Here is a 57671-nt window from a genome sequence, read left to right as displayed (position 1 = left end):
TTCACCCTGGCCCGTGGTGCGAACCCCGGTGTCGACGTTCCGATCGGCGAGGACTGGGTCCAGGGCTCGCGGAACTTCGCCAACAAGATCTGGAACGCGACCCGCTTCGCGCTGATGAACGGCGCGACGGTCGAGGGACCGCTGCCGGACGCCTCCGCCATGTCGGCGACCGACCGCTGGATCCTCTCCCGGCTCAACTCGGTCGTCGCCGAAGTGGACGCGTTCTACGACGACTTCCAGTTCGCCAAGCTCTCCGACGCGCTGTTCCACTTCGCGTGGGACGAGGTTTTCGACTGGTACGTCGAGCTGTCCAAGACCGTGTTCCAGGCGGGCGGCGAGCCGGCGGAGATCAGCAAGCGCGTCCTCGGCGAGGTCCTGGACGTCACGCTTCGGCTGCTGCACCCCGTGGTCCCGTTCGTCACGGAGACCCTGTGGACCACCCTCACCGGCGGCGAGTCCGTCGTCGTCGCCGAGTGGCCGAAGGACAGTGGCTTCCGGGACGCGGCGGCCGAGCAGGAGATCTCCACGCTCCAGTCCGTCATCACCGAGGTCCGCCGGTTCCGCGCCGACCAGGGGCTGCAGCCGGGGCAGCGGGTGCCGGCCCGCCTGAAGCTGGACGGTACTGCGCTGTCGCCGCACGAGGCGGCCATCCGCCAGCTGCTGCGGCTCCAGCCGGAGGGTGACTCCTTCACGGCCACGGCGACCCTGCCGGTCTCCGGCGCCGAGGTCGCGCTGGACCTGTCCGGCACGATCGACGTGGCCGCCGAACGCAAGCGGCTCGCGAAGGACCTCGCCGCCGCCGAGAAGGAGAAGGCCCAGGCCACGGGCAAGCTCGGCAACGAGGCGTTCCTCGCGAAGGCCCCGGAGAACGTCGTGGACAAGATCCGCACGCGCCTGGCCAAGGCCGAGGAGGACATCGCCCGCATCACCGCCCAACTCGACAAGCTGCCGTCGGCGTAACGGCACGCCCCGCCGGCCCCCGGAGCCCTTAAGGCCCCGGGGGCCTGCGCGTACCCGGGTGCCGGACCAGGCGCCCCCCGCCGAAGAGTTGCCCCCGCGCCCACCCGTGCCGCCTTGGGGGTCCCCCCAGGCCCTTAAGGCACTGGGGGAGGCACGCATGCCCGCGGCTTGGAACGGACCGCGCCGACCCAGGGCGCCGTACGAGCCGATGGAATTGCACCCCCCAGGGGCGCGGGGCCGTGTCGATATGCGGCTCCGGCGCGCGGGCGCGACCAACGCAGGGTGCCGTGCCAGCCGACGGGACTGCACCCACTAAGGGGCGCGGGGAACTGCGCGACAAGCCACAACGCCCCCGCACTCACCCACCACCGAAGGCACCCCCCACCCAAGGCACCCCCACCCTTGTCACCGCACGCCCGTAGACTGGCCCCGTGAGTGACACCCCCGGTACCGACCAGCCCGGCCCCTTCGACGGCCCCGACGGAGGCGACCGCCCCGACGGAGTCGACCCTTTCGACGAGATCGTCGAGGCGGAGACCACCCGCGACCCCGACCTCGCCGTCATCGAGGCCGGCAGCCGCACCCTGCGTACCCAGGGCGGCGCGCCGCAGGCCGACGTGCCGGCCCGGCCCGAGGACCCCGAGGTCGACAGGGCGCTGCGCGAGGTCGAGGCGGAGCTGGCCGGCCGCTGGGGCGAGACCAAGCTGGAGCCTTCGGTCAGCCGCATCGCCGCGCTGATGGACGTGCTGGGCGAGCCGCAGCGGTCGTACCCCTCGATCCACATCACCGGGACGAACGGCAAGACCTCCACCGCCCGCATGATCGAGGCCCTGCTCGGCGCCTTCGAGCTGCGCACCGGCCGGTACACCAGCCCGCACGTGCAGTCGATCACCGAGCGGATCAGCCTGGACGGCGCGCCGGTCTCCGCCGAGCGGTTCGTCGAGACGTACCAGGACATCAGGCCGTACGTCGAGATGGTCGACGCCCAGCAGGAGTACCGGCTGTCGTTCTTCGAGGTGCTGACCGGCATGGCGTACGCCGCCTTCGCGGACGCGCCCGTCGACGTGGCCGTCGTCGAGGTCGGCATGGGCGGCTCCTGGGACGCGACGAACGTCATCGACGGCGACGTCGCCGTCATCACGCCCATCGGCCTGGACCACACCGACCGGCTCGGCGGGACCACCGGGGAGATCGCCGGCGAGAAGTCCGGCATCATCAAGCAGGACGCCACGGTGATCATGGCGCAGCAGCCCGTGGACGCGGCGCAGGTGCTGCTGAAGAAGGCCGTCGAGGTGGACGCCACGGTCGCCCGGGAGGGGCTGGAGTTCGGGGTGGTGGCCCGGCAGGTCGCGCTCGGCGGGCAGCTGCTCACCCTGCGCGGCCTGGGCGGCGAGTACCCCGAGGTGTACCTCCCGCTGCACGGCGCCCACCAGGCGCACAACGCGGCCGTCGCCCTCGCCGCCGTGGAGGCGTTCTTCGGGGTGGGCGCCCAGCGTGCCGAGCCGCTCGCCGTCGACACGGTCCGCAAGGCGTTCGCGGCCGTGTCCTCGCCGGGCCGCCTGGAGGTCGTACGGCGCTCCCCGACCGTCGTGCTGGACGCCGCGCACAACCCGGCCGGCGCCGAGGCGGCCGCCGAGGCCGTGCGGGAGGCGTTCGACTTCAGCCGGCTGATCGGGGTGGTCGGCGCGAGCGGCGACAAGAACGTGCGGGGGCTGCTGGAGGCCTTCGAACCGCTCTTCACCGAGGTCGTCGTCACCCAGAACTCCAGCCACCGCGCCATGGACGCGGACGAACTGGCCGCGATCGCCGTCGAGGTGTTCGGCGAGGAGCGGGTCCAGGTCGAGCCGCGGCTGCCCGACGCCCTGGAGGCCGCGATCACGCTGGCCGAGGAGGAGGGCGAGTTCACCGGTGGCGGCGTGCTGGTCACCGGCTCCGTCATCACGGTCGGCGAGGCCCGGCTGCTGCTCGGAAAGGGCTGAGAACGACATGCGTACGCTCTGCGCGTCGACCCTGATCGGCGAGTTCTTCATCATCGGGTTCGCCGGCCTCGTCGCCATGAAGGACCCCGACCTGTCCACGTCGACGGTGTGGCTGGTCAGTGGCATCGCGATGGTGCTGTGCGTGCTGCTGTGCGGCATGGTGACCCGGCCGGGCGGCGTCGCCCTCGGCTGGGCGCTGCAGCTCGCCCTGATCGCGTCCGGCGTCTTCGTCCCGACGATGTATTTCATGGGCGTGGTCTTCGCGGCGCTGTGGTGGGCATCGGTGCACTTCGGGAGGAAGGTGGACGAGGCGAAGGCGAGATTCGCGGCGGCCGCCGAATCCTCCTCAGCTTCCGCTGACGCTGCGTGACAACCGGGGCCCGTGACCTTGTAACCTCGTCCCACCGCACGTCAGTCGTAAGGAGTCACCCCGTGAGCCAGCGCACCCTCGTCCTCCTCAAGCCCGACGCCGTCCGTCGTGGCCTGACCGGCGAGATCATCAGCCGCATCGAGCGCAAGGCCGGCTGGCAGATCACCGCGCTGGAACTGCGCACCCTGGACCAGGACACGCTGGAGCAGCACTACGGCGAGCACAAGGGCAAGCCGTTCTACGAGCCGCTCGTGGAGTTCATGGCCTCCGGCCCGGTCGTGGCCATGATCGTCGAGGGTGAGCGGGTCGTCGAGGGGCTGCGCGCCCTGGCCGGCCCCACCGACCCGATCGCCGCAGCGCCCGGCTCCATCCGGGGCGACTACGGCGTCATCGTCCGCGAGAACCTGATCCACGCCTCCGACTCCGAGGAGTCCGCCGAGCGCGAGGTCAAGATCTTCTTCCCGGGCCGCGCGTAACAGCGACGATCGAGGGAACGAGCGCCCCCGAACGCCCGTCTCCACAAGCGCGGGGACACATCATCTGCTGACAATGGCGGAGACCCTCCCGCAGTGTTCGTGAAAGCGCGTCTACCATGGAAGCCTTCACGTCACAGCACCCACTTCGCCGTACCTGAAACGCCCTCAAAAGCTACCGGGGAAGGCCAGACGAATCCTGATGGGGAACTCAATGTCGTTCATCGGCCGTGACATGGCTGTCGACCTCGGGACCGCCAACACGCTGGTGTACGTCAGGGGTCGCGGGATCGTACTCAACGAACCGTCCGTCGTCGCGATCAACACCAACACCGGTGGCATCCTCGCGGTCGGTGCCGAAGCGAAGAAGATGATCGGCCGCACGCCGGGCAACATCGTCGCCGTGCGTCCGCTGAAGGACGGCGTGATCGCCGACTTCGAGATCACCGAGCGGATGCTCCGCTACTTCATCCTGAAGATCCACAAGCGGCGGTATCTCGCCCGGCCGCGGGTCGTCGTCTGCGTGCCCTCGGGCATCACGGGCGTCGAGCGCCGCGCCGTCATCGAGGCGTCCTCCCAGGCAGGCGCCCGCCAGGTGCACATCATCGAGGAGCCCATGGCCGCCGCCATCGGCTCCGGCCTGCCGGTCCACGAGGCCACGGGCAACATGGTGGTGGACATCGGCGGCGGCACCACGGAGGTCGCCGTCATCTCGCTCGGCGGCATCGTCACCGCCCAGTCCATCCGGGTGGCGGGCGACGAGCTGGACAACGCGATCATCCAGTACATCAAGAAGGAGTACAGCCTTCTGCTGGGTGAGCGCACGGCCGAACAGATCAAGATCACGATCGGTTCGGCGTACGACCTCGACGCCGACGAACACACCGAAGTCCGTGGCCGGGACCTGGTCTCCGGTCTGCCGAAGACCGTGGTCATCTCGGCCGCCGAGGTCCGCAAGGCGATCGAGGAGCCGGTCAATGCGATCGTCGACGCGGTCAAGACGACACTCGACAAGTGCCCGCCGGAGCTGTCCGGCGACATCATGGACCGGGGCATCGTGCTGACCGGCGGCGGCGCCCTGCTGCGCGGCCTCGACGAGCGGCTGCGCCGTGAGACCGGCATGCCGATCCACATCGCCGAGGACCCGCTGGACAGCGTGGCGCTCGGCTCCGGCAAATGCGTCGAGGAGTTCGAGGCGCTCCAGCAGGTCCTGGACGCCCAGCCGCGCAGATGACGTAACTCTTCGATTCCGCCGTACGAGATGATCTCCTCTCGTACGGCGGATCGTTGATATAGAGGCATAAGCTCCCACAAATGGGCCCCTTGGGTTTGCGTTTCTTCGTTCGCGCATCGCGAGGGGGTCCGAAGAATTCCTACTTGAGGAAGGGCACGGCCGCCGCACGTGAGGGACACGAAAGAGAGCCGGCTGCTCCTGGTCCTGCTGATCGCCATCGCGTTCGCACTGATCACGGTGGACATCAGAGGGGGCCGGAACTCCCCGGTCGACGGTGCCCGGCAGGCCGCGGCCGCCGTGTTCGGCCCCGTGGAGAACGGGATGTCCTCGGCGGTCGACCCCGTCGGCAACGCCGTCTCCGCCATCCGTGACTCGGGCAGCCGCCACGACCGGCTCGCCGCGCTGGAGAAGGAGAACGCGGCCCTCAAGGCCAAACTCGGCAGCGACGACCGCAACCGCAGCCGCCTGAAGCAGCTCGACACGATGCTGAAGATCGCCGGCGAGGGCCAGTACGGCATCAAGGGCGCCCAGGTCATCGCCATCGGCGCGGCCCAGGGCTTCTCCTGGACCATCACCATCGACGCCGGCGCCAAGGACGGCATCAAACGGGACATGACCGTGCTCAACGGCGACGGACTGGTCGGCCGCGTCACCACCGTCGGCCCGGACAGCGCGACCGTCCTGCTCGCCAACGACCCCGACTTCACCGTCGGCACCCGCATGGAGGGCAGCGACGAACTCGGCTTCGCCTCCGGCCAGGGCGACCGCCCGCTGCGCGTGGAACTGCTAAACGGCAAGGCCGAGGTGAAGAAGGGCGACCGGCTCGTCACCTTCGGCTCCGAGGCCGACCGGCCCTTCGTGCCCGGCGTCCCCGTCGGCGTCGTCTCCCGCGTCGACCCCTCCGGCGGCGGCCTGACCCGCACCGTCTACGTCACGCCGTACGTCGGCTTCACCAAGCTCGACATCGTCGGCGTCGTCGTCCAGGCACCGAAGAAGGACCCGCGGGACGAGGTCCTGCCGGCCAAACCGAAACCCACGCCCCGGCCGACGGTGACCGTCACGGTCACCCCTTCGGCGAACGCCTCCGACGGCCAGCAGCAAGAGCAGCAGTAGGAGCTGACTTCCCATGCGTGTCAACCGGATCCTGCTCTCCACCGCGCTCGTCGTCGTCGCGCTGGTGATCCAGGTGAGCGCCCTCGCCCGGCTCCACCTGCCGGGCGCCGTCCCCGACCTGCTGCTCCTCACCGTCCTCGGCCTGGCCATGGTGTACGGCCACGTCGGCGGCGCGCTCGTCGGCTTCGGCGCCGGACTCCTCGCCGACCTCGCCCCGCCCGCCGACCACGCGGCGGGCCGCTACGCGCTTGTGCTGTGCGTCATCGGCTACGCGGCCGGCCTGATCAGACCGGAGAACGGCCGCCTGAAGTCCGCGACCGGCCCCATGGCCGTCGTGGTCGCCGCCGCGGTCGGCTCCACCCTGCTGTACGCCGGTGTCGGCGCCCTCGTCGGCGACACCGCCGCCCGCCATGTCGGCCTGACCGGACTGCTGTTCTCCGCCGCCCTCTACGACCTGCTGCTCGCGCCCTTCGTGGTGCCGGGCGTCATGTGGCTGGCCCGGCGCTCCGACAACGACCCGCTCACCGAGACCGCGTCCACCGGCAAGTCCGGCGACATCTCCTCCGGCTGGCTCTCCTCCGGCACCGGCCTGCGCATCGGCAGCCAGCGCGGCGGCCTCGGCGCCCTCAAGGCCAAGGCCCGCACCCGCTCGGCGCGGGTGGGCCGCATCAAGGGGGTCAAGCGGCTGTGAGCACGGTCGAGTCCGACGCCGCGATCCCCGGATCGGCCACGCGGAGTTCACTCGAACGGGTAAGCCGGAGCGGAACGAGCGCTCACAGGCTGATCGTTCATCATGCGTACGCACATCCGTGCGCACATCAGTGGGCACATCCGCAGGCACACCAGCACCGCACGCACACACCCACACGCCCGCAGCCTGAGAGGGGGAGGCAGCCGCAGTGACGAACATTCCCGAGACCGGCCGGACCCCACGGGTCCAGACCCGGCTCGTCGTCATCCAGATCCTCGTCCTCTCCCTGCTCGGCACCCTCGGCGGCCGCCTGTGGTACCTGCAGATCCGGGAGGGCGCCCAGTACCAGAAGGAGGCCTCCGGCAACCACGTCCAGCAGGTCGTCCAGCCCGCGGTGCGCGGCTCCATCCTGGACGCCCGCGGCGTGCCCCTCGCCGACAACGAGACCAGACTGGTCGTCTCCGCCTCCCGCACCGACCTGCTCAAGCAGAAGGACGACGGCAAGGCCGTCCTGACCAAGCTGGCCGGCGTCCTCGGCATGGACCCGCAGGAGGTCATGCAGAAGGTCCGGCTGTGCGACGCCAAGACCCCCCAGCCCTGCTGGAACGGCTCGCCCTACCAGCCGATCCCGGTCACCGACGAGGCCAACCCCAAGCAGGCCCTGCAGATCCGCGAGCGCTCCGAGGACTTCCCCGGCATCACCGCCGAACCCGAGGCGGTGCGCCGCTACCCGGGCCCCGGCGAGTCCAACACCGCGCAGGTCCTCGGTTACGTCTCCCCGGTCACCGACGAGGAGCTGAAGAAGTCCGAGGACACCGACTCGCCGTACCTGCGCTCCGACATGGTCGGCCGCAACGGCCTGGAGCGGCAGTACGACAAGGCCCTGCGCGGCAAGGCCGGAGTCACCCGCTACGAGGTGGACAACCTCGGCCGGGTCATCGGCAAGGCCAAGTCGGACACCCCGGTCCCCGGTTCCAACCTGGTCACCAGCATCGACTCCCGAGTCCAGCGCGTCTCCGAGTACGAACTGGACAAGGCGATGAAGGCCGCCCGCACCCAGTACGACAGCATCACCGGCGAGAACTACAAGGCGGACTCAGGCGCCGTCGTGGTGATGGAGGCCAAGACCGGCCGGATCGTCGCCATGGCCTCCGCCCCCACCTACGACCCGAACGTGTGGGTGGGCGGCATCTCCGCCAAGGACTACAAGCAGCTCACCGGCAAGGACTCCGACTACCCGCTCCTCAACAGGGCCATACAGGGTCAGGCCGCACCCGGCTCCACCTTCAAGGTGGTGTCCACGGCCGCCGCCGTCCAGGCCGGCTACCCCTGGGACGGCGGATATCCGTGCACCAGCTCGTACTCGGTGGGCAGCCAGGTCTTCAAGAACTTCGAGGGTGAGAGCTTCGGCCCGATCTCCCTGGGCCGCGCCCTGGAGGTCTCCTGCGACACCGTCTTCTACGGCCTGGCCGACAAGGAGTGGAAGCGGGACGGCGGCATCAACCCCAAGAAGGGCGAGCCGAAGGACTGGTTCTTCAAGACCGCCCACGAGTTCGGCCTCGGCGCCAAGACCGGCGTCGACCTGCCCAACGAGGTCACCGGCCGCATCCCCGACCGCAAGTGGAAGCAGGCCTACTGGGAGGCCAACAAGGACGCCTGGTGCAAGTACGGCAAGAAGGACGGCACCTACGTCGAGAAGATCGCCTGGGAGAACTGCCGCGAAGGCAACAAGATGCGCGAGGGCGACGAGATCAACTACTCCATCGGCCAGGGCGACACCCTGCTCACGCCGATCCAGGAGGCCGTGATGTACGGCGCCGTCTCCAACGGCGGCACCATGTACCAGCCGACCATCGGCAAGGCGATCATCAGCCCCGACGGCAAGACCGTCACCCCGATCAAGCCCACGAAGAGCGGCAGGCTGCCCGTCAGCCAGGCCACCCTCAAGGGCATGAACGAGGCCTTCGCCGGCGTCATCACCCGCGGTACCGCCGCCTGGAAGTTCGGCGGCTGGCCCCAGGACAAGATCCCGCTGCACGCCAAGACCGGTACCGCCGAGGTCTACGGCAAGCAGACCACCTCCTGGCTCGCCACGTACTCCAAGGACTACACGGTGATCATGACGATCGCCCAGGCCGGTACGGGTTCCGGAGCCTCCGGTGAGGCCGTCCGCAACATCTACAGCGCGCTCTACGGCGTCCAGGCCGACGGCTCCATCGACAACAAGGCAGCCCTCCTGCCCCACCCGCAGCAGGGCCTGCCGAAGGTCCGCACCGACGGCACCATCGCCTCGCCCAAGGTCAAGGGCGACCCCGCGAAGGACGTCGAGAACGCCCAGAAGAACAACGCCAGCAACGGCCAGGACCAGCAGCCGGCCACCTCGCCCTCGCCCACCAGTACCAGCAACACCCGCAGGCGACCACGCAGAAGGCCGCGCCGGAGGGGAAGCCGGAGGACGCAGCCATGACCGGCACCAACAGCTTCTCCGTCTCCGGGTACGGCCCCGAGCGGGCCGGCTGGACCCGGGTCTTCGCCCGCGACTCGCTGACCCGCCGCCTCGACTGGCCCATGCTGCTCGCGGCACTGGCGCTGTCCCTGCTGGGCTCCCTCCTGGTCTACTCGGCGACCCGCAACCGCACCGAGATCAACCAGGGCGACCAGTACTACTTCCTGATCCGCCACCTGATGAACACCGGCATCGGCCTTGCCCTGATGCTCGGCACCGTGTGGATCGGCCACCGCGCCCTGCGCAACGCGGTGCCGATCCTCTACGGCCTGTCCGTCTTCGGCATCCTGCTGGTGCTCACCCCGCTCGGCTCCACCGTCAACGGCGCCCACTCCTGGATCGTTCTCGGCGGCGGATTCTCGCTCCAGCCCTCCGAGTTCGTGAAGATCACGATCATCCTGGGCATGGCGATGCTGCTCGCCACCCGCGTCGACGCCGGTGACAAGAAGCACCCCGACCACCGCACCGTGCTGCAGTCCCTCGGACTCGCCGCCGTACCGATCCTGATCGTGCTGCTCATGCCCGACCTCGGCTCGGTCATGGTCATGGTGATCATCATCCTCGGCGTGCTGCTCGCCTCCGGCGCCTCCAACCGCTGGGTCTTCGGCCTCATCGGCGCCGGAGCGCTCGGCGCCATCGCCGTCTGGCAGCTGCACATCCTCGACGAGTACCAGATCAACCGCTTCGCGGCCTTCGCCAACCCCGACCTCGACCCCGCCGGCGTCGGCTACAACACCAACCAGGCCCGCATCGCCATCGGCTCCGGCGGCCTCACCGGAGCCGGCCTCTTCCACGGCTCCCAGACCACCGGTCAGTTCGTCCCCGAACAGCAGACCGACTTCGTCTTCACGGTCGCGGGAGAGGAGCTCGGCTTCCTCGGTGCCGGCCTGATAATCCTCCTCCTCGGCATCGTCCTCTGGCGCGCCTGTCGCATCGCCCGCGACTCGACCGAGCTGTACGGCACGATCGTCTCCGCCGGCATCGTCGCCTGGTTCGCCTTCCAGGCCTTCGAGAACATCGGCATGACCCTCGGCATCATGCCGGTCACCGGCCTCCCCCTACCCTTCGTCTCCTACGGCGGCTCCTCGATGTTCGCGGTATGGGTAGCGGTCGGCCTACTCCAGTCGATCAAGGTCCAAAGACCCATGTCGGCGTAACCCGCGCCCCAAAGGGGCGCGGGGAACTGCGCGACCAGCCCCCACCGGCCCGCAGGCGATGGACGTGCCATAACGCGAACCTCACGCCGGCAGGCTGGATGCCAAGGACCAGGAGAACTATCGTCGGTTCATGGCGGACGCCCACCGCGAGGTAGAGCGCAAATACGAGTCCAGCGACAGTGGCCTCCCCGACCTGACCGGCACCGCCGGCATCGCGGCCGTTCTCGACAAGGGCCTGGTCGAGCTGGACGCCACCTACTACGACACCCGCGACCAGAGACTGACCGCCGCCTCCCTCACCCTGCGCCGCCGCACCGGAGGCGCGGACGCCGGCTGGCACCTGAAGTTCCCGGTCGCCCCAGGCGTCCGGGACGAGATCCAGGCGCCCCTCTCCGACACCGTCCCCGACGACATCGCCGCCCTCGTCCGCTCCCGGGTCCGGGGGGCCGAGCTGATCCCGGTCGTCCGGCTCCGCTCGGCCCGCGACGTGCGCCATCTCGTTGACGCCGACGGCACCCTCCTCGCGGAGGCCAGTGTCGACGCGGTGAGGGCGGACCGGCTCACCGGAGCGGGCGGCACGGCCCAGTGGACCGAGATCGAGGTCGAACTCGCCGACGGCGGTGACCCGGCCTTCCTCGACCAGCTGGAGAAGCGGCTGCGCAAGGCGGGCGTACGCCCCTCCGCCTCGGCGTCGAAGCTGGCCCGCGCCCTGGCCGAGACCAGCGAAGACCGCCGTACCACCGGCCGTCGCAAGGAACCGAAAGACAAGGCGTCCAAGCCACCCGCCACGGCGGGCGACCACGTCCTGCGCTACCTCCGCGCCCAGCGCGACGCACTCGTCGCGCTCGATCCCGCCGTCCGCCGGGACGTACCCGACTCCGTGCACCGGATGCGGGTCGCCACCCGCCGGGCACGCGGCACCCTGCGGACGTTCCGCGCGGTCCTCGACCGCACCGTCACCGATTCGGTCGCCGCCGAGCTGAAGTGGCTGGCCGGCGAGCTGGGCGTCGACCGGGACCAGGAAGTGCTGGCCGACCGCCTGACGTCCGCCCTCGACGCGCTGCCACCCCACCTGGTGCACGGCCCCGTCCACGACCGCCTCGCCGCCTGGGCCCGCGCCCGGCACCACAGCACCCACGGGCACGTCACCGCCGTACTCGACTCCCGCCGCTACCTGACCCTCCTCGACACCCTGGACGCCCTCCTCACCGACCCGCCCCTGCGCCGGGCCGCCGCGAGGAAACCGCAGAAGGTGCTGGACAAGGCCGTACGCGAGGACGTGGCGAGGCTCGCCGGACTGGTCGAACGGGCCATCGCCCGGCCGCCCGGCGAGGAACGCGACCTCGCCCTGCACGAGGCCCGCAAGAAGGCCAAGCGCACCCGGTACGCGGCCGAGGCGGCCACCCCCGCCCTCGGTGACCCGGCGGACGCCCTCGCCCGTGCCGCCAAGGCCCTGACCACCCTCCTCGGCGACCACCAGGACGGCGTCATGGCCCGCCGCACCCTGCGTGAGCTGGCCGCGGTGGCGCACGCGGCGGGGGAGAGCACGTTCACCTACGGGATGCTGTACGGCGGACAGGAGGCCCGGGCCGCGGCGGCCGAGGCGGATCTGCCCGCGGCCTGGGAAGGGATCCGCTCGGGGGCGTACGGCTGACGGCCGACCGTGCGAGGGAGGGCCGCCGTCCGGGTTACGCTAGATGGTCACCCCTGTCCGCTCACGAAGGTCCGCGAGATGCCTGCCGAAGCCGCCGAGGCTGTTGAGTCTGTGTTTCCGCAGCTTGAAGCGCTGCTCCCGCATGTGCAGAAGCCCATCCAGTACGTCGGCGGAGAACTGAACTCCACGGTCAAGGAGTGGGACTCCTGTGACGTGCGCTGGGCACTGATGTACCCGGACGCGTACGAGGTCGGCCTGCCCAACCAGGGCGTGCAGATCCTCTACGAGGTGCTCAACGAACAGGACGGCGTCCTCGCCGAGCGCACCTACAGCGTGTGGCCCGACCTGGAGGCGCTGATGCGGGAACACGGCGTCCCGCAGTTCACCGTCGACAGCCACCGCCGGGTGAAGGCCTTCGACGTGTTCGGCCTGTCCTTCTCCACCGAGCTGGGCTACACCAACATGCTCACCGCCCTGGACCTGGCCGGCATCCCGCTGGAGTCCAGGGACCGTACGCTGGACGACCCGATCGTCCTGGCCGGCGGCCACGCGGCCTTCAACCCCGAGCCGATCGCCGACTTCATCGACGCGGCGGTCATCGGCGACGGCGAGCAGGCCGTCCTCGACATGACCCGGATCATCCGCGAGTGGAAGGCCGAGGGGCGCCCGGGAGGCCGCGAGGAGGTCCTGTTCCGCCTCGCGAAGACCGGTGGCGTCTACATCCCCGCCTTCTACGACGTCGAGTACCTCCCCGACGGCCGCATCGGCCGCGTGGTCCCCAACAAGAGCGGCGTTCCCTGGCGGGTCTCCAAGCACACCGTCATGGACCTGGACGAGTGGCCGTACCCCAAGCAGCCGCTGGTCCCGCTCGCCGAGACGGTCCACGAGCGCATGTCGGTGGAGATCTTCCGCGGCTGCACGCGCGGCTGCCGCTTCTGCCAGGCCGGCATGATCACCCGTCCGGTGCGCGAGCGCTCCATCACGGGCATCGGCGAGATGGTCGACAAGGGCCTGAAGGCGACCGGCTTCGAGGAGGTCGGCCTCCTCTCCCTGTCCTCCGCCGACCACACCGAGATCGGCGACATCGCCAAGGGCCTGGCCGACCGCTACGAGGACGACAAGATCGGCCTCTCGCTGCCCTCCACCCGCGTCGACGCGTTCAACATCGACCTGGCCAACGAGCTGACCCGCAACGGTCGCCGCTCCGGCCTGACGTTCGCCCCCGAGGGCGGTTCCGAGCGCATCCGCAAGGTCATCAACAAGATGGTCTCGGAGGACGACCTCATCCGCACCGTCGCCACCGCCTACGGCAACGGCTGGCGCCAGGTGAAGCTGTACTTCATGTGCGGCCTGCCGACCGAGACCGACGACGACGTCCTGCAGATCGCCGACATGGCCACCCGCGTCATCGCCAAGGGCCGCGAGGTCTCCGGCTCCAACGACATCCGCTGCACGGTCTCCATCGGCGGCTTCGTGCCCAAGCCGCACACGCCCTTCCAGTGGGCGCCGCAGCTCTCCGCCACCGAGACCGACGAGCGCCTCGCCAAGCTCCGCGACAAGATCCGCGGCGACAAGAAGTACGGCCGCTCGATCGGCTTCCGCTACCACGACGGCAAGCCGGGCATCGTCGAGGGCCTCCTCTCCCGCGGCGACCGCCGTCTCGGCGCCGTCATCCGCGCCGTCTACGACGACGGCGGCCGCTTCGACGGCTGGCGCGAGCACTTCTCCTACGACCGCTGGATGGCCTGCGCCGACAAGGCCCTCGCCCCCTCCGGCGTCGACGTCGACTGGTACACCACCCGCGAGCGCACCTACGAGGAGGTCCTCCCCTGGGACCACCTCGACTCCGGCCTCGACAAGGACTGGCTCTGGGAGGACTGGCAGGACGCCCTCGACGAAACAGAGGTCGACGACTGCCGCTGGACCCCGTGCTTTGACTGCGGGGTGTGTCCTCAGATGGACACCACCATCCAGATCGGCCCCACGGGCAAGAAGCTGCTCCCGCTGACCGTCAAGAACGCCGGTCCGGCGCCGGCGGCGAGCGGACACGTGCACTGAGGTGAGTGAGGCGCTGGTCGGCCGGACGGTGTGACACACGTGCGCCTTCCTTCGGCCGCTCCTCACCCGCTTGGCGAAGCCCGGGTGCCGGGGTTCGGCGGTGTGGTGAGGATGGAGCGAAGGCCGGGCGTGGCCTGGTGGGCTCTTGAGCGCGAGGTGTCTGGTCATGGCGAATCTGAGTCGTGGAAGGACACCGCTCCGGGTGGGTGTCGCGGGCGCTTGCCTGGGGATGCTCGGGCTCGCGGCGGCGGGGTGCGCCGGGATGGATGCCGTCGCCGACAGTCCGTCGCCCACCGCCTCGCTCGCGGCCACGCCACCGAGACAGCCGCCGCCCCAGCTGACCGAGGCCCAGGTGAACACGGCTGTGGGCAAGCTCGACGGGCTGGTGGAGAACGCCATGCGGGACACCGGGGTGCCCGGCGTCGCCGTGGGCGTCGTGTACCGGGGCAAGGTCGTGTACCACAAGGGCTTCGGCGTCCGTGAGCTGGGCAAGAGTGCCAAGGTCGACTCGGGGACGGTGTTCCAGCTGGCGTCGTTGTCCAAGCCGCTGGCGTCGACCGTCGTGTCCGGGGCCGTGGGGCAGAAGGTCATCGGATGGGACGACCGGATCGCCTCGCACGATTCCGGGTTCGCGCTCAAGGACTCGTATGTGACCGGCAACGTGACGGTCGCCGACCTGTTCTCGCACCGCAGCGGACTGCCCGACCACGCCGGTGACCTGCTGCAGGACCTGGGGTACTCGCGCGACGACATCCTCCACCGGCTGCGGCTGGAACCGCTCACCCCGTTCCGGGCCAGTTACGCCTACACCAACTACGGCCTCACCGAGGCGGGGGAGACGGTGGCCGGCGCGGCGAAGACCAGCTGGCCGAAGCTGGCGGACAAGACGCTGTTCGAGCCGCTGGGCATGGACCGCTCCAGCTACGAGCGCGCCGACTACGACAAGGCCGGCGACAAGGCGTCCGCCCATGTGGAGGTCGACGGCCGCTGGAAGCGCTCCACCACGGAGAACGCCGACAGCCAGGCGCCCGCGGGCGGCGCCAGTTCGAGCATCGACGACCTCGACAAGTGGATGCGCCTCCAGCTGGACGACGGGAAGTTCGACGGGAAGCAGCTGATCGACGCGGCCGCCCTGAACGAGACCCGTGTCCCGCACTCGATCGCCTCCCCTCCGCTCGCGTCGGCCGGTGAGCCCGGCTTCTACGGGCTCGGCTGGAACGTCCGCTACGACGAACTGGGCCGGCTGCGGCTGAGCCATTCGGGCGCCTTCGAACTGGGCGCCGCGACCTCGGTGACGCTGCTGCCCGGCGAACGGCTCGGCATCGTCGTATTGACGAACGGACAGCCCATCGGCGTGCCCGAGGCGGTGTCCGCCGCATTCTTCGACATCGCCCAGAACGGCAGGCAGACCGTCGACTGGCTGCCCTTCTACCGGAAGGTGGTGCAGGCCGCCGCGTACACGGGCATCTCCCCGACGAACTACGCCAAGCCCCCCAAGAACGCCACCCCCGCCAAGGCCGACGACGTCTACACGGGCACCTACGCCAACGACTACTACGGCCCGCTCACCGTCACGAGCGACGACAAGGGCCACCTCAGCATGACGCTGGGCCCGGACAAGATGTCGTTCCCCCTGACGCACTACACGGGCGACACGTTCAGCTACCAGACCCAGGGCGAGAACGCCGTCGGCCTCTCCGGCGTCACCTTCCACACCCGCTCCGGCAAGGCCACGAGCGTCACCATCGAGCACCTCGACGCCAACAAACTGGGCACCTTCACCCGCTGAGGTCGCTGAGGCTCTCCGTGTGGGCCCCGCCGCCACCCGGACGGGTCGCCCGGAGTGCCGGCTACCCGGGGCGCCGTCAGGCTCGACCGTATGGCGATACCTAGAAGGGGCCGGGCGCGGCTCGTGTACGGAGTGGTGGGGCTGTGCATGGTCCTGCCGGCGGCGGCGACCAGCGGGTGCAGTGTGGGGGCCGCCGACGCGGCCGGGAATCCCGTCGATCCGCGGATCCAGAAGATCATGGACAAGCCGGTGTACCGGAACGGGCAGTTCGGGATCCTGGTGGTCGACCAGGACAGCGGGCGTACCGTCACCTCGCTGAACCCCGAGCGGCTGTTCACCCCCGGCTCGACGACCAAGCTGTTCACGGTGTCCACCGCCTGGGACACGTTCGGCAGCGACCACCGCACCACCACGCCGGTGTACGCGCAGGGGAAGGTCGACTCCGGGGCGCTCGACGGGAATCTGGTGCTGGTCGGCTCGGGCGACCTGACGATGGGCGGCCGGACCAAGCCCGACGGCACGCTCGACTACCGGCCCGTCGACCACACCTACGCCAACGCCGTGCCCGGCCATGCCACGCTGACCCCGGAGAACCCGCTGGCCGGCCTGGACAGCCTGGCCAAGCAGGTGCGGGACGCCGGGATCACCCACGTCAAGGGGGACGTCGTCGTCGACGACCGGCTGTTCGAGCCGGACCCAGAACTCACCACGGATCCGACGCCGGTCATCATCAACGACAACGTCATCGACATCCTCAGCACCCCGACCACGCCCGGCCAGAAGGCCAAGTTCACCTGGCGCCCGCAGACCGCGCGGAACTCGGTGTCGTACGACGTGAAGACCGTCGCCAAGGGCAAGCCCACCAACATCACCGCCACCATGGGGGACGACGGCGTCATCAAGGTGACCGGGACGCTCGCCGCCGACGCCGACCCGTGGCTGGCCATCGCTCAGGTCCCGGACCCGGCGGCGTTCGCCCGTACCGCCTTCATCGAGGCCCTGCACCGGGCGGGCGTCACGGTGGACGCCGACGCGACCGGCCCCGATCCGGCGCCCCCGGCCCGCAAACCGAGCGGTGACCCCGTGGCCAAGCTGGTCTCCGCGCCGTTCTCGCAGGAGGCCACGCTGATCCTGAAGGTCAGCCACAACCTGGGCGCCGACCTGATGGTGTGCATGCTCGCCGTCCAGCGGGGCAGCACGAACTGCGATGACGGCTTCGCCTCCATCCACGACTTCGACGACAAGGTCGGCGTCGACCCGGCCCAGGCGTCCCAAGGAGACGGGCAGGGCGGGGTCGACGCCGACCTGTTCACCCCGAGCGCCTTCATCCCGTTGCTGAAGTACTGGACGACCCGGCCGGAGGCCGCGGAGTTCCGGGAGGCTCTGCCCGTGCTGGGCAGCAGCGGCGACCTGGCGCTGTTCGGTACGGACAGCCCGTCCAAGGGGAAGGTGTTCGCGAAGACCGGTACCCGCGCGGCCGGCAACGGTCTCACCGGTCAGGCGGTGGTCAACGCCCGTGCGATGGCCGGGTACCTGGACGTCGGCGGCGGCCACTACCAGCTGTTCGCCGTGATGTTCAACGACGCCCTGGCGGACTCGGAGGACGCGGTGCTGTCCATCGCCGCCGACGTGGCCCAGATCTCCGCGCTGCTCCAGCAGGACGGAGCGAAGTCGGCGTCCAGCAGCCCCTGAGCGTTTCCGTGCCGTGGCCATATGGTGACCGGTCGCGGGATCCGGTCGTGCCGTCCGCCGCGTCTTCACCGGTATGGAACTCCAGAAGTCGCCGTCGCCGCAGCAGCCGCCGGAGGGGTGTCTCGTCGTCGCCCTGCGGATCCCGCTGCGCGTCCTGACGTTCCTGGTGGTCCTGCCGGTGCGGCTCGCGTGGGACGCGCTCGGGGTCGTACTGGAGTTCCTGTGGCGGTATCTGATCGCCCCCCTCGGACGGCTGGCCGGCTGGGTGCTGCACGGGCTGTACCGGTACCTGCTCGCCCCGCTGGGCCGCGCCCTCGTCCGGCTGTACGTCCACGTGCTCACTCCCGTGGGCCATGCCCTGAGGTGGCTGCTCGCACCGGTCGGGCGCGCCCTGGTGTGGCTCGGCGGCCTGCTCGCCTGCGGCCTCCGCGCGGTCCTGCGCGGCATCGGCACAGCCCTCTACTGGATCGGCCGCGTCCTGCTCGTGCTGCCCGCGCTCGCCCTGTGGCGATGGGTCCTGGAGCCCGTGTGGCGCGTGGTCGCCGTCGTCGCCCGCGAGATCGGCGCCGCGCTCGGGCACGCCTGGCGGGTCGCCGGCCGCGTCGCGCGGGCCGTCGGCCGGGTCGTCGGGACCCTCTTCCGGTGGATCTTCGTGGAGCCCGCACGCTGGGCGTACCGGACGGTCCTCACGCCTGTCGGCCATGTCGTACGGGACCTCGTGCTGCGCCCCGTCGCCGGTGCCGCGCGCGCGGCGGGGCGGGCCACCCGGCAGGTGTCGGCCGCGGTCCGCGAGAGCGCCCGGCAGGCCCGCGCCGACCTCGGCCGGACGCTGTTCGGCACCCCCCGGAAGCCGGAACCGGTCGGCCGGCGGGAACCCACAGGCCCGCAGGCACGTACTCTTGAGAGGAGTACGACCCCTCTCACGAAGGACTAGGACACTGGGCAAGCGACAGCCCGAAGGCCCGCCGCCCGCACCCGCGGTGCAGCGCATCCGACTGCGCTACACCAAGCGCGGCCGCCTGAGGTTCACCAGCCACCGAGACTTCCAGCGCGCCTTCGAGCGTGCGCTGCGCCGCGCCGAGGTGCCCATGGCCTACTCGGCGGGGTTCACCCCGCACCCGAAGGTGTCGTACGCCAATGCCGCACCCACCGGCACGGGCAGTGAGGCGGAGTTTCTGGAGATCGCGCTCACATCACCGCGCGACCCCGAGACCCTGCGCGCCCTCCTCGACGAGTCGCTGCCCCCCGGGCTCGACGTCGTCGACGCGGTCGAGGCCCGCACCTCGGGCCTCGCCGACCGGCTCACCGCCTCCGTCTGGGAGCTCCGCCTGGACGGCGTCGATCCCATCGACGCCGCACGCGCGGTCGAGGCCTTCACCAAGGCCGAGACCGTCGAGGTGCAGCGGATGACCAAGAACGGCGTCCGCACGTTCGACGCCCGCCACGCCGTGGTGGGCCTGGAGAGCCTGCCCGGTGCGGAAACGCACAGTTCGCGGGCTGATAGGCCGACGGACCAGCCCTGTGCGATACTGCGGCTGGTTGTTCGGCACGTGACGCCTGCCGTACGACCCGACGACGTCCTGTCCGGTCTCCGCGCCGTGGCCGACCTGGCGCCGCCGGTCCCCGCAGCGGTGACCAGGCTGGCGCAGGGGCTGCTCGATGAAGAGACCGGCACGGTGACCGACCCGCTCGCGCCCGACCGCGAGGCAGCCCCGGCCCCTATGGCCGCACCGGCTGCCGCCGCGACGGCGCCGACGCCGGAAGGTTCCGCGTAGGGACGGACGTCGTAGCGCAGCCCTCGTACTCGGGAGCCACCTGGGTCGGGCAGCGCACCGACCAGAAGACTTTCGCCAGGCCGTGCACAACAAGGCGTACGGAACCGGCGAGACAGGACACAGAGAGCTCCCGTGCGGCGCCCGCGCCCCGGACGGCGGCCATCGCGCATCGCGCGGGCCGCGGACGTCAACGGCGTTCGGTCCCTGCGACCGACGCCGGACCAGGCGCGGCGCCCGGGAGCCTGACGGGAGAAACGCCCGCATGCTCGAGCCGACCGAACCCGCAGAGGGTTCCGAACTCAACACCCCGAGCGACACCCTGCCGCCGCGCAGGCGTCGCCGTGCCGCCTCCCGGCCGGCGGGCCCGCCCGCCGGGGTGGAGGCCACGCCGGCCATACCGGCCGCCGAGGGCGACGACATCGCCGAGACCGCCGAGGAGGCGGAGGAGACCGCGGCCGCCGAGCCGACCGTCGCCCCGGCGGAGGAGCCGGCACCGGCCGGCCGTACCCGCCGCCGGGCCACGCGCCGTGCGTCCGCCCCCGTGGGAGCGCCCTCGGCCGACGCCGTCGAGGCCGCCGAGACGGTCGTACCGGCCACCGCCGCCGCCGAGGCCCAGCCCGAGGCAGTCGTGGAGGAGCCGGCGCCCGCCGCCCGTACCCGCCGCCGCGCCACCCGGCGCGCCGCCGCGCCCGCCGGGGCGCCGGAGACGGCCGAGACGGTGACCGCGGGTGCCGCTGACGACACCCAGACGGAGAAGGCCGCCCCGGCCGGAAGCGCCGAGAGCGCGACCGAGGCCGAACCCGCCGCGCGTCCGCGCCGCCGGGCCACGCGCCGCGCGTCCGCACCCGCCGGCGCACCGCAGACCACCGAGGCATCCGAGGCCGGGACCCAGGCCGAGGCCCCCGCCGTGGAGACCCCGGAGACCCCTGCCGTGGAGGCCGCGCCCGCCGTCGAGGCGGAGACCGCGCCTGCCGGTCGCACCCGTCGCCGGGCCACCCGCCGTGCGTCCGCGCCCGCCGGGACGCCCACGGCCACCGAGAACGCTGAGACGGTCGTACCGGCAGCCTCCGCGCAGACCTCGCAGACCGAGGAGGCCGGCGAGGCCGAGGCGGCGACCGCCGCGCCCACCGCTGCCGCCACCGACGAGGAGGCGCCGCGCCGTACGCGTCGTCGTGCCACGCGCCGGGTCTCCGCGCCCGCCGCCGATGTCGCCGAGCCGGCCGAGGATGCCGCCGGGACCGCCGAGGAGGCCGAGATCACCGAGCCCACCGAGCCCACCGAGCCCACGCGGGCCGCGCAGCGCGCCGGATCCGCCCCCGCCGAGCCTGCCGCCGCCGAGGCGGAGCAGGCCCCCGAGGAGGGTGCGGCCCCGCGCCGTCGGCGTCGCGCCGTGCGGCAGGCCGCCACCGGGTTCGCCGAGCCCGCGCAGACCTCTGCCGCCAAGCGCGGCGGGAGCGCCGAGACGGGCGAGGACGAGTCGTCGCGCCGGCCGGCCCGGCCCGCCGTGGCCGTGTTCCAGCCGCCGGTGTTCACCGAGCCCAGGTTCCAGACCCCGGAGCGGGCCGCCGCGGAGGCCGCCGCCGAGGCCGCCGACGTGGAGGAGCCCCGGGAGCAGGCGGAGCAGGCGGAGCAGGCGGAGCAGGCGGAGGAGCGGGCCGAGTCCGGTTCGCGCCGCCGCCGTCGCCGCAAGGGCGCCGACAGGGCCGAGGAGACCCGGGCCGCCGAGGCCGTCGCCGAGGAGGAGCCGCAGGACTCCGCCGGCGCGGAGGACGTCGAGGACGCCGAAGAGGCGCAGGACGGCGAGGACGGCGAAGGCGCCGAGGGCTACGAGGAGTCCGGTTCGCGCCGCCGTCGCCGCCGGGGCGGCCGTCGCCGGCGGCGCGGTGAGGCCGCCGACGACGAGGGCGTCGAGGGCGAGGACGCGGCCGCCGAGCAGGCCGCGCAGGACGTCGAGGACACCGCCGAGCAGGAGGAGGAGGACGCCGAGGACGCGCGCGGCGAGGAGTCCGGCGGGTCCAGCGCCGGCAGCCGTCGCCGCCGTCGCCGTCGCCGCCGTGCCGGGGACGGTACGAGTGAGGGCGAGGCGTCCGCCGACGACCCGGAGCGCACGGTCGTCAAGGTCCGCGAGCCCCGCAAGGCCACCGAGCCGTCCGACGAGGTGCAGTCCATCAAGGGCTCGACCCGTCTGGAGGCCAAGAAGCAGCGCCGCCGCGAGGGCCGCGAGCAGGGCCGCCGGCGCGTGCCGATCATCACCGAGGCCGAGTTCCTGGCCCGGCGCGAGGCCGTCGAGCGCGTCATGGTCGTCCGTCAGCACGGCGACCGCACGCAGATCGGCGTCCTGGAGGACGACGTCCTCGTCGAGCACTACGTCAACAAGGAGCAGTCGACGTCGTACGTCGGCAACGTCTACCTGGGCAAGGTGCAGAACGTCCTGCCGTCGATGGAGGCCGCCTTCATCGACATCGGCAAGGGCCGCAACGCCGTCCTCTACGCCGGTGAGGTCAACTTCGGGGCGCTCGGCATGGCCAACGGGCCGCGCCGCATCGAGTCCGCCCTGAAGTCCGGCCAGTCCGTGCTGGTGCAGGTCACCAAGGACCCGATCGGCCACAAGGGTGCCCGTCTGACCAGCCAGGTCTCGCTGCCGGGCCGTTACCTCGTGTACGTCCCCGAGGGCTCGATGACCGGCATCAGCCGCAAGCTGCCCGACACCGAGCGGGCCCGGCTGAAGACCATCCTCAAGAAGGTCGTCCCCGAGGACGCGGGCGTCATCGTGCGCACTGCCGCCGAGGGCGCGAGCGAGGAGGAGCTGCGCCGGGACGTCGAGCGGCTCCAGGCGCAGTGGGAGGACATCCAGAAGAAGGCCAAGAACGGCAACGCGCCGACGCTGCTGTACGGCGAGCCGGACATGACCGTCCGGGTCGTGCGGGACATCTTCAACGAGGACTTCTCCAAGGTCGTCGTCAGCGGTGACGAGGCCTGGGAGACGATCCACGGCTACGTCGCGCACGTCGCGCCCGACCTGGCCGACCGGTTGTCGAAGTGGACCTCCGAGGTCGACGTCTTCGCCACGTACCGGATCGACGAGCAGCTCGCCAAGGCCCTGGACCGCAAGGTCTGGCTGCCCAGCGGCGGCTCGCTGGTGATCGACCGGACCGAGGCGATGGTCGTCGTCGACGTCAACACCGGCAAGTTCACCGGTCAGGGCGGCAACCTGGAGGAGACGGTCACCAGGAACAACCTGGAGGCGGCCGAGGAGATCGTGCGTCAGCTGCGGCTGCGCGACCTCGGCGGCATCATCGTGATCGACTTCATCGACATGGTCCTGGAGTCCAACCGCGACCTGGTGCTGCGCCGCCTGCTGGAGTGCCTGGGCCGCGACCGTACGAAGCACCAGGTGGCCGAGGTGACCTCGCTGGGCCTGGTGCAGATGACCCGCAAGCGGGTCGGCCAGGGCCTGCTGGAGTCCTTCTCCGAGACCTGCGTCCACTGCAACGGCCGCGGTGTCATCGTGCACATGGAGCAGCCGACCGCCGGTGGCGGTGGTGGCGGCAAGCGCAAGAAGCGCGGCGGCCGGGGCGGCGACGGGCAGGACCAGCACGAGCACGTGCACGAGACCGCTGCCGTGGCCGTGGAGACCGGTGAGGCCGTGGAGCCGGCGACCGAGACCGCGGTCGAGGTCGCGGCCGAGCTGGCCGAGCCCGTCGCGCTGCCCGCGCCCGAGTTCGAGCCGGACGAGGAGCTGTACAGCAGCGTCGCCGAGGCGGAGGCGGCGGCCACCCGTGGCCGTGGCAGGCGCCGGGCGAGCCGTCGTGCGTCGGCCCCTGCGGGCGCGCCGAAGACGGAGGCGGTGAAGGGTGATTCGGTGAAGGCCGAGGCCCCGAAGGCGGCGAGGGGCCGCAAGCGCGCCGCCGAGGCCGAGGCCCCGAAGACGGAGTCCGCCCTGGCCGCCGCCGCTCCGACCGCCCAGGACGTCACCGCCGAGGAGGCGGCGGCGGGCCCGGTGCGACCGGAGCCGGCCGCCGAGGCGCTGGCCGGGCCCGTGGCCGCCGAGGACCAGGTGGTTCCGGAGGCGCAGGCCGCCGACGAGGCCGCCGCGGAGGCCGCCCCCAAGGGCCGTACGCGACGTCGTGCGACCCGGAAGGTGTCGGCGCCCGCCGGTTCCCCCGCCGGGGCCGAGGCGGCCGTGGTGACGGTCGCCGAGACCGCTCCCGCGGCCGAGGCGCCGGTGGAGCAGCCGGAGGCCCCCGCGGCACCTGCCGCCGCCGAGGAGGCGCCCGCCGAGAGCGCCGCCCCGGCCCGCCCGCGCCGCCGCGCGGTCCGCAAGGCCACCGCGCCTACCGCGTCCGAGGAGACGGCCGTCGTGGTCGTCCCGTCGGCCGCGCCGGAGCAGGACGGCCAGGCCGACGAGGCCGGCCAGGCGGAGCAGGAGGCCGCGCCGGCCAAGAAGACCGCCCGCAAGGCGGCCAAGAAGGCCACGGCGAAGAAGGCGGCCACCAAGAAGACCGCGGCCAAGAAGACGGCCGCCAAGAAGACGACGGCCAAGAAGGCGGCCAAGACCGCCAAGACGGCCGCCGCGAAGTCGGCGGCGAAGAAGACCACCACGGTCTCCGCGCCCGCCGACGAGGCCTGAGACGCGGGGCGTGCGGCCGGTCCGGCGTGACCGGCCGCACGCCCGGTTCTCACCCGTGAGGCCGTGTCCCGGGTGACCGGGCGCACAGCCGCGGGGCCCGGTTTGACCCCCTCGGCCGTGCCCCGTAACCTTGACCGTCGGCGTGTCGAGTGGCACGCCACATCCCCGTAAACCTCCTTCCTTCCGGGCGCTGCGCCTTTGCGGCGGTGCGGGCCGGAAGAGGTCGTCCATGTCGTTTCTGGGCGGCTGGCCTGCGGGGGTGCCGTTTCTTCGAGCGAAAGAGAGATCCGCGTGTACGCCATCGTGCGCAGCGGTGGTCGCCAGCACAAGGTTGCTGTCGGCGACATCGTTGAGGTTGACAAGATTTCCACCGCCAAGGTGGGCGACACGGTCGAGCTCTCGACCCTGCTCGTCGTCGACGGCGACTCCGTGACCAGCGACCCGTGGGTGCTGGCCGGCATCAAGGTCCAGGCCGAGGTCGTGGACCACCACAAGGGCCAGAAGATCGACATTCTGCGCTACAAGAACAAGACCGGCTACCGCCGTCGTCAGGGCCACCGCCAGCAGTACACGGCGATCAAGGTCACTGAGATCCCCGCGGCTGCGAAGTAAGGGACTGAGGAGACATGGCACACAAGAAGGGCGCATCGTCCACCCGGAACGGTCGCGACTCCAATGCCCAGCGGCTCGGCGTGAAGCGCTTCGGCGGTCAGGTCGTCAACGCGGGTGAGATCCTGGTCCGCCAGCGCGGCACCCACTTCCACCCCGGTGCGGGCGTCGGCCGTGGCGGCGACGACACGCTGTTCGCCCTGCAGGCCGGTGCGGTGGAGTTCGGTACCCACCGTGGCCGCAAGGTCGTGAACATCGTTCCGGTCGCCTGAAACAGGGCGTAGACCGAGCGTTTCGTTTCGCGAGGCGGACCTCACTTCCCGGTCGGGAAGCGGGTCCGCCTTTCGCGTGTTGATACAGGCAAGACCCTTATCTCTCTGGAGGCACCCCACCATGACCACCTTCGTGGACCGCGTCGAGCTGCATGTCGCCGCGGGTAACGGAGGCCACGGCTGTGCCTCCGTACACCGGGAGAAGTTCAAGCCGCTCGGCGGCCCGGACGGCGGCAACGGCGGCCGTGGCGGCGATGTGATCCTGACCGTCGACCAGTCGGTCACCACGCTCCTGGACTACCACCACTCCCCGCACCGCAAGGCCACCAACGGCAAGCCCGGCGAGGGCGGCAACCGTTCCGGCAAGGACGGCCAGGACCTGGTCCTGGCGGTGCCGGACGGCACGGTCGTGCTGGACAAGGCGGGCAACGTGCTCGCCGACCTGGTCGGGCACGGCACGTCGTACGTCGCCGCGCAGGGCGGCCGGGGCGGCCTCGGCAACGCGGCGCTCGCGAGCGCCCGCCGCAAGGCGCCCGGGTTCGCGCTGCTCGGCGTGCCGGGGGACCTGCACGACATCGTGCTGGAGCTGAAGACCGTCGCCGACGTGGCCCTGGTGGGCTACCCGAGCGCGGGCAAGTCCTCGCTGATCTCCGTCCTCAGCGCGGCCAAGCCGAAGATCGCCGACTACCCGTTCACCACCCTGGTGCCCAACCTCGGTGTGGTGACGGCCGGTTCGACCGTCTACACCATCGCCGACGTGCCCGGTCTGATCCCGGGCGCCAGCCAGGGCAAGGGGCTGGGCCTGGAGTTCCTGCGGCACGTCGAGCGGTGCAGCGTGCTCGTGCACGTGCTGGACACGGCGACCCTGGAGTCCGACCGCGACCCGGTCTCCGACCTCGACATCATCGAGGAGGAGCTGCGTCAGTACGGCGGCCTGGACAACCGGCCCCGGATCGTCGTCCTGAACAAGGTCGACGTGCCCGACGGCAAGGACCTCGCCGAGATGGTGCGGCCCGACCTGGAGGCGCGCGGCTACCGCGTGTTCGAGGTGTCGGCGGTCGCGCACATCGGGCTGAAGGAGCTGTCGTACGGGCTCGGTGAGCTGGTCGCGAAGGCGCGCGCCGCGAAGCCGAAGGAGGAGGCGACCCGCATCGTCATCCGGCCGAAGGCCGTGGACGACAGCGGCTTCACCGTGCGGCGCGAGGAGGTCGCCGGCGAGCCGCTGTTCCGGGTGCGCGGCGAGAAGCCGGAACGCTGGGTGCGGCAGACCGACTTCAACAACGACGAGGCCGTCGGCTACCTCGCCGACCGCCTGAACCGCCTCGGTGTGGAGGAGCAGTTGATGAAGGCGGGCGCCCGCGCGGGCGACGGCGTCGCCATCGGCCCCGAGGAGAACGCGGTCGTCTTCGACTGGGAGCCGACCGTCATGGCCGGCGCCGAGATGCTCGGCCGCCGCGGCGAGGACCACCGCTTCGAGGAGCCCCGGCCCGCGGCCCAGCGCCGCCGCGACCGTCAGGCCGAACGCGACGATACCGAGCGCGAATACGACGACTTCGAGCCGTTCTAGCCCGCTTTCTTCACCGAGGGAATCGCCACCGCGGCAGCCGTGCCGGCCTCATTGATCGCCAATTCTCACCAAGAGAGTCATCTGATAGCTTAAAAGCGATCCCAAGGCCGGAACGGAGGTGCGAGGGGCTGGTCCGACCTGACCCGGTCTAGGGCGTTCCCTCGGATGCGATGCTGCAACTGCACAAGCTCGAGCGCTACAAGGACGATCAGGGAAATGAGATCGTCTACGACGGAGAAATCCGCGAGGACAAGATCGATATCCGGTTCAAGGGGTCGAACAATACCCTGGTGATCAGCCCCGAGGCGGATATACGAGATCTCCTCATCACCTTCACGGGAAACGACGGGAAGATCGAGATCGGCCCGACCACGAAGAAGCGCGCGGGTCTCCGCTTCGAATTGCGCTGCGGGCACGAGTCGCGGATCTGGATCGGTGAGAACGTCGGCTGTGCCGGCCGCACCTTCATCTCCGCCGTCGAGGGCGTGTCCGTGACGATCGGCGACGACGTCATGTTCGCCAAGAACATCGAGGTGCGCGGCGACGACACCCACCCGATCTTCGACGTGCGCACCGAGAAGCGAATGAACCCGTCCCAGTCGATCGTCGTGGGCGAGCACGTCTGGATCGCGAAGCACGCGGTCGTGATGGGCGGCGTCACCATCGGCAACGGTTCGGTGATCGGCTTCCGTTCCATCGTGACCTCGAACATCCCGAACAACGTCGTCGCCGTCGGGGCACCCGCCCGCGTGGTGCGCAAGAACATAGCCTGGGAGCGCCCCGAGGTCGTGCCGCGCCGCCCCAACGAGCAGTACCCGCGCAAGGGGGAGAAGTCCCCGAAGTACTGGAACCTCACCGACGAGTCGGCCGTCCCGGAGAAGCCGGTGGTGGTACGGCAGCAGTCCGGCACGGGCGCGCGGCGCCTGGCCCGGCGCCTCCCGGCCCCGGTGAAGCGAGCGGTCCGGAAGCTGATGCCCTCCCGCTGAACCCCGAGCGGCCCCACAGCAGTTCACCCCGGTACGGAGGATTCCGTACCGGGGTGAACTGCTGTCAGGCGCTTGCCGAGCGCCGCGGGTGCGTCACCGCGCCCCGGCGGCCGACTCCAGGTGGGTCACCATGCGGTGCAGCCCCGCGGGCAGGTCGACCACCGGGCTCCAGCCGAGGGCCGCCAGCTTCGCACTGTCCAGGCCCTGCTTCTTGGTGAGGCTGTAGGAGCGCTCGTCGGACTCGTTGCTGAACCGCAGGCGCAGCCCGCGCTCCGGGTGCACCTCGGTGAACAGCTCGGCCAGGCGCCGGATGGAGACCAGTCCGGCCGGGTCCGCGACGTTGTACGCCACCTGGTCACCGCGGAGCAGCGCGTAGAACATCCCCGCGATGGCGTCGGCCACGTACGTGTACGTCCGCACGCCGGAACCGTCGCTGTTGAGCACGATGTCCTTGCCGTTCACCACGTTCGCGGCGAAGTCGGCCTGCACGCGGCCGTCGTCGAGCGCCATGCCCGGGCCGTAGATGTGGCCGAACCTGACGGCACGGCAGGTGATGCCGTACTGGGCCTGGTAGGTGACGCAGATCGTCTCCGCGGCCCGCTTGCCCTCGGCGTAGCACGCCCGCGGGTTGAGGATGTCGAAGCCGCCGTAGCTCTGCTCGTCGATCAGCTCGGTCTCCGGGGCCTGGGCGCCGTAGACCTCCGCCGAGGACATCAGGACGAAGCCGCGGCTGCCCTTCTCCACGCACAGGTCGAGCAGGTTGAACGTGCCCAGCAGGTTCGCCTTGATCGTGCTGACCGGCTGGCTGCCGTGCAGGGCGGGCCGGGCGGCGCTCGCCCCGTGGATCACGTAGTCGACCGGGCCGTCCAGTTCGAGCGGCGCCGACACGTCCTGGACGACGAGGTGGAAGTCCGGGCGGTCGAGGATGTCCGCGAGCAGTCGCCGGGCCTTCTCCCCGTTGCGCACCAGACCGTGCACGGTGATGCCCAGCCCGTGCCTGTCGTTCAGCGCCAGCAGCGTGTAGACGGCGTACGACGGCAGCATGCCGCTGGCGCCGGTGACCAGCACGGAGCAGCCGGCCAGCTCACTCCACGGCAGGTCGCGGTCGAGGATCTCGTCGAGGTCGCGCGCGATGACGGCGCTGGAGACGGTGGTCACTGAACTCACATGCCTACGATCTGCTGGTTCTCGATGATCTCGAAGAACGTCCGGCAGAGGTAGAAGTCCTCGGCCGTGGTGATCTTTATGTTCGAGCGGGGGCCGACCACCCGGTACAGCTTGTGGCCGTACCGGTGCATCAGGGAGCAGGAGTCGATGGAGTCGTGCTCGCCCTCGGAGACCGCGCGGTCGTACAGCGAGAGGATCTGGCCGAGGCGGAAGCTCTGCGGGGCCTGCGCGGCGTAGATGTGGTCGCGCGGGATCACGTCGTCGACGTGCTCGGCCGCGCTGGAGACCACGGTCTCGTTGAACTTCGTGCAGGTGATGGCCGAGCCGTGCTCGTGCACGGTCTCGATGTTGGCGCTGATCAGCTTCCCGTCGATCAGCGGCCGCACGCCGTCGTGGATCAGCACGACGCTGTCCTCGGGGCACTCGGCGGCGACGGCCTTGAGCGCGTTGTGCCGCGACTCCTGGCCGGTCTTGCCGCCGTCGACGATCCACCGGACCTTCTCGATCTCGTACCGCGTGAGCAGCTTCGTCATGTGCTCGCGGTACTCGGGGAGGATCGCGATGGCGATCGCGTCGATGTCCGGGTGGGCCTCGAAGTGCTCGAGGGTGTGGATGATGATCGGCTTGCCGTGGATCTCGAGGAACTGCTTGGGCAGGGCCCGGGAGTTCATCCGCGACCCGATGCCGCCGGCGAAAAGCATTGCGATGTTCATGGTTCATGCCTCCGACTGGTCACTGAGCGGTTCGTCGCCCGGCGCCGTATCGTCCGGGGCGAGATCGAGCCACTGGTGATCTCCGCCCGTCTGCCTGTCACTGGGATCGCCGAGGATCAGCCAGTCGATCACCCGGTCCGCCGAGTTGGTGTCGACGAAGTCGAAGTTCTCCTCGCGGAACTGCGCCACCTTGGAGGTGTCGAAGTCCTCGTCCTGCAGGGCCTTGAGCAGTGCGTCGAACGTCACGCAGATCTTGCCGGGCGCGACCGAGTCGTAGTCGCGGTGGAATCCACGGATGACCGAGTAGCTGTCCTTGTCGTACGCGTAGAACAGGATCGGCCGGTCGAGCAGCGTGTACTCGTAGATGATGGACGAGTAGTCCGTGACGAGTACGTCGGTGACTTGCAGCAGGTCGTTGGTGTCCGGGAACGACGCGAAGTCCAGCAGCCGGTCGGAGTATTCCGCGGGTATCGGCACGGAACCCGGTATGAAGTGGTGCATGCGGAACAGGACGACGTACTTGTCCCCGCAGACCTCGTGCAGTTTCGCGAAGTCGATGCGGTCGTAGTCGTAATGCGCGTCGGAAATTCCCTTGCCGCGGAAGGTCGGCGCGAACAGGACTATCTTCTTGCCCCTGAGCTTCGGGTTGGCGGTAAAGAAGTCCTCGACGACCTTACGGGAACGCTCCTCGTCGAGGAACGTGTCTATTCGGGGCAGGCCGGTCGGGACGACCGCCGACTCCTCGATACCGAAAGCCTCGGCGTACACCGGCACGAGGTGCTCGGAACCGGTGATCACGTAGGTGTACTTGCGGTGGGCGTTGGTCAGCTTCGGCGAACCGTAGCGCCCGAACCGGCTGTAGCCGACGGACTTGAAGCCGCTGCCGGCGTGCCACAGCTGGATGATCTTCGTATCCGGGGAGATGCCCAGCTGCGCGATGAGCCCGAAGTAGTCGTCCATCAGTACGACGTCCGACGTGGCGAGCAGGTAGATGAGGCGCAGCGTCGTCCACTTGTTGGCCGTGGACGGGATCCGGAACGAGTGGCGGAACTGCCACTGCTTGTCGAGGCCCCGCTCGATCATCCGGTCGTGGACGCGCAGCAGGTTGCCGCCGAGGCCGGTACGCATCTCGGAGGCGAAGAGGATCCTGTTGCCGCGCGGCGGGTTGAGACGGCGCGAGAGCGAGTAGACGCGGTTGGCGAGCTTGCGGCGCCGGGCCCGCGGCAGCACCTTCAGACCGATGCGCTTGCCGAGCGGCTTCTTCGGGCCCTTGTTCGGGCCCTTCTTCTTCTTGGCCGGTCCGGCACTGCGGAACAACTGGTACGTCCGCATCAGGAACTCGGGGTTCTCGTCGTCGTCCGAGATTCCGAAGGCGATCACGTACGCGGTGCGGTTGCGATCGTAGAGGAAGGTGCGGGAGTCCACGTCCAGGCGGTCAATGGCCGTGAGGTCGAAGTCCGCGGCGGGCAGCCGCTCCTCGCCGGCGACCGGGACGACACGCCACGTGCCGTTGGGCACCTGACGGCGGTCCTGGAAGTTGGTGACGTTGATCTCCAACCGGTGCTCTTCGGCAGTGATTTGCCGAGAATTCACCGGAAACTCGCGCTCACCGTCGACAATCAGGAAACGGAGAGTACTAGGATCTCCGGTGAAGTCCGAGACGACCGCGGTGAGAGAAAGGTGTACGCGCTCCCAGGAAATCGTCGCTATAGAGCAACGTGCCATCGTTGTCCTTCCGTCCGTGATGCCGCCGCGCAACTGTGAGGGCCTGCGCGACGGCTACGGGGCCTGCCTGCGCGAGGTGGGGGGCGACCGTGGGAGCATAGCGTACTGACCCAGGGCAGCCCTAAGTCGTGACCGGGGCCACTGGTTCCCCCCTTGGCGGCTCAAAGGGCCGCGTTCCACAGGGTAATGCCCGCATACGCCGCCGAGCGCCACGCGGCCGGGATAAACCGTTTTCACCAGGACACGGGCAAAGAGGGTTACCCAGCCCTGTCCCTATCGTCACCGGACTATCACGCTGCGCAATGAGAGGCCGCCAACCTGGCCTTCCGTCGCGCCCTCTCCGGCCGTGCACCGCACACATGTCGTTCACTGTGCGGACATTCCGTCAAGACCGGCCGCCCCGCGCACCGGACGCCGCCCGCCGTCGTGGCCCGCGTCACGTGAGCGACGACACTCGACGGCACTCGACGGCTCGTCAGCGCCGGACCCGAGCCGGGTCCGGGTGGCGGCGCGAGCCGTCCGTGTACTGGACGAATGCACGCCGGACGCCCTCCCTCACGTAGATTCGGCACGTGGACATGGGCGTGCAGTCGAACCGACACGAAGACCACGAAGACACGGGCAGCGAGGCGGCAGGGCCACGGCAGGCCGTGCGTGAGGCCCGCAGGGTCGTCGTCAAGGTGGGCTCCTCGTCCCTGACCACCGCCGCGGGCGGGCTCGACGCCGACCGCGTCGACGCCCTCGTCGACGCGCTGGCCAAACTGCGCAGCGGGGGAGAGAAGGAGATCGTGCTGGTCTCCTCCGGCGCCATCGCCGCCGGACTCGCCCCCCTCGGGCTGCGCCGCCGCCCCAAGGACCTCGCCCGGCAGCAGGCGGCCGCCAGCGTCGGCCAGGGCCTGCTCGTCGCCCGCTACACCGCCTCCTTCGCCCGGTACGGCGTCCGCGTCGGACAGGTGCTGCTCACCTCCGACGACATGAGCCGCCGCGCCCACCACCGCAACGCCTCCCGGACGCTGGACAAACTGCTCGCCATGGGCGCCCTCCCCGTCGTCAACGAGAACGACACCGTGGCCACCGACGAGATCCGCTTCGGCGACAACGACCGCCTCGCCGCCCTCGTCGCCCACCTCGTCCACGCCGACCTGCTGGTCCTCCTCTCCGACGTCGACGGCGTCTACGACGGCGACCCCAGCAGGCCCGGCACCTCCCGGATAGCGGAGGTGAGGGGACCGGAGGACCTCGCCGGCGTCGAGATCGGCAGCGCCGGAAAGGCCGGCGTCGGCACCGGAGGCATGGTCACCAAGGTCGAGGCCGCCCGCATCGCGGCCGCCGCCGGCATCCCCGTGGTGCTCACCAGCGCCGTGCACGCGGCCGACGCCCTGGCCGGCGGCGACACCGGCACCTACTTCCACCCCGCCGGCAAGCGCTCCGCCGACCGGCTGCTCTGGCTCCAGCACGCCTCCACCCCGCGGGGCGCGCTGACGCTGGACGACGGCGCCGTCCGCGCGGTCGTCGACCGGCGCACCTCGCTGCTGCCCGCCGGAATCGCCGCAGTGGAGGGCGAGTTCAGCGCCGGAGACCCCGTCGAACTGCGGGACACCGCCGGCCGCGCCGTGGCCCGCGGGCTCGTCAACTTCGACGCCAAGGAGATCCCCCAGCTGATCGGGCGTTCGACCCACGAGCTGGCCCGCGAGCTGGGCCCCGCCTACGAGCGCGAGGTCGTCCACCGGGACGACCTGGTGATCCTGCCCGGAGCGCGGGGCCGCGACCGCACGTGAACACGTGCGCGAACCCGCCCGCGCCGGAGCGGAACCGCCCGTAAACCGGGGAGGGGCGACCGCCTCCGCCGGGGGACGTTCCGTAAAACCGCCACACTGAGCCCTGCGGCCTGCTCAACTTTGACTCAGGGGCGCGTGCGCCCCGGGAACGTGTTGAAGGGACAGGTTCCGTCAAGGGTTCTCGCGTGAAGGAGGCCGTCGTGAGACGAGTGCGCCCGGGGGCGGCGTCCCGCGGTGCTCTGACGAGCGTCGCGGCCGGGGACACCTACGAGGAGCCCAGGGACCTGCCCCGCCTGTGGCACGTCACCCTCAGCGTCTCCGGGGACAAGGTGCCCCTGCCGGATCTGCGGCGCTCCCTGGAGCAGCTCGCCCACGACCACCCCTTCCTGCTGACCAGCAGATACGCCGGCGACCACGCGGAGATCCGGTACTGGGAGGAGGCCCGCGACCTGCACGACGCCGCCGCCGTGGCGCTGCGCCTGTGGGGCGAGCACCGGCAGAGCGCGGGGCTGCCGCCGTGGGAGATCGTCGGCCTGGAGGTCATCGACCGGGAGACCTACCACCAGCGCATCGCCGAGGGCTACGGCCCCGCCCCCGCGACACCGGTCGGGGTCCACCCGTTCTGACAGCCGGAGCTCTGGTCCTGCCGGCCGCCAGTGCCCCGCGTGGGCGGTGTTTTGTCACGTCTCGCGGTGTGGGACGTGAGCTGAACGGCTCAGCACGGCGCACTACGCTTCCCTCATGACCACGCTCTCGCCGTACGACTCCCTCTCTCCGGTCACCCAGGCCGCCTACCGGGCCAAGGCCGCCGCGGCCGACCTCGCGCCGCTCCCGCGCGCCGAGAAGGACGACGCGCTGCTCGCGATCGCCGACGCCCTGGAGGTCCGCACCAGCGAGATCGTCGAGGCCAACGCCCTGGACGTGGCCAAGGCGCGCGAGAACGGCACCAGCGAGTCCATCGTGGACCGGCTCACCCTCACCCCCGAGCGGATCCGCGCCATCGCCTCCGACGTCCGCGACGTCGCGAAGCTGCCCGACCCCGTCGGTGAGGTCGTCCGCGGCTCCACCCTCCCCAACGGCATCGACCTGCGTCAGGTCCGCGTCCCGCTCGGCGTCGTCGGCATCATCTACGAGGCCCGCCCGAACGTCACCGTCGACGCCGCCGCCCTCTGCCTGAAGTCCGGCAACGCCGTCCTGCTGCGCGGCTCCGCCTCCGCCTATGCCTCCAACGCCGCCCTCGTCCGGGTGATCCGCGACGCCGTCGGCGGCGCCGGGCTGCCCGCCGACGCCGTCCAGCTGGTGCCCGGCGAGAGCCGTGACTCGGTGCGCGAGCTGATGCGGGCCCGCGGACTCGTCGACGTCCTCATCCCGCGCGGCGGCGCCTCCCTCATCCAGACCGTGGTCAGCGAGTCCACCGTCCCGGTGATCGAGACCGGCACCGGCAACTGCCACGTGTACGTCGACGCCGATGCCGACATCGACATGGCCGTCGACATCCTGATCAACTCCAAGGCCCAGCGGCCCAGCGTCTGCAACGCCGCCGAGACCCTGCTGGTCCACCAGGACATCGCCGCCGAGTTCCTGCCGCGCGCCCTAGACGCCCTCGCCGACGCCGGGGTGACCGTGCACGCCGACCCGCGCGTGCTGGCCCACGCCAAGGGCTCCAGGGCCACCGTGGTCGAGGCGACCGCGGAGGACTGGGAGACCGAGTACCTCTCCTACGACATCGCCGCCGCCGTCGTGGACTCGCTGGACAGGGCCGTCGAGCACATCCGGCTGTGGACCTCGGGCCACACCGAGGCGATCGTCACCACCTCGCAGCAGGCCGCCCGCCGCTTCACCCAGCTGGTCGACTCCACCACCGTCGCCGTGAACGCCTCCACCCGCTTCACCGACGGCGGCCAGTTCGGCTTCGGCGCCGAGATCGGCATCTCCACCCAGAAGCTGCACGCCCGCGGCCCCATGGGCCTGCCCGAGCTGACCAGCACGAAGTACATCGTCACCGGCGACGGACACGTACGCCGCTGACCCGGGCCCGGCCACGGCCGCACCGCCGGACGCCGTGGGGTCCGCCGCGCAGGCGTCTCGGCAGGCGGATGAATTTCCATACCGTCTGCCCAAATTGACCCCCCAGGTCTACTCTGGACCCGTGCCGGAGGACGTGGGGGGCACGCCGTTCCCTGACGGCTGGGAGCCCGACGACGACCACGACCGCGGAGTGTCGGACGAAGAGTTCGCCTCCGTGGTCTTCGACGAGGCCTTCGTACGCGCGGCCGTGATCCACGAGCCGACCGCGGTCGAGCGCCTCCTGGCGGCCGCCCAGGCCAGAGCCGAGGCCTCCGAGGCGGAGGCCCGCCGCGCCCGTACCCGGGCCGACCGCTACGACGAGGCGTACAGCCCCGACGGCTCCGGTTTCGGCCACGACCGCGACGACGACGAGCCGGACGACACCTACCTCCTGTCCGGCCACCGCGGCTTCGGCCCCTACGGCAGACAGGTCCGCTGGCACCGGCCCGTCGCCTGGATCCTCGCCCTCGTCATGGGTGTCGGCATGGTCGCGCTGGCCTTCGCCGCCGTCTACCGTGGCGCCTCCTCCACGGACACCCGGGACCGGGAGCCGGCCCCCGCGTCCACCGGCCTGGAGCAGAGCGCGGCGGCTCCCTCGGCCTCCGCCGACTCCTCCCAGCCGGCCGTCCCGGCAAGTCCGCGCTCCCCTTGAGCGCGCTTGCGCGAATTTGCTGAGGACCTGTCAGAAGTTGTGGTGGAGCAGGGCGTTTACCCTGGGCCCACGCGACCTACCCTGAAAGTATGGGCGGGCCTGGAGACCCACCGGAGGGGACACCCGAGGGCGGCCCCGGAGGTGCCGAGGACGAATACCGATCCGTCGTGTTCGACGAGTCGTTCGTCCGCGCTGCCCGCCTCCAGGAATCCTCCGCACAGGAGCGCGTGAGCGACCACGCACCCGCCGTGCGCCGCCGCCCGCCCCTGCACCGGGGGCTGTCCCGGCAGGCACTGGTCCTGCTCCTGCTGATCGCGGTCGCCTTCGCCACCGCCGTCGTCATGGGCATCCGCCACCCGACCGGCGTCCCAGGGGCCCGGCGGCCCGTGCAGCCCCTGCGGATGACCGTCGTCCCGCTCGCCCCCCTCGGCAAGGTGCCCGGCGCCGCCGACGTCGCGTCCCTGTACCGGCACAGCCCCGCCGCCGGCTTCGAGCCGGGCGCCGACGGGATCCCCTTCCCGGCCGTCCGGGCCACCGCGCACTTCTCCGACAGTCAGGTCACGGCCGCGCTGACCATCGCCCGGACCTACATCGTGCGCTCCTCCGCGAACCCCGACGTGGTCACCGGTCACCAGGTCCGCGGCGTCCGGGCCCTCCTCGACGGCGACCAGCTCGACCAGTTCGACCAGAGTTTCGACCATCCGGCGGCGGACGGTCGGCACAGCCCGACCGGCTGGGTGGTCCGCCTCGACCCCTCCCGGGTGGAGCTGGCCGACACCGGCATCCGCGACCAGGGCACCCTGCAGGCCGTCGAGACGGACGCGGCCACCCTGGAGGTCACCGCCGACACCGTCGTCGTCTACGCCCTCCGCCCGACCGGCGCCGGCGCCGGGGCCCAGGTGTCCCTGTTCACCGTCCGCCGCGCGCTGACGTTCCGCTTCGACCGCGACGACCTGCGCGTCGGCCAGACCCAGCTGACCGTCTCCGACGTGGAGGCCGGACCCCTCTCGTGCGCCGACGACGCCACCGGCTACTTCCGCCCCCTCCTGGCCGGGACCACCGCGCGTCCCGGCGCCCCGGCGGGCACCGACCCCTTCGCCCCGGCCGGAACCCCGGCCCTCTGCGGCACCCTGGCAACGGCGGGGGGGCCGAAGGTGTGATGGGTGGGCGGGGGGCAGGGCGGGCCGGTCGCTGGAGCGGGGCCGCTCTCCGGGGCCGGCCCCTAGGCGCGGCCGTCGCCGAGACCCCGGCGGGGCCGGCCTCCGCGGCCGGCGGCGCCGCCAGGGCCTGTCCGGCGGATCTTCGTGGAGCAGCCCGCGGCGTCCGGTGCGTGCTCTCGGCGTGCGCCCGGATCGCCCTCGTACTGGACGTACTTGGGTGATTCGGGCGTGCGGCGAGAGGGCGTGCCAGTCGTCGCGGGCCCACGAAGATCCGCCGGACAGGCCCTAGTCCTCGTCCCGCGGCGGGGTGTCCTCCGGTGTGCCCTGCGGGTCGCCGTTAGGCGGCGGGCTCGTGAAACCGTTGAAGCCGCGGCGGACCCGGCCGCCGAGATCGCCGGCGCCGCCCGCGAGGTCCGTGACCAGCTTCATCAGCGGGTCCTTGGACGTCTTCACGTCGCTCGCATAGCTCGCCGCCGACTCCCGGAACGAGTCGCTGACCTTGGTGTCCTTGTCCTCGGTGCGCCGCGGATAGTGGCCGTCCATGATCCGCTGGTAGTCCCGCGACTCGGCCCACTTCTTCAGCTCGGCCGCCCGGATGGTCGCGAAGGGGTGCGAGCGGGGCAGCACGTTCAGGATCTTCAGCACGGAGTCGCGCAGATCGCCCCCCGCCTCGTACTCCTCGGCCTGCTCCAGGAACGCGTCCACGTTCATCTCGTGCAGGTGGTTGCCGCCCGCGATCTTCATCAGGCCCCGCATCGAGGCCCGTACGTCCTGGCCCACCAGCAGCCCCGCCCGGTCCGCCGACAGCTCCGACTTGCGGAACCACTCCCGCAGCGCCGTCACGATCGCCATGATCGCCAGATTGCCGAGCGGGATCCAGGCGACCTTCAGCGCCAGCGTGGTCAGGAACAGCAGGATCGTGCGGTACACCGAGTGACCGGACAGCGCGTGACCCACCTCGTGGCCGACGACCGCCCGCATCTCCTCCTCGTCGAGCAGCTCGACGAGCCCGGTGGTGACCACGATGATCGGTTCGTCCAGCCCGATGCACATCGCGTTCGGCTGCGGGTCCTGGTTGACGTACATCGGAGGGACCTTCTCCAGGTCCAGGATGTAACAGGCGTCCAGCAGCATGTCGTGCAGATGCGCGAACTGCCGCTCCGAGACGCGCACCGAGTCGGACAGGAACAGCAGCCTGAGGCTCCGCTCCGGCAACAGCCCGCTCAGCGCCTTGAAAACGGTGTCGAAGCCGCTGAGCTTGCGCAGCGCCACCAGCGCCGACCGGTCGGCCGGGTGCTCGTACGCACGCGAGGAGATCTCCGGGAAGCGCCTGCGCTGCCTGCTGGGCACGCTCTCGCGTCCCGTCTGCTCGTGGCTGTCGTCGGACATGTCTTCCCCCATGTGCGTGTGAGTTGCTCACTGTGCCCCCGAGGCGGGGCCCAGCCTAGGCGGAGATACGGTGGACCGGCAGTACAGCCGAAGGAGTCCACGTCATGGAGCACCACCCCGCAGCCACCTGGCTGACCGAGGCCGCCACGAGCGCCGTCCAGCAGCACGGGACGGGGAACCTGCTCCGGGTCGTCCTGGTCGTGATGATCCTGGGCTGCGCACTGACCGCCTGGTTCCTGCTGCGCGGCTACAAGCAGAAGGACGACTGACCAAGGGCGAAGGTTCCCCCGCGGAAGATCCCCGGGAGGATCCCCGCGACCGGTCGCCCCGCCCCCCGTCCGTCCCCAACGGCGGAGTCGGCGTGAGCGCCGCCGGGGCGCCCGCATACGATGAGCCGACATCTTTATCCCGCCCACACGCGATAGGTTCTGCCGAAGATGAGCTTCCACAGCACCGCTGCCCAGTTGGTCACCCTCGCCGCCGAGGGCGGAGAGCACGGCGGCCACCACGAAAGCCTCAACCCGGCCGTCACCGGCGGCAGCGCCCTCGCCATCCTCCTGCTCCTGCTGTGGATCACCACCCGCTTCAACCGCGACCGCTGACCCGGGAGCCCGGCCCCGGCCGGGCAGCGCGGACCGGGCCGGTAGGGTCTGCACGCATGGGAGAGCAGGACATGCCTACCGGTCCGGCGAACGAGACGGCCGCACGCGCCGCCGGTGACGCGCTGAGCACCCCCGGCCACGCCGCCGGGAACGACCGCTCGGCCGCCGGGGCGACGGACACGGCCGCCGGCACCGTGCGCACCCCGGCGTTCCGGCCGGGTCACGGCCCCGCCCACACGGGCAAGCGCCGTCTCGGCGTCATGGGCGGAACGTTCGACCCGATCCACCACGGCCACCTGGTCGCGGCCAGCGAGGTCGCCGCGCAGTTCCAGCTGGACGAGGTCGTGTTCGTCCCCACCGGCCAGCCGTGGCAGAAGTCCCACCGCGACGTCTCCCCGGCCGAGGACCGCTACCTGATGACGGTCATCGCGACCGCCGAGAACCCGCAGTTCTCCGTCAGCCGCATCGACCTCGACCGCGGCGGCCCCACCTACACCGTGGACACGCTGCGTGACCTGCGCGCGCTCAACCCCGACACCGACCTGTACTTCATCACCGGCGCCGACGCCCTCGCCCAGCTCCTGACCTGGCGCGACACCGAGGAACTGTTCTCCCTCGCGCACTTCATCGGCGTCACCCGCCCCGGTCACCACCTGACCAACCCGGGCCTGCCGGAGGGCGGCGTCTCCCTCGTCGAGGTCCCCGCGCTCGCCATCTCCTCCACAGACTGCCGTGCGAGAGTCGCCAAGGGCGAACCCATCTGGTACATGGTGCCGGACGGAGTCGTGCGCTATATCGACAAGCGCGAGCTGTACCGCGGCGAGTGAGCCGAGAGGGGCACCGGTGAACGACCGATACGACGCGGGAGACGCAGGGTACGGCGCCGGCCCGTACGAGATCGTCGGCTACGACGAGTACGGGCAGCCCGTGTACCGGCAGGTCCCGGCACAGCAGCCCGAGCAGCAGCCCTACGACCCGTACCCCCAGCAGGGCTACGGCTACGACCCGTACGCCACCGGCCGGCCGCAGCAGCCGCCCTCCTACGACCCCTACGCCACCGGTCAGCAGCCGTCCTACGACTCCTACGGCGCCCCGGCGGCACACGACCCCTACGGCACCGGCACCGCACCGGGCGGCCAGGGCCCCACCGCCCCGTACGACCCCTACGGGCAGGCGGCGAACAGTGGGCAGCAGCGCCGGACCGCCGAGCAGACCGCCTACATCCCGCAGCAGTCCGGCCCCGTCGAGGAGCCGGAGGCACCGGCCGCCCGGCCCGGGCGTCCGGCGGACCCGGCGGCCGCCTCCGAACCGGAGTACCACACCGAGCAGTTCGCCTTCGTCGAGGAGCCCACCGACGACTCCGACGACGTCATCGACTGGCTGAAGTTCACCGAGAACCGCACCGAGCGCCGCGAGGAGGCCCGCCGCCGCGCCCGCGGCCGGATCATCGCCCTCCTCGTCGTCCTCGCCCTCGTGGCCGTCGGCGGCGTCGGCTACCTCTGGTACGCCGGGAAGCTGCCCGGCCTGTCCTCCTCCGGCTCCAAGGCGGACACGGCCACGCCCGTGGGCGCCCAGAAACGCGACGTGATCGTCGTCCACCTGCACGTCACCGGCACGAGCCGCACCTCGACCGCGCTGCTGGTCGACAACACCACCACCAAGCAGGGCACCACGGTCCTGCTGCCCAACTCCCTCGCCCTCACCGGCGACGACGGCACCACCACGACCCTCGCCAAGTCAGTCGGCGGCGACGGCGCGTCCGGCACCCGCGACCAGCTCGACACCGTCCTCGGCACCAGCATCCAGGGCACCTGGCGCCTCGACACCCCCTACCTGCAGAACCTGGTCGAGCTGGTCGGCGACATCGACATCGACACCAACGCCGACGTGCCCGACCCGGACTCCAAGAAGAAGGGCGCGGCCCCGCTCGTCCACAAGGGCCAGGACCAGACCCTCAGCGGGAAGATGGCCGTCGCCTACGCCACCTACCGCGCCCCCGGCGAGGCGCAGAACGCCCAGCTGGAGCGGTTCGGGCAGGTCATGCAGGGCGTGCTGCGCAAGATGTCCACCGACCCGACCGGGGCCACGACCACCGTGCAGACCCTCGCGCAGATCCTCGACCCGCCCCTCACCGACAAGGACCTCGGCGCGTTCCTGGCCAAGCTCGCCGACCTCGCCAAGGGCGGCGACTACAAGACGGCCCTCCTGCCCGTGCAGGCCGACGGCACCCTCAGCCCGCACACCAGCGACAGCGTGGTCAAGGACATCCTCGGCGGCACCGCCAAGAGCCCCGACGCCGGCTCCGCGGTCCGGGTCTCCGTGCAGAACGCCACCGGCGTCAAGGACGACACCGAGAAGGCCCGCGTGGTGCTCCTCAACGGCGGCTTCACCTTCCTGGAAGGCGGCTCGGCAACCGGCACCCGGGCCGCCTCGAAGGTCGTCTACCAGGACGCCGCCGACAAGGAGAACGCCACCGAGGTCGCCAAGACCCTCGGCCTGCCCGCCGGCTCCGTGACCAAGGGCACCGTCTCCTCCGGCGCAGACGTCTCCGTCGTCCTGGGCGGCGACTACAAGCCCTCCTCCTCCTGACGGCGGCCGGGCTGCCCGGCGTGATCCGGATATCACGTGGGGTGCGCCCGGCGGTCCGTGAGACCCTTGAGGTCTGGTGACCGCCGACGGGCCGTGCCCCGCGCGGCCGACCCCCGCCCCCAGCCGACCCCTGCCACCGACCGAAAGCTACGTAGTGACCGCCACCGACCGTTCCCTCGAGCTCATCCACACCGCCGCCCAGGCGGCCGCCGACAAGCTCGCCCACGACGTCATCGCCTACGACGTCAGCGACGTCCTGTCGATCACGGACGCGTTCCTGCTCGCCTCCGCCCCGAACGACCGGCAGGTCAAGGCGATCGTCGACGAGATCGAGGAGCGCCTGCAGAAGGAACTCGGCGCCAAGCCGGTGCGCCGCGAGGGCGACCGCGAGGCCCGCTGGGTCCTGCTCGACTACGTCGACATCGTCGTCCACGTCCAGCACAGCGAGGAGCGCGTCTTCTACGCGCTGGAGCGACTGTGGAAGGACTGCCCCGAGCTCGAGCTGCCCGCCGACGCCAAGGCCACCCGCGGCAAGGCCGAGGAGCACGCCAAGCTGCAGACCGACGAGGCCGGCGAGGAGCCCGGCGGGGACTGGCGATGAGCGCCACCGGTGAGGTGACCGACCGCAAGAGCCGGGGCCGCCGCATCATCCTGTGGCGGCACGGCCAGACCTCGTGGAACCTGGAGCGCCGCTTCCAGGGCTCCACGGATGTCGCGCTGACCGAGACCGGTGTCGGCCAGGCCCGCCGCGCGGCCCGGCTGCTCGCCTCCCTCAAGCCCGACGCGATCATCTCCTCGGACCTGCAGCGGGCCGCGCACACCGCCACCGAGCTGGCCGCCCTCACCGGCCTCGACGTCACCCGCGAGGAGGGCCTGCGCGAGACCTACGCGGGCGTCTGGCAGGGCCTGACGCACGAGGAGATCATCGCCCGGCACGGCGAGGAGTACGCCGCCTGGAAGCGCGGCGAGGCCGTCCGCCGGGGCGGCGGCGAACTGGAGACCGAGGTCGCCGACCGGGCCGCTCCCGTCGTGCTCCGGCACGCCGAGACGCTGCCCGAGGACGGCACCCTCGTGGTCGTCAGCCACGGCGGCACCATCCGCACCACCATCGGCCGGCTGCTCGGCCTGGAGGCACCGCACTGGGAGAGCCTCGGCGGCCTCTCCAACTGCTGCTGGTCCGTGCTCGGCGAGGGCGCCCGCGGCTGGCGCCTCCTGGAGCACAACGCGGGCACCCTCCCGGAGCCCGTACTCGGCGACGACGACTGACGACGACTGACGACGACCGGGGACGCCGGTCCCTGGGACCCCGGATTTCACTTTCCGGCAGGTCGCAGGCTAAAGTTCTTCTTGTTCGCCCCGCCGAGCGGGGCGAAACACCATGCGGCTCCGCCGCGTGGGGCCAGGGGCTATAGCTCAGTTGGTAGAGCGCCTGCATGGCATGCAGGAGGTCAGGAGTTCAATTCTCCTTAGCTCCACAGATCGGCACTCGGTCGAGTTGCCAGAGATCGGTGATGAGAATCCCGCCCCCCAGGGGGCGGGATTCTCTGCTTTCCGCCTGCCGTCGACCGTCCGTCACCCGGCTCGGCCGGCTGATCGCTGTGGCGGCCTTCGGCACACTGTTCCTCAGCCGGCTTGAGTCACTCGGGGCCCCGCGGGCGTATACCTCTGCGGAGGCGCTGTCGGTGAGCGCGTGGGCGCCGACGGGGACGGCCGCGGTGGGGGCTGTGTCCGGACTGGTACTGAGGCGTCGCTGACCGTATCGGCCCGGCCGTGGCAGAATCAAACGGCCGGAAGGGGGCGCGTCCCGACGGGAGGGAGTAGCGATGCCTGCGAGCATCCATGAGGAGGCCGACCACCTCCTCGGTGCGGCGTGGATACGGGACACGATCACCCGGCTCAGCTGCCCTTCCTGCGGTTCCGCGCACGTCGCCCAAGTCCTCGGCGACAACGGCGGAATCTCCTACGTGTGCACGGCCTGCGGCCACAGCTGGAGCTGATCGATGGGTGCACACAGGCGAAAGTGCGACTGGTGCGGGAGCGGTACGCCGATCGTCCGTGACATGGAGCCGGTCAATCCCGACTACCAGTACTGGTGCGAGGAATGCGCGCGGGCGCTGATCATAAAAGGCGACCCGATCGAGACGTACCGCGAGCTGGAGGGCGAGCCGATCTACGGCCGCCTGCTCGAGGAGCACTGCACCCTCAAGAGGTTCTACTCCTTCGTCACGGCCTGACCCGGCCCCGGCGACCGGACCCCGGCAACGATGTCCGGAGGGGGCGGCCCTGGCGGCGAACCGGGACATCTACCCTCGTATCCGTCCGGACCGGAAACCGATTTGGTACTGCACCCCGGTGACCGTGTAATGTTGGCGTCGCCGCCGGGGAAACCGGGCGGAGCGAAGCAAGGGGCTATAGCTCAGTTGGTAGAGCGCCTGCATGGCATGCAGGAGGTCAGGAGTTCAATTCTCCTTAGCTCCACAGAAGTCGGAGGCGGACCGTCCGAACGGATGGTCCGCCTTCGGCGTTTGCGCAGGCGTCGTATGACGGGCGCGTGAGGCGTCGCCGGACACGCGCGTGGGGGCCGCCCGAGACCCGGGCGGCCCCCACGCGCGCGTGGTCAGCGACCGAGGGCGCGGCGCCCGCGGCCCTGGGAGAGCACCGGCAGGTTCCGGGACGGCGCCTGCCCGCGCGTGTCCTCCTCGATGCGCAGGGCCAGCGCGGGACAGCGGCGCACCGCGCGCAGCGCCTTGGCCTCCGCGTAGCGCGGCACATGGGCCTGGGCGACGGTCGGGAACCCGTCGGCGCCCAGCTCAAACACCTCGGGCAGGATGTCGGCGCACAGCCCGTGCCCCCGGCACAGCGTCCAGTCGACGTGGATCTTCTGGCGGCTGGAACCGGTCTCCTCCGCCTCCGCGCCGCCGGGGATGCCCGTCGGGGCCCTGCCCCCCTCGAAGAGCGGCAGAACGCCCTCCACGGGTCGTCCGCAGCCGTTGCCGAGGACATGGGCGGCCAGGTCGTCGGTGAACGCCTTGACGGTCGACTCCAGGAACATCGCGGAGCCGTCCGGGTGTGAACACGCCCCGCGCCGCTTCACGTTCTTCGCGACCTGTTTCAGCGCCTCCAGGGCGGCCGGTCCGCCGCCGTTCAGGATGTCCTCCATCCCGCGCGCGGCGGCGGGCAGTCCGAGGTAGCAGGGGCCGCACTGGCCCGCGCTCTCCTCGGCCAGCCACTGCGCCACCCGCAGCGACTCGCCCAGCGGACAGGTCTCCTGGCTGATCGGCAGGATGGCGCCCGCTCCGAGGGAACCGCCCACCGCGTCCAGCGAGTTGCGGGAGACGATCGCCTCGTTGACGGTCGCCGCGTCGATCCACTTGCCGTGGTAGCCGCCGGTGAGCACGCCCTGCGGCACCGGCGGGGCACCGGCCAGCTGCAGCACGTAGCGCAGCGGGACGCCCGTGGGGACCTCGATCACCATCGGGCGGGCGACCGCGCCGGACACCGTGAGCATGACGGTGCCCGGTTCGTCGTACAGGCCGGTGTTGCCGTAGCGCTCCGGGCCGATGCGCGCGGCGATGGCCAGCTGCGCGAACGTCTCGGCGTTCGACAGCAGGGTGGGCGCGCCGCCGACGCCGTTCCGGGACGCGCTGACCTTGCGGCCGGGCGGGATCGCGGGGCCGCCGTCGATCGAGCGGACCAGTGAGGACGCGGCGCCGGTGACCATGCGTACCGGGTTGCGCTGCACCCACGCGCGGAGCGCCGACCTACGGGTGTTGCTCAGCCCGCGTTCGGCGAGGGCGGCCTCCATGGAGCGCTGGGTGGACTCCCGGGTGACCCCCACCACGAGCGTGCGGGCACCCAGGGCCTCGGCGCACAGCAGCGCCCCGTCCAGGATGAGGTGCGGGGCACGGTTGATGAGCACCGTGTCCTTGCGGCAGGCAGGTTCGTCCTCACTGCCGTTGACGACGACGACGGGCCGCACCCCGCGCTTGATCGCGGACTCCGCGACCGAGCGCAGCTTCTTGTGGAACGGGAAGCCGGCGCCGCCGCGGCCCTTGAGGTTGATGCCCTCGGCCAGTTGGGCCAGCTGCTCGCCCCCCAGCGGGTCCAGCGGCCCGTGCACCTTCAGGTGCATGGGCAGGTCGAGCCGTTCCACGAGGTCGAACCCGGAGGTGAGCTGCGGCAGGCCGACCACGCGTACCTCTGGGACATCGGGCAGGGCCTCGTTCACCTGTAGCCTCCGGACGGCGTGTTCCAAGGTTCGCCCGAACCCGGAGCCTCGTAAGGGGCACCGGGGGATGGTTCGGTGGCGGGACCGCTGTTGTACGTGTCACCCGAGTTGTACGTCCCGTAGAGGGTGTTCGTCTCACCTGTGTCGTACACATCACTTCCGCCAAGCCCGCCCGCGCCGGGGGTGCCGTAGGCCGGGATCGTGTAGCCCGTGTCCTGGAGCGGGTCGTACGCCGACGGCGGGGCCTCGCCGACCGGCGGCGGGGACGGGACCGGCCAGCTGCCCGAGGTGCTGGAGGGGCCGTCCACGCGCGGGACGGCCTGGGTGGCGGCCTGCGGGTCCGCCGGGAGGTCCGTGCGGGCGGTCCGGCCCGCCGCGTACGGCTGCTGCCCCCGGCCCGGCGTGGACACGGCCCGGTAGGCGGCCGCGAAGCCGGAGGCGGGCTCGGCCGCCGGGGCCGCGGGGGACTGGTAGAGCGGCATGCGGGCGGTCGCCGGGCCGGCGGGCGCCCGCTGCGGCTCCTGGCGGCTCCTGGAGCCCCCCAGGGACGATTCGGCCACGCGCGCGCGTCCGGCGTCCAGATCGTCGAGCTCCGGCCGCTCGGGGCCGCCCAGCAGGCCCATGAGCCGGTCGGCGACCTTGCGCTTGACCGGGCGCGGAGCGGAGCGCAGGGCGAGGCCGGCCATCACGCCCAGCAGCGACAGGCCGTAGAGGATCACGAAGACCGGCTTGGCGGTGCGGCCGGCGTACAGGCCGTGCACCAGGGCCGCGCACCAGGCCGGGTAGGCGAGCATGTGCATGGCCCGCCAGCGCGCCGCGACGGGCGCCGGGGCGGCGAAGTTGCTGCGCAGGGCGCCGGTGACACCCACGAAGATCATCAGCAGGCCGGCGAGCGAGCCCAGCCCGATCAGGCCGCCGATGCCGGTGAAGCCGAGCGAGAACGGGATGATCGCGCCGATCACGCGCGTGTGGTCGAGCGCGATCTTGGTGGTGATGTGCAGCAGCAGGAACGCGATCGAGGCGACCGCGGTCGTCCGGTGCACCGCCTGGCCGATGATTCGCTGGCGGATGTCGAGGAGGATCCGGTCCTGCGCGACCAGACCCCAGATCACCGAGCAGCTGAGCGAGACGAGGGACAGGACGCCGGCGCCGAAGTTCAGGAACTCGCGGAACTGGCTGCCTCCGACCAGCACGATCACGGGTATCAGCAACAGGACGACAGCGGTCGCCACCCCATAGGCCGACCGGCCCGGTTTGGGTAGCGAACTGTTACTACGACGAGGGTTCATGGGGGCAACTCCGAGCAGTTTCGGGAAAGCGGTCCCGCTGCCGAACTCTAAGGGGCGCCATACTGATCAGTACGGGGTTTGAGTTATTGCGCTGTTATCAACGGACAATGTGATCGGGGCGATGTCCCCTTAGTGGCTGTTACGCGAAGTAATCACTGACCTTGGTTCAGTCCATGTTCTGGATCGATGGCATGTCCACATGCCATACGGAAGCGCGTCGCGGCTTGCTCAAGGGCTGCGGTACCCTAACGCCATGCGTGCCGTACGCCTTCTGCTTAGCGGGCCGCGCTGATCAGTACCGACCACCGGACGAGCCTGTGGTCGGCATCGGCGCGGCGACCCCTCCTGTGCGAGGGGCTTTTTCGTTTCCGCAGGCAGAGACGATCGATGGAGCTTTGAGGATCATGAGCGAGACGAACCCCGCTGCTGCCGCCGCCACGTCGGCGGAGGTCGCGCCGCACCGCTACACGGCCGCCGTGGCGGCCGAGATCGAGGCACGCTGGCAGGACTTCTGGGACGCCGACGGCACCTACGCGGCGCCGAACCCCAAGGGCGACCTGGAGGGCGACCCGGAGCTGGCCGCCAGGCCCAAGAAGTTCATCATGGACATGTTCCCGTACCCCTCCGGTGCGGGCCTGCACGTCGGCCACCCCCTGGGCTACATCGCCACCGACGTCTTCGCGCGCTTCCAGCGCATGACCGGCCACAACGTCCTGCACACCCTGGGCTTCGACGCCTTCGGCCTGCCCGCCGAGCAGTACGCCGTGCAGACCGGCACGCACCCGCGCGTGTCCACCGAGGCCAACATCGAGAACATGAAGGCCCAGCTGCGCCGGCTGGGCCTGGGCCACGACAAGCGCCGGTCGTTCGCCACGATCGACCCGGACTACTACAAGTGGACCCAGTGGATCTTCCTGCAGATCTTCAACTCCTGGTACGACGACGAGGCGGACAAGGCCCGCCCGATCTCCGAGCTGATCGCCCGGTTCGAGTCCGGTGAGCGCGCGATCCCGGGCACCACGCGCGCGTGGGGCGAGCTGAGCGCCGCCGAGCGCGCCGACGTCCTGGGCGAGTACCGCCTGGCCTACGCCTCCGACGCGCCGGTCAACTGGTGCCCCGGCCTGGGCACCGTGCTGGCCAACGAGGAGGTCACCGCCGACGGCCGCTCAGAGCGCGGCAACTACCCGGTCTTCAAGGCCAAGCTGCGCCAGTGGAACATGCGCATCACCGCCTACGCCGACCGGCTGCTGGACGACCTGGCGGAGCTGGACTGGCCCGAGGCCATCAAGCTGCAGCAGCGCAACTGGATCGGCCGCAGCGAGGGCGCCCGCGTCGACTTCCCGATCGACGGCGAGCGCATCACCGTCTTCACGACCCGCCCGGACACCCTGTTCGGCGCGACCTACATGGTGCTGGCCCCCGAGCACCCGCTGGTCGAGAAGTTCACCCCGGCCGCCTGGCCCGAGGGCACCCACGACGTCTGGACCGGCGGACACGCCACTCCGGCCGACGCCGTCGCCGCCTACCGCGCGCAGGCCGCCGCCAAGTCCGACGTGGAACGGCAGGCCGAGGCCAAGGACAAGACCGGCGTCTTCATCGGCGCGTACGCGACCAACCCGGTCAACGGCCAGCAGGTCCCCGTCTTCATCGCCGACTACGTCCTGATGGGCTACGGCACCGGCGCGATCATGGCCGTCCCCGCAGGCGACCAGCGCGACTTCGAGTTCGCGCGCGCCTTCGAACTGCCGATCACCTGCATCGTCGAGCCGACCGACGGCCGCGGGACCGACACGTCGACGTGGGAGAACGCCTTCGCGTCCTACGACGCGAAGATCATCAACTCCGCCAACGACGACATCTCCCTGGACGGCCTGGGCGTCGCCGAGGCCAAGGCCCGCGTCACCGAGTGGCTGCAGCGCCGCGGCATCGGCGAGGGCACCGTCAACTTCAGGCTGCGCGACTGGCTGTTCAGCCGCCAGCGCTACTGGGGCGAGCCCTTCCCGATCGTCTACGACGAGGACGGCACCGCCCACGCCCTGCCCGAGTCGATGCTGCCGCTGGAGCTGCCCGAGGTCGAGGACTACAGCCCCCGCACCTTCGACCCCGACGACGCCGACACCCAGCCCGAGACGCCGCTGTCCCGCAACGAGGAGTGGGTCAGCGTCACCCTGGACCTGGGCGACGGACCGAAGAAGTACCGCCGCGAGACCAACACCATGCCCAACTGGGCGGGTTCGTGCTGGTACGAGTTCCGCTACCTGGACCCGCACAACGAGCACCAGCTGGTCGACCCCGAGATCGAGCGGTACTGGATGGGCCCGCGCGCGGGGCAGCCGCACGGCGGAGTCGACCTGTACGTCGGCGGCGCCGAGCACGCCGTGCTGCACCTGCTGTACGCGCGCTTCTGGTCCAAGGTCCTGTTCGACCTGGGCCACGTCTCCTCCGCCGAACCGTTCCACAAGCTGTTCAACCAGGGCATGATCCAGGCCTACGTCTACCGGGACAGCCGTGGCATCGCGGTGCCGGCCGCCGAGGTGGAGGAGCGCGACGGCGCCTACTACTACCAGGGCGAGCAGGTCTCCCGGCTGCTGGGCAAGATGGGCAAGTCCCTGAAGAACGCCGTCACCCCGGACGAGATCTGCGCCGAGTACGGCGCCGACACCCTGCGCCTGTACGAGATGGCGATGGGCCCGCTGGACGTCTCCCGGCCGTGGGACACCCGCGCGGTGGTGGGCCAGTTCCGGCTGCTGCAGCGGCTGTGGCGCAACATCGTCGACGAGGACACCGGCGAGGTGACCGTCGTGGACACCGAGCCCGACGAGGACACGCTGCGTGCCCTGCACAAGGCGATCGACGGGGTCCGGGGCGACCTGGAGGGCCTGCGCTTCAACACCGCCATCGCCAAGGTCACCGAGCTGAACAACCACCTGACCAAGGCGGGCACGGCGGTACCGCGCACGATCGCCGAGCCGCTGGTGCTGATGGCCGCCCCGCTGGCCCCGCACATCGCCGAGGAGCTGTGGCGCAAGCTGGGCCAAACCGGCTCGGTCGTCCACGAGGACTTCCCGGTCGCCGACCCGGCTTACGTCGTGGACGAGACCGTGACCTGCGTCGTGCAGATCAAGGGCAAGGTCAAGGCCCGCCTGGAGGTGCCGCCGGGCATCTCCGAGGAGGAGCTGGAGAAGGTGGCCCTGGCCGATGAGAAGGTCGTGGCCGCGCTGGACGGAGCGGGCATCCGCAAGGTGATCGTGCGGGCGCCGAAGCTGGTGAACATCGTCCCGGCGTAACGGCTCGGGGTAGTCCCCTACGGGCAGGTTCGGGGTCCTTACGGAACTCCGGGCCTGCCCGCAGCGTTTACGGTGGAGAGCGAAGCGGCGCATGCCGCACGGGCCCGAGGAGGAGCGTCGTGGAAACAGTGCTCACCGTGATCGCCGTGTTCCTCCTGCTCTTCTTCGGCCTCGGTGTGTACGCCCTGGTCAAGGCGGTCGGCGCCGCCAAACGCGGCATGGACCGCACGGTCGCGCAGGCCCGCCGCACGGTCGAGGACCACACGCTGCGCGCCAAGTCCCTCGGCCGGCCGGGCCCGGCAGGCGAGATCGCCCAGCTGCGGCTCGCCCTGCGCACCTCGATGCGGGCCACCCAGGACGCGCTGGCCGCGGGCGTCGCCGGGGACGAGTCGCTGAAGGAGTCCCTCGGGCTGTTCGAGCGGCTCAGCGCCCACGGCCACGAGCTGGACCACGAGCTCAAGCGGCTGGAGTCCGACCCCGACCGGGCCACGCTCGCCGCCCGGCTGCCCGAGCTGCGCGCCCGCACCGAGCGCATCACCACCTCGGCGGACTCCCTGCGCTGGGCCGCCCACGACCGGGGCCGCCGCTTCGCCGACGACGACCTGGACGCCCTGAGCGCCCAGATCGACGTGGAGGCAGGGGCCCTGCGGCACTGGACCAGCGCCGAACCGGCCGACGGGCCGGCAGCGCCCCCGTGGCCCGGCGCCCCGGCGCCCGGGACCGCGTCAGGGCCGGCCGCTCCCACCTCCCCTCCCCGGCAGACCCCGCAGCAGGCGCCCGAGCAGCGCGCCGCCCAGCGGCCCGCCGCGCCCTCGATCGCGCCGTCGTCCCGGCCGACGCCCCATCCCTGGCAGAAGAACCCCCGCCCCGAGAGCACCACATGACCGGACCGCCGCCGATGAGACCGGCCCGGCCGGTCCGCCCGGCAGGGGCCGGGCTGCCGCCCCGGCACCACGGCAGGTAACCTCCAGCTCATGTCCCGCCATGTCGCGATCGTCACCGATTCAACGGCCTACCTGCCGCCGCGGACGATGGAGCGTCACGGCATCACCGCGGTGCCCCTGACCGTGGTCCTCGGCGACCAGGCGCTCGAAGAGGGCACCGAGATCTCGACCCGCTCGCTGGCCCAGGCACTGCAGAAGCGGCGCCCGGTCACCACCTCCCGGCCCAGCCCACAGACGTTCGCCGAGACCTACCGCAGGGTCGCCGACGCCGGCGCGACCGGCATCGTCTCGCTCCACCTCTCCGCCGAGCTGTCCGGCACCTACGACGCGGCGGTCCTGGCCGCACGCGAGGCACCCGTCCCGGTGCGGGTGGTGGACACCGGCATGATCGCGATGGCTCTCGGTTTCTGCGCGCTCGCCGCGGCCGAGGCGGCGGAGAGCGGCGGCACCGTGGACGAGGCCGTCACCGCCGCCGAGAAGCGGGCCGCGGGCACCTCCGCCTACTTCTACGTCGACACCCTCGACTATCTGCGCCGCGGCGGCCGCATCGGCGCCGCCCAGGCCCTGCTCGGCTCCGCACTGGCCGTCAAACCGCTGCTGCAGCTCGACGGCGGCCGCATCGAACCTCTCGAAAAGGTCCGTACCGCGTCCAAGGCCATCGCCCGTCTTGAGGAGATCGCCGCCGACCGGGCCGGCGGTGCCGAGGTCGACATCGCCGTCCACCACCTGGCCGCCCCCGACCGCGCCGCGGCACTCGCCGACCGGCTCAGGGTTCGGGTTCCGGGGCTGGCCGACCTTCATGTGAGCGAGGTCGGGGCGGTCATCGGCGCCCACACCGGGCCGGGACTGCTGGGCGTGGTCGTCTCACCCCGATGAGGCGAGATTCCTCGGTCCCCTGCTGTCGGTGTCATCACCCGTGAGGGTGATGACGTTTTCCACAACCGGCCAGTTTTCCCCGGGAATTGACCAAGATCATCACGAAGTGGCGAGGTGCCCCATCCTCGGGGCATGGCACTTCGATCACGTTCCCGCACAGCCGTCCCGACCAGCGGCCCCGGCCGGGGCCCCGCCTCCGACGGCCGCATCCGGCACCGCGGCGCCGCCGCCGGTCACCGCCGCGCCCGCCACCGCCCGCCCGCCCCGGCCGACGAACTGCGGCGCCGCGCCCAACTCCTCTTCGGCGAGCGGGCCGAGGCGGGCCGGGAATCGGGGAGCGGCCCACCAACCGATGAGTCGGCGCGCACGGAAGAGTCGGTCACGGTCGCGGAAGAGGGCGAGACGGACACGGTGACGGCAGTGACGGACACGGTCACGGACCTGGCCCCCGGCCCGCCCCCCGAACCGGTAGCCGCCCAGCCGTCACGAGGCCGGCCGGCGTCCGCCGAGGCGGTGCCGCCGGTGCCGCCGGTGCCTGAGCCGGCGGAGGCCGCCCTCCTCGGCCGGGGCGCGCGAGCCGGACTGGCACTGCGCGAGCGGTTGCCGGTGTGGATGCAGGCCCGCTGCGGGGTGGAGCGCCGGGGTGTGGTCGCGCTCGCCGTGGTGCTGGTGGCCGCCGCGCTGTTCGCCGTGCAGCACTTCTGGGCGGGGCGGACCCAGACGGTGAGCGCGCCTCAAGTCGTACGGGCGGAAGTGCCGTTCAAGAGGAAGGGCGGTGCGGGAACGACATCCATGGTGGCGGCGAGTCCGTCCGGGACACCGGGTGGGGAGATCGTCGTGGACGTCACCGGCAAGGTGCGGCATCCCGGCATCCGGCGATTGCCGACCGGCTCCCGTGTCGCCGACGCACTGCGCGCGGCGGGTGGCCTGCGGCCGGGCACACGGACGGAGAACCTCAACCAGGCCCGCTTCCTGGTCGACGGCGAACAGGTCGCCGTCGGCACCCCGGCGGCGGCTCCGCCGGCTGTCCCCGGCGGCACCGGACCGGCGGGCGCGGTGTCGGGTTCCGGCCCCGGACCGACGGCCCCGGTGCCCCTCAACACCGCGACCGCGGCCCAACTCGACACCCTGCCCGGCGTCGGTCCCGTCCTGGCCCAGCACATCATCGACTACCGCACCCGGCACGGCGGCTTCCGCTCCGTGAACGAGCTGCGCCAGGTCAACGGCATCGGCGACCGCCGCTACACCGACCTGCGAAGCCTGGTAACCCCATGACCGACGACCCCCCCGCCCCTGCGGCAGCCGGACGAGGAACGGCCTCTGTCGGTACGCCGGTTCGTGGTGGCGCGGTTGCCGAGGGCGGCGCCTGCCTGCCGGCCGCCTCCGCGCGCAGCGCCGTGCATGCGGCGTCCGGTCACCGGCGGGGGGACGCTCACCCCCGGCAGGAGGGGCCGGTGGATCTGCGGCTGGTGCCGGCCGCGCTCGCGGTGTGGGGGACGGCGGCCCTCGTCCTGGTCCTGCCGCCCGGCTGGGCGGTCGGGATCACCGGTATCTGCCTGGTCGCCGGTGTGGTGCTGTTGTCGGCCGGGCGGCCGGGGCGGGCCCGTGCGCGGCTCGGGCGGGCGCGGGCTCCGGTGGCGGCCGTTCTGCTGTGTGTCGCCGCGGCCGCCGCCTCCGCCGGGTTGCACGGGGCGGACGTGCGGCGCGGACCGGTGCCGGAGCTGGCGCGCCGGTTCGCGACCGTGACCGCCGAGGTCGAGCTGAGCGGCGATCCCTGGCTGAGCAGGCCGCGCGTGCGCGGCGATCACGCGGCACCGGTGTCGGTACTGGTCCGCGGGGAGGTACGGGAGGTCGAGCAGCGCGACGGGACGGCGGTGCGCACCCGCAGTCCGGTACTGGTCGTGGTCGACGCCGAAGTGCCGGCGCCCCAGGCGACCGGGGCGCGGGAAGCTCCGGTGCCGGGCGCGCACGGTGGGCGATCCGGCTGGCTCGGGCTGCTGCCGTCCACCCGGCTCCGGGTGACCGGACGGCTGGCTCCCGCCCTGGCCGGTGGGGACCGGACCGCCGCGGTGCTGCGCGTGCGGAAGCGCCCGGCGCCGGAGATCGTCGCCGGACCGAGCGGACCCCAGCGGCTGGCGGGGCGGCTCCGGGCCGGACTGCGGGAAGCGACCGAGGGACTTCCGGCGGACGCGCGGGCACTGCTTCCCGGACTGGTCGTCGGGGACACCTCACGGATCACGCCGGAACTGGACGACGCCTTCAAGGAGACGGACCTGGCGCACACCCTCGCCGTCTCCGGAAGCAACCTCACGATCCTGCTCGCCCTGCTCATCGGGCCGCCCGGCCTGGCCCAGCGGGCCGAGCGCCGCGGCCTCGCCCCGCGCCTCGGACTCTCCCTGCGGGCGACCGCCCTGCTCGCCGAGGTTCTGACCGTGGGCTTCGTCCTCGTGTGCCGGCCCGACCCCAGCGTGCTGCGCGCCGCGGCCTGTGGCGCGGTCGCCCTGCTCGCCCTCGCCACCGGGCGCCGCAGATCCCTGATCCCGGCGCTGGCCGCCGCCGTCCTGCTGCTGGTGCTGTACGACCCGTGGCTGGCCCGCGGCTACGGCTTCCTGCTCTCAGTGCTGGCCACCGGTGCCCTACTCGTGGTGGCACCCGGGTGGAGCGAGGCGCTGCGGCGACGCCGGATTCCCGCGCGGCTCGCCGAGGCGCTGGGTGCCGCTGCCGCCGCGCAGGCGTGCTGTGCGCCGGTCGTGGCGGTGCTGTCGGCCCGGGTGAGCCTGGTCGCGGTGCCCTGCAACCTGCTGGCCGAGATCGCGGTGGCCCCGGCCACGGTGCTCGGGTTCGCGGCGCTCGCGGTGGCCCCGGCGGCCATGCCGGTGGCCAAGGCGCTGGCCTGGTGCGCGGGTTGGCCCGCCGCCTGGATCGCGAAGGTCGCCCGTACCGGGGCCGCCCTACCGGGCGCCGGGGTGGACTGGCCGGGCAGCTGGGCGGGGGCGCTGCTGCTCGCGGCGGTCACCGCGGTGGCAGCCCTGGCCGGACGGTGGCTGCTGCGGCACCCGTGGTGGTGCGCAGCACTCGGGGCGCTGCTCCTGCTGGTCGTGGTCCGGCCGGCCCCGCTGACCCGGGTTGTCACGGGCTGGCCGCCGCCCGGCTGGCGGTTCGCGATGTGCGACGTCGGGCAGGGCGACGCGACCGTGCTGGCCGACGGCCAGGGCGCCGGGGTGGTCGTGGACGCCGGACCCGACCCGGAACTCGTCGACCACTGTCTGCGGGAGCTGGGCATCACCAGCATTCCGCTCCTTGTCCTCACCCACTTCCACGCAGACCACGTCGCCGGCCTGACCGGTGTGCTGCGGGGCCGCACGGTCGCCGCGATCGAGACCACCGGATTCGAAGAACCGGCACAGGAGGCCGAGTTCGTCGGGAAGGAGGCCGCCGCACGGCACATCCCGGTCAGCAGGGCCGTAGCGGGGGAGGAACAGCGCACCGGACCGCTCAGCTGGCAGGTGCTGTGGCCGCCGGCCGGACCGGCAGCCGAGCCGGACGGCCCGAACGACGCCAGCGTCGCGATCCTCGTCCGGACGGGAGGACTGCGGCTCCTGCTGCTGGGAGATCTCGAACCCCCCGCGCAGCAGGCCCTGCTGAACTCGCCGGTCGCCGCCGAACTGGGCGCGGTGGACGTGCTGAAGGTCGCCCATCACGGCTCGGCGTACCAGGACCCGGATCTGATACGGCTGGTGTCGCCGCGGGTGGCGCTCATCTCGGTGGGAACAGGCAACCCTTACGGCCACCCGGCACCGGCGACCGTCGCCGCGCTGCGGGCCGACGGTGCGATGGTGCTGCGCACGGACCGGGACGGGGCCATCGCGGTCAGCGGGAGAGGGGGAGCGGGCGGGGAACTGCGGGTGACCAGAGACTGAAGGGGCCCGGTGCGCCCAGACTGGGAGGATGAACCCGAGCCAGACCGATGCCTACCTTCGCCGTATCGGCGCCGCCCGCCCCGGACGGGCCACCGCCGGCGCCCTGCGTGAACTGCACCTGTGCCATCTGCGGACGGTCCCCTTCGAGAACCTCTCGATCCACCTCGGGGAGGAGATCGTGCTGGAGGAGAAGCGGCTGCTGGACAAGGTGGTAGAGGCCCGGCGGGGCGGCTTCTGCTACGAACTGAACGGCGCGTTCGGCGCGCTGCTCGCCTCGCTCGGTTACGAGGTCGTACCGCTCGCGGGCCGCGTCTACGGGGACGAGGGCCGGCTCGGGATCCCCTACGACCACATGGCGCTGTGGGTGCGGTCGGTGGACGGCGCCGAGTGGCTGGCCGACGTCGGGTTCGGGGCGCACAGCCACTACCCGCTGGCCTTCGCCGACCGCGCGGAACAGGCCGACCCCGGCGGCACGTTCCGGCTGGCCGAGGCGGGGCCGGACGCGGGCGGGGTGGCGGACCGGGACCTGGACGTCGTACGGGACGGCAGGCCCCAGTACCGGCTGGAGACCAGGCCCCGGGCGCTGGCGGACTTCACGGCCGGAGCCTGGTGGCACAGCACCTCGCCGCGTTCGCACTTCACGCGGTCGCTGGTCTGCTCTCGGATCACCGGGGACGGAGGACGGATCACGCTCAGCGGGCGCAGGCTGACCACGACCGCCGCTGACGGCACGAAGGAGGCACGCGAGCTGGCGGCCGACGAGGAGGTGCTCGCCGTGTACCGGGAGCGGTTCGGGATCGGGCTGACCACGGTGCCCGTGGTACGGGAGGGCGGCCGGAACGGCTGAGAATGGGGACGTGAGCGATGTGAGACATGTGCTGGTGCTGCCCGACCGGGATGCCGCCGAGGAGGTGGCCGGGGCGCTCGGGGAGCGGTTCCGGGTGGACGAGGAGCCGCGGCTCGTCCGGGACGCGCTGGCCGGGGAGGACGACGCCGAGGACGCGCAGTGGCTCGTGCTGCTGTGCGACGAGGAGGGGCGGCTGGACCCCGGGGAGCTGGACGCGTTCGTGGGGGAGTGGGAGGGGTGGCGGGAGGAGCCCTGACACCCGTGATACCCGTGACACCCCGCTGTGTTGTCAGTGGGGCGTGCCATGCTTGTCGCGATGGCCAGGAAGACTGCGAATGACGACCCTCTCGCCCCGGTGACACTCGCCGTGGGCCAGGAGGACCTGCTGCTCGACCGTGCCGTGCGGGAGGTGGTGGCCGCCGCGAGGGCCGCCGACGCCGACACGGACGTACGGGACCTGACCCCGGACCAGTTGCAGCCCGGCACGCTCGCCGAGCTGACGAGCCCGTCGCTGTTCGCGGAGCGCAAGGTCGTGGTCGTACGCAACGCGCAGGACCTGTCCGCCGACACGGTCAAGGACGTGAAGGCGTACCTCGGGGCGCCCGCCGAGGAGATCACGCTCGTGCTGCTGCACGCCGGCGGGGCCAAGGGCAAGGGGCTGCTGGACGCGGCGCGCAAGGCGGGGGCACGGGAGGTGGCCTGCCCCAAGATGACCAAGCCGGCGGACCGGCTGGCGTTCGTGCGGCAGGAGTTCCGGGGGATCGGCAGGTCCGCGACACCCGAGGCCTGCCAGGCGCTGGTCGACGCGATCGGCAGTGACCTGCGGGAGCTGGCCTCTGCGGTGGCGCAGTTGGTCGCCGATGTCGAGGGCACCGTCGACGAGGCCGTCGTGGGGCGGTACTACACGGGGCGGGCCGAGGCGT

The 57671-nt window shown here is 71.5% G+C and carries 47 protein-coding genes, 2 tRNA genes and 1 pseudogene (2 of these 50 running past the window's edge); 44 read left to right on the top strand and 6 right to left on the bottom strand.

The genetic code is table 11. The annotated features are described in order from the left end of the window. The 20 genes from ABZ854_RS20855 to ABZ854_RS20760 all read left to right on the top strand — a co-directional run. Positions 1 to 960, top strand: partial view of a valine--tRNA ligase gene (locus ABZ854_RS20855; RefSeq protein ID WP_361212823.1) — the 3' portion only. 1665 nt of this gene lie to the left of the window's left edge; only the last 960 of its 2625 coding nucleotides appear in the window; its start codon lies beyond the left edge, outside the window; it ends in the stop codon at positions 958 to 960. Positions 961 to 1481: 521 nt separating this feature from the next. Continuing rightward, on the top strand, positions 1482 to 2939 hold the full coding sequence (locus ABZ854_RS20850) for a folylpolyglutamate synthase/dihydrofolate synthase family protein (protein ID WP_361212881.1): 1458 nt from the start codon (positions 1482 to 1484) through the stop codon (positions 2937 to 2939). 7 nt (positions 2940 to 2946) lie between these two features. Continuing rightward, entirely contained in the window at positions 2947 to 3309 is a 363-nt protein-coding gene (locus ABZ854_RS20845; RefSeq protein WP_129309191.1) for a DUF4233 domain-containing protein, read from the top strand. Positions 3310 to 3371: 62 nt separating this feature from the next. Then, positions 3372 to 3785, top strand: a complete 414-nt coding sequence (ndk, locus tag ABZ854_RS20840; RefSeq protein ID WP_129309192.1) for a nucleoside-diphosphate kinase — start codon at positions 3372 to 3374, stop codon at positions 3783 to 3785. Between the two features lie 211 nt (positions 3786 to 3996). After that, on the top strand, positions 3997 to 5016 hold the full coding sequence (locus ABZ854_RS20835) for a rod shape-determining protein (RefSeq protein WP_031158632.1): 1020 nt from the start codon (positions 3997 to 3999) through the stop codon (positions 5014 to 5016). A 168-nt stretch (positions 5017 to 5184) separates the two neighbouring features. Then, positions 5185 to 6129: a rod shape-determining protein MreC gene (gene mreC, locus ABZ854_RS20830; protein WP_361212819.1), complete on the top strand. Its 945-nt coding sequence runs from the start codon at positions 5185 to 5187 to the stop codon at positions 6127 to 6129. Between the two features lie 13 nt (positions 6130 to 6142). Beyond that, the gene (gene mreD / locus ABZ854_RS20825) at positions 6143 to 6820 is read left to right on the top strand and encodes a rod shape-determining protein MreD (RefSeq protein ID WP_129309194.1); all 678 of its coding nucleotides are present in this window, start codon (positions 6143 to 6145) and stop codon (positions 6818 to 6820) included. 208 nt (positions 6821 to 7028) lie between these two features. Next, the gene (gene mrdA / locus ABZ854_RS20820) at positions 7029 to 9287 is read left to right on the top strand and encodes a penicillin-binding protein 2 (protein WP_361212815.1); all 2259 of its coding nucleotides are present in this window, start codon (positions 7029 to 7031) and stop codon (positions 9285 to 9287) included. After that, positions 9284 to 10483 carry a rod shape-determining protein RodA gene (rodA, locus tag ABZ854_RS20815; protein WP_361212812.1) on the top strand — a complete coding sequence of 400 codons (1200 nt, stop codon included), beginning with the start codon at positions 9284 to 9286 and terminating at the stop codon, positions 10481 to 10483. The genes mrdA and rodA overlap by 4 nt, the downstream gene beginning before the upstream one ends. 130 nt (positions 10484 to 10613) lie before the next feature. Next, on the top strand, positions 10614 to 12137 hold the full coding sequence (locus ABZ854_RS20810; protein ID WP_361212809.1) for a CYTH and CHAD domain-containing protein: 1524 nt from the start codon (positions 10614 to 10616) through the stop codon (positions 12135 to 12137). Between the two features lie 78 nt (positions 12138 to 12215). Then, complete coding sequence (locus ABZ854_RS20805) at positions 12216 to 14195, top strand: TIGR03960 family B12-binding radical SAM protein (RefSeq protein ID WP_361212806.1); 1980 nt, start codon at positions 12216 to 12218, stop codon at positions 14193 to 14195. A 262-nt stretch (positions 14196 to 14457) separates the two neighbouring features. Then, positions 14458 to 15984: a serine hydrolase gene (locus tag ABZ854_RS20800; RefSeq protein WP_361212803.1), complete on the top strand. Its 1527-nt coding sequence runs from the start codon at positions 14458 to 14460 to the stop codon at positions 15982 to 15984. A gap of 90 nt (positions 15985 to 16074) precedes the next feature. Next, positions 16075 to 17676 (top strand): D-alanyl-D-alanine carboxypeptidase/D-alanyl-D-alanine-endopeptidase, encoded by a 1602-nt coding sequence (gene dacB / locus ABZ854_RS20795; RefSeq protein ID WP_361212800.1) that lies wholly within the window; start codon positions 16075 to 16077, stop codon positions 17674 to 17676. 73 nt (positions 17677 to 17749) lie between these two features. Beyond that, positions 17750 to 18610, top strand: a complete 861-nt coding sequence (locus ABZ854_RS20790) for a hypothetical protein (RefSeq protein WP_361212797.1) — start codon at positions 17750 to 17752, stop codon at positions 18608 to 18610. Between the two features lie 46 nt (positions 18611 to 18656). Next, positions 18657 to 19451, top strand: a complete 795-nt coding sequence (locus tag ABZ854_RS20785) for a TIGR03936 family radical SAM-associated protein (protein ID WP_361212794.1) — start codon at positions 18657 to 18659, stop codon at positions 19449 to 19451. A gap of 262 nt (positions 19452 to 19713) precedes the next feature. Continuing rightward, positions 19714 to 24081 (top strand): Rne/Rng family ribonuclease, encoded by a 4368-nt coding sequence (locus ABZ854_RS20780; RefSeq protein WP_361212791.1) that lies wholly within the window; start codon positions 19714 to 19716, stop codon positions 24079 to 24081. A 291-nt stretch (positions 24082 to 24372) separates the two neighbouring features. Beyond that, entirely contained in the window at positions 24373 to 24693 is a 321-nt protein-coding gene (gene rplU / locus ABZ854_RS20775; protein ID WP_006132815.1) for a 50S ribosomal protein L21, read from the top strand. A gap of 14 nt (positions 24694 to 24707) precedes the next feature. Next, on the top strand, positions 24708 to 24962 hold the full coding sequence (gene rpmA, locus ABZ854_RS20770; protein ID WP_023550764.1) for a 50S ribosomal protein L27: 255 nt from the start codon (positions 24708 to 24710) through the stop codon (positions 24960 to 24962). 121 nt (positions 24963 to 25083) lie between these two features. Then, positions 25084 to 26529 (top strand): GTPase ObgE, encoded by a 1446-nt coding sequence (gene obgE / locus ABZ854_RS20765; protein ID WP_361212787.1) that lies wholly within the window; start codon positions 25084 to 25086, stop codon positions 26527 to 26529. A 170-nt stretch (positions 26530 to 26699) separates the two neighbouring features. Then, on the top strand, positions 26700 to 27515 hold the full coding sequence (locus tag ABZ854_RS20760; RefSeq protein WP_361212784.1) for an acyltransferase: 816 nt from the start codon (positions 26700 to 26702) through the stop codon (positions 27513 to 27515). A gap of 93 nt (positions 27516 to 27608) precedes the next feature. On the opposite strand, the gene ABZ854_RS20755 is transcribed toward ABZ854_RS20760, so the two are convergent. Genes ABZ854_RS20755 through ABZ854_RS20745 form a run of 3 tightly spaced genes read right to left on the bottom strand, consistent with a single transcriptional unit; the run spans position 27609 to position 30952 of the window. Beyond that, positions 27609 to 28682 (bottom strand): NAD-dependent epimerase/dehydratase family protein, encoded by a 1074-nt coding sequence (locus ABZ854_RS20755; RefSeq protein ID WP_361212781.1) that lies wholly within the window; start codon positions 28680 to 28682, stop codon positions 27609 to 27611. After that, on the bottom strand, positions 28679 to 29395 hold the full coding sequence (locus ABZ854_RS20750; RefSeq protein ID WP_361212778.1) for an IspD/TarI family cytidylyltransferase: 717 nt from the start codon (positions 29393 to 29395) through the stop codon (positions 28679 to 28681). Before ABZ854_RS20750 ends, ABZ854_RS20755 begins: the two co-directional genes overlap by 4 nt. Positions 29396 to 29398: 3 nt before the next feature. After that, on the bottom strand, positions 29399 to 30952 hold the full coding sequence (locus ABZ854_RS20745) for a CDP-glycerol glycerophosphotransferase family protein (protein WP_361212775.1): 1554 nt from the start codon (positions 30950 to 30952) through the stop codon (positions 29399 to 29401). An 818-nt stretch (positions 30953 to 31770) separates the two neighbouring features. On the opposite strand from ABZ854_RS20745, the gene proB reads away from it, so the two are divergent. From proB to ABZ854_RS20720, 5 genes are all read left to right on the top strand, one after another. Further along, positions 31771 to 32898, top strand: coding sequence for a glutamate 5-kinase (gene proB / locus ABZ854_RS20740; RefSeq protein WP_361212878.1), 1128 nt, complete (start codon positions 31771 to 31773; stop codon positions 32896 to 32898). A gap of 200 nt (positions 32899 to 33098) precedes the next feature. Beyond that, positions 33099 to 33524 (top strand): hypothetical protein, encoded by a 426-nt coding sequence (locus ABZ854_RS20735; protein ID WP_361212772.1) that lies wholly within the window; start codon positions 33099 to 33101, stop codon positions 33522 to 33524. 115 nt (positions 33525 to 33639) lie between these two features. After that, positions 33640 to 34926, top strand: a complete 1287-nt coding sequence (locus ABZ854_RS20730) for a glutamate-5-semialdehyde dehydrogenase (protein WP_361212769.1) — start codon at positions 33640 to 33642, stop codon at positions 34924 to 34926. Positions 34927 to 35047: 121 nt separating this feature from the next. Then, a complete protein-coding gene (locus ABZ854_RS20725; RefSeq protein ID WP_361212766.1) occupies positions 35048 to 35617 on the top strand; it encodes a hypothetical protein in 570 nt (189 codons plus the stop codon). Between the two features lie 89 nt (positions 35618 to 35706). Next, complete coding sequence (locus ABZ854_RS20720) at positions 35707 to 36777, top strand: hypothetical protein (protein WP_361212763.1); 1071 nt, start codon at positions 35707 to 35709, stop codon at positions 36775 to 36777. Between the two features lie 285 nt (positions 36778 to 37062). On the opposite strand, the gene ABZ854_RS20715 is transcribed toward ABZ854_RS20720, so the two are convergent. Further along, positions 37063 to 38166, bottom strand: a complete 1104-nt coding sequence (locus ABZ854_RS20715) for a M48 family metallopeptidase (protein ID WP_361212760.1) — start codon at positions 38164 to 38166, stop codon at positions 37063 to 37065. A 104-nt stretch (positions 38167 to 38270) separates the two neighbouring features. Here ABZ854_RS20715 and ABZ854_RS20710 point away from each other — a divergent pair, with 104 nt between their 5' ends. From ABZ854_RS20710 to ABZ854_RS20660, 11 genes and pseudogenes are all read left to right on the top strand, one after another. Further along, positions 38271 to 38435: a hypothetical protein gene (locus ABZ854_RS20710; RefSeq protein WP_129309213.1), complete on the top strand. Its 165-nt coding sequence runs from the start codon at positions 38271 to 38273 to the stop codon at positions 38433 to 38435. Positions 38436 to 38603: 168 nt separating this feature from the next. Beyond that, positions 38604 to 38768 carry a hypothetical protein gene (locus ABZ854_RS20705; RefSeq protein ID WP_361212757.1) on the top strand — a complete coding sequence of 55 codons (165 nt, stop codon included), beginning with the start codon at positions 38604 to 38606 and terminating at the stop codon, positions 38766 to 38768. A gap of 56 nt (positions 38769 to 38824) precedes the next feature. Beyond that, positions 38825 to 39595, top strand: coding sequence for a nicotinate-nucleotide adenylyltransferase (gene nadD / locus ABZ854_RS20700; RefSeq protein ID WP_361212754.1), 771 nt, complete (start codon positions 38825 to 38827; stop codon positions 39593 to 39595). 16 nt (positions 39596 to 39611) lie between these two features. Further along, positions 39612 to 41357: a LytR C-terminal domain-containing protein gene (locus ABZ854_RS20695; protein ID WP_361212751.1), complete on the top strand. Its 1746-nt coding sequence runs from the start codon at positions 39612 to 39614 to the stop codon at positions 41355 to 41357. Positions 41358 to 41511: 154 nt separating this feature from the next. Then, on the top strand, positions 41512 to 41958 hold the full coding sequence (rsfS, locus tag ABZ854_RS20690; RefSeq protein ID WP_361212748.1) for a ribosome silencing factor: 447 nt from the start codon (positions 41512 to 41514) through the stop codon (positions 41956 to 41958). Further along, complete coding sequence (locus tag ABZ854_RS20685; protein ID WP_361212745.1) at positions 41955 to 42623, top strand: histidine phosphatase family protein; 669 nt, start codon at positions 41955 to 41957, stop codon at positions 42621 to 42623. Before rsfS ends, ABZ854_RS20685 begins: the two co-directional genes overlap by 4 nt. A 136-nt stretch (positions 42624 to 42759) precedes the next feature. Then, positions 42760 to 42832: transfer RNA gene (locus tag ABZ854_RS20680), tRNA-Ala, on the top strand. Positions 42833 to 42925: 93 nt separating this feature from the next. Further along, a pseudogene (locus tag ABZ854_RS20675) lies at positions 42926 to 43111 on the top strand (MFS transporter); the annotation flags it as partial. Positions 43112 to 43180: 69 nt separating this feature from the next. Further along, the gene (locus tag ABZ854_RS20670; RefSeq protein ID WP_164992396.1) at positions 43181 to 43354 is read left to right on the top strand and encodes a hypothetical protein; all 174 of its coding nucleotides are present in this window, start codon (positions 43181 to 43183) and stop codon (positions 43352 to 43354) included. Between the two features lie 3 nt (positions 43355 to 43357). Beyond that, positions 43358 to 43591 carry a hypothetical protein gene (locus ABZ854_RS20665; protein ID WP_003976229.1) on the top strand — a complete coding sequence of 78 codons (234 nt, stop codon included), beginning with the start codon at positions 43358 to 43360 and terminating at the stop codon, positions 43589 to 43591. Positions 43592 to 43762: 171 nt separating this feature from the next. Next, positions 43763 to 43835 (top strand) — tRNA-Ala (locus ABZ854_RS20660). 139 nt (positions 43836 to 43974) lie between these two features. Here ABZ854_RS20660 and ABZ854_RS20655 read toward each other — a convergent pair. Then, entirely contained in the window at positions 43975 to 45585 is a 1611-nt protein-coding gene (locus ABZ854_RS20655; RefSeq protein ID WP_361212742.1) for an NADH-ubiquinone oxidoreductase-F iron-sulfur binding region domain-containing protein, read from the bottom strand. Then, positions 45582 to 46817 carry a cytochrome b/b6 domain-containing protein gene (locus ABZ854_RS20650; RefSeq protein ID WP_361212739.1) on the bottom strand — a complete coding sequence of 412 codons (1236 nt, stop codon included), beginning with the start codon at positions 46815 to 46817 and terminating at the stop codon, positions 45582 to 45584. The genes ABZ854_RS20655 and ABZ854_RS20650 overlap by 4 nt, the downstream gene beginning before the upstream one ends. A gap of 461 nt (positions 46818 to 47278) precedes the next feature. Between ABZ854_RS20650 and leuS the strand changes: the two genes are divergently transcribed. From leuS to holA, 8 genes are all read left to right on the top strand, one after another. Further along, positions 47279 to 50161 carry a leucine--tRNA ligase gene (leuS, locus tag ABZ854_RS20645; protein WP_361212737.1) on the top strand — a complete coding sequence of 961 codons (2883 nt, stop codon included), beginning with the start codon at positions 47279 to 47281 and terminating at the stop codon, positions 50159 to 50161. A gap of 119 nt (positions 50162 to 50280) precedes the next feature. Next, entirely contained in the window at positions 50281 to 51045 is a 765-nt protein-coding gene (locus tag ABZ854_RS20640) for a hypothetical protein (protein ID WP_361212734.1), read from the top strand. Positions 51046 to 51135: 90 nt separating this feature from the next. Next, positions 51136 to 51981, top strand: a complete 846-nt coding sequence (locus ABZ854_RS20635; protein ID WP_361212731.1) for a DegV family protein — start codon at positions 51136 to 51138, stop codon at positions 51979 to 51981. A gap of 132 nt (positions 51982 to 52113) precedes the next feature. Next, positions 52114 to 53256 carry a ComEA family DNA-binding protein gene (locus ABZ854_RS20630; protein WP_361212728.1) on the top strand — a complete coding sequence of 381 codons (1143 nt, stop codon included), beginning with the start codon at positions 52114 to 52116 and terminating at the stop codon, positions 53254 to 53256. Between the two features lie 122 nt (positions 53257 to 53378). Continuing rightward, a complete protein-coding gene (locus ABZ854_RS20625) occupies positions 53379 to 55901 on the top strand; it encodes a ComEC/Rec2 family competence protein (RefSeq protein ID WP_361212875.1) in 2523 nt (840 codons plus the stop codon). Between the two features lie 28 nt (positions 55902 to 55929). Further along, on the top strand, positions 55930 to 56748 hold the full coding sequence (locus tag ABZ854_RS20620; RefSeq protein WP_361212725.1) for an arylamine N-acetyltransferase: 819 nt from the start codon (positions 55930 to 55932) through the stop codon (positions 56746 to 56748). 10 nt (positions 56749 to 56758) lie between these two features. Further along, a complete protein-coding gene (locus ABZ854_RS20615; RefSeq protein ID WP_361212722.1) occupies positions 56759 to 57004 on the top strand; it encodes a hypothetical protein in 246 nt (81 codons plus the stop codon). 60 nt (positions 57005 to 57064) lie between these two features. After that, positions 57065 to 57671 carry the 5' portion of a DNA polymerase III subunit delta gene (gene holA, locus ABZ854_RS20610; RefSeq protein ID WP_361212719.1) on the top strand. It continues 383 nt past the right edge of the window, so 607 of the gene's 990 nt are visible here — the first part of the coding sequence; its start codon is at positions 57065 to 57067; its stop codon lies beyond the right edge, outside the window.

This window comes from Streptomyces sp. NPDC047028, from assembly GCF_040644095.1.
Classification (GTDB): domain Bacteria; phylum Actinomycetota; class Actinomycetes; order Streptomycetales; family Streptomycetaceae; genus Streptomyces.
This window is presented reverse-complemented; position numbering and strand designations above follow the sequence as displayed.

Coding starts and splice junctions, on each gene's coding strand:
- ABZ854_RS20630 (WP_361212728.1), top strand. CDS start 52,114: ATGGCACTTCGATCACGTTCCCGCACAGCCGTCCCGACCAGCGGCCCC.
- dacB (WP_361212800.1), top strand. CDS start 16,075: ATGGCGATACCTAGAAGGGGCCGGGCGCGGCTCGTGTACGGAGTGGTG.
- rpmA (WP_023550764.1), top strand. CDS start 24,708: ATGGCACACAAGAAGGGCGCATCGTCCACCCGGAACGGTCGCGACTCC.
- rodA (WP_361212812.1), top strand. CDS start 9,284: ATGACCGGCACCAACAGCTTCTCCGTCTCCGGGTACGGCCCCGAGCGG.
- ABZ854_RS20790 (WP_361212797.1), top strand. CDS start 17,750: ATGGAACTCCAGAAGTCGCCGTCGCCGCAGCAGCCGCCGGAGGGGTGT.
- ABZ854_RS20730 (WP_361212769.1), top strand. CDS start 33,640: ATGACCACGCTCTCGCCGTACGACTCCCTCTCTCCGGTCACCCAGGCC.
- ABZ854_RS20835 (WP_031158632.1), top strand. CDS start 3,997: ATGTCGTTCATCGGCCGTGACATGGCTGTCGACCTCGGGACCGCCAAC.
- ABZ854_RS20750 (WP_361212778.1), bottom strand. CDS start 29,395: ATGAACATCGCAATGCTTTTCGCCGGCGGCATCGGGTCGCGGATGAAC.
- ABZ854_RS20715 (WP_361212760.1), bottom strand. CDS start 38,166: ATGTCCGACGACAGCCACGAGCAGACGGGACGCGAGAGCGTGCCCAGC.
- ABZ854_RS20620 (WP_361212725.1), top strand. CDS start 55,930: ATGAACCCGAGCCAGACCGATGCCTACCTTCGCCGTATCGGCGCCGCC.
- ABZ854_RS20710 (WP_129309213.1), top strand. CDS start 38,271: ATGGAGCACCACCCCGCAGCCACCTGGCTGACCGAGGCCGCCACGAGC.
- ABZ854_RS20760 (WP_361212784.1), top strand. CDS start 26,700: ATGCTGCAACTGCACAAGCTCGAGCGCTACAAGGACGATCAGGGAAAT.
- ABZ854_RS20665 (WP_003976229.1), top strand. CDS start 43,358: ATGGGTGCACACAGGCGAAAGTGCGACTGGTGCGGGAGCGGTACGCCG.
- ABZ854_RS20845 (WP_129309191.1), top strand. CDS start 2,947: ATGCGTACGCTCTGCGCGTCGACCCTGATCGGCGAGTTCTTCATCATC.
- nadD (WP_361212754.1), top strand. CDS start 38,825: ATGGGAGAGCAGGACATGCCTACCGGTCCGGCGAACGAGACGGCCGCA.
- leuS (WP_361212737.1), top strand. CDS start 47,279: ATGAGCGAGACGAACCCCGCTGCTGCCGCCGCCACGTCGGCGGAGGTC.
- ABZ854_RS20670 (WP_164992396.1), top strand. CDS start 43,181: ATGCCTGCGAGCATCCATGAGGAGGCCGACCACCTCCTCGGTGCGGCG.
- ABZ854_RS20810 (WP_361212809.1), top strand. CDS start 10,614: ATGGCGGACGCCCACCGCGAGGTAGAGCGCAAATACGAGTCCAGCGAC.
- mreD (WP_129309194.1), top strand. CDS start 6,143: ATGCGTGTCAACCGGATCCTGCTCTCCACCGCGCTCGTCGTCGTCGCG.
- ABZ854_RS20780 (WP_361212791.1), top strand. CDS start 19,714: ATGCTCGAGCCGACCGAACCCGCAGAGGGTTCCGAACTCAACACCCCG.
- ABZ854_RS20635 (WP_361212731.1), top strand. CDS start 51,136: ATGTCCCGCCATGTCGCGATCGTCACCGATTCAACGGCCTACCTGCCG.
- ABZ854_RS20800 (WP_361212803.1), top strand. CDS start 14,458: ATGGATGCCGTCGCCGACAGTCCGTCGCCCACCGCCTCGCTCGCGGCC.
- ABZ854_RS20705 (WP_361212757.1), top strand. CDS start 38,604: ATGAGCTTCCACAGCACCGCTGCCCAGTTGGTCACCCTCGCCGCCGAG.
- obgE (WP_361212787.1), top strand. CDS start 25,084: ATGACCACCTTCGTGGACCGCGTCGAGCTGCATGTCGCCGCGGGTAAC.
- ABZ854_RS20720 (WP_361212763.1), top strand. CDS start 35,707: ATGGGCGGGCCTGGAGACCCACCGGAGGGGACACCCGAGGGCGGCCCC.
- ABZ854_RS20805 (WP_361212806.1), top strand. CDS start 12,216: ATGCCTGCCGAAGCCGCCGAGGCTGTTGAGTCTGTGTTTCCGCAGCTT.
- ABZ854_RS20685 (WP_361212745.1), top strand. CDS start 41,955: ATGAGCGCCACCGGTGAGGTGACCGACCGCAAGAGCCGGGGCCGCCGC.